The 51,404-nt window shown below is 69.9% G+C and carries 41 protein-coding genes; 17 read left to right on the top strand and 24 right to left on the bottom strand.

Annotated features, from left to right (window positions below; all coding sequences use genetic code 11):
* Positions 1 to 802: TIGR03560 family F420-dependent LLM class oxidoreductase (locus tag VKV26_05090; GenBank protein ID HLZ69269.1), on the bottom strand; the 802-nt coding region annotated here is incomplete at its 3' end.
* 164 nt (positions 803 to 966) lie between these two features.
* Here VKV26_05090 and recJ point away from each other — a divergent pair.
* The 10 genes from recJ to tcuA all read left to right on the top strand — a co-directional run bounded on the left by recJ (position 967) and on the right by tcuA (position 11,676).
* Positions 967 to 2,649 carry a single-stranded-DNA-specific exonuclease RecJ gene (gene recJ, locus VKV26_05085; protein ID HLZ69268.1) on the top strand — a complete coding sequence of 561 codons (1,683 nt, stop codon included), beginning with the start codon at positions 967 to 969 and terminating at the stop codon, positions 2,647 to 2,649.
* A 694-nt stretch (positions 2,650 to 3,343) separates the two neighbouring features.
* The gene (locus tag VKV26_05080; GenBank protein ID HLZ69267.1) at positions 3,344 to 4,978 is read left to right on the top strand and encodes an ABC transporter substrate-binding protein; all 1,635 of its coding nucleotides are present in this window, start codon (positions 3,344 to 3,346) and stop codon (positions 4,976 to 4,978) included.
* An 83-nt stretch (positions 4,979 to 5,061) separates the two neighbouring features.
* A complete protein-coding gene (locus tag VKV26_05075; protein HLZ69266.1) occupies positions 5,062 to 6,024 on the top strand; it encodes an ABC transporter permease in 963 nt (320 codons plus the stop codon).
* 47 nt (positions 6,025 to 6,071) lie between these two features.
* A complete protein-coding gene (locus VKV26_05070) occupies positions 6,072 to 7,085 on the top strand; it encodes an ABC transporter permease (protein ID HLZ69265.1) in 1,014 nt (337 codons plus the stop codon).
* A 98-nt stretch (positions 7,086 to 7,183) separates the two neighbouring features.
* Positions 7,184 to 7,402, top strand: a complete 219-nt coding sequence (locus VKV26_05065; protein HLZ69264.1) for a hypothetical protein — start codon at positions 7,184 to 7,186, stop codon at positions 7,400 to 7,402.
* 61 nt (positions 7,403 to 7,463) lie between these two features.
* Positions 7,464 to 7,937: a hypothetical protein gene (locus VKV26_05060; GenBank protein ID HLZ69263.1), complete on the top strand. Its 474-nt coding sequence runs from the start codon at positions 7,464 to 7,466 to the stop codon at positions 7,935 to 7,937.
* Between the two features lie 70 nt (positions 7,938 to 8,007).
* Entirely contained in the window at positions 8,008 to 8,493 is a 486-nt protein-coding gene (locus tag VKV26_05055) for a flavin reductase family protein (GenBank protein HLZ69262.1), read from the top strand.
* A 213-nt stretch (positions 8,494 to 8,706) separates the two neighbouring features.
* Positions 8,707 to 9,057 (top strand): response regulator, encoded by a 351-nt coding sequence (locus VKV26_05050; GenBank protein ID HLZ69261.1) that lies wholly within the window; start codon positions 8,707 to 8,709, stop codon positions 9,055 to 9,057.
* A 323-nt stretch (positions 9,058 to 9,380) separates the two neighbouring features.
* Positions 9,381 to 10,028 (top strand): class I SAM-dependent methyltransferase, encoded by a 648-nt coding sequence (locus VKV26_05045; protein HLZ69260.1) that lies wholly within the window; start codon positions 9,381 to 9,383, stop codon positions 10,026 to 10,028.
* A gap of 115 nt (positions 10,029 to 10,143) precedes the next feature.
* The gene (tcuA, locus tag VKV26_05040) at positions 10,144 to 11,676 is read left to right on the top strand and encodes an FAD-dependent tricarballylate dehydrogenase TcuA (GenBank protein ID HLZ69259.1); all 1,533 of its coding nucleotides are present in this window, start codon (positions 10,144 to 10,146) and stop codon (positions 11,674 to 11,676) included.
* Between the two features lie 151 nt (positions 11,677 to 11,827).
* Here tcuA and VKV26_05035 read toward each other — a convergent pair whose 3' ends face one another.
* Positions 11,828 to 12,190, bottom strand: coding sequence for a DUF192 domain-containing protein (locus VKV26_05035; protein ID HLZ69258.1), 363 nt, complete (start codon positions 12,188 to 12,190; stop codon positions 11,828 to 11,830).
* A 204-nt stretch (positions 12,191 to 12,394) separates the two neighbouring features.
* Entirely contained in the window at positions 12,395 to 12,610 is a 216-nt protein-coding gene (locus VKV26_05030; GenBank protein ID HLZ69257.1) for a hypothetical protein, read from the bottom strand.
* 341 nt (positions 12,611 to 12,951) lie between these two features.
* Between VKV26_05030 and VKV26_05025 the strand changes: the two genes are divergently transcribed.
* On the top strand, positions 12,952 to 13,785 hold the full coding sequence (locus tag VKV26_05025; protein HLZ69256.1) for an enoyl-CoA hydratase/isomerase family protein: 834 nt from the start codon (positions 12,952 to 12,954) through the stop codon (positions 13,783 to 13,785).
* A gap of 229 nt (positions 13,786 to 14,014) precedes the next feature.
* Here the strand turns inward: VKV26_05025 and VKV26_05020 are convergent, their stop codons facing one another.
* Entirely contained in the window at positions 14,015 to 15,343 is a 1,329-nt protein-coding gene (locus tag VKV26_05020) for a CoA transferase (protein HLZ69255.1), read from the bottom strand.
* Positions 15,340 to 16,545, bottom strand: coding sequence for a CoA transferase (locus tag VKV26_05015; protein HLZ69254.1), 1,206 nt, complete (start codon positions 16,543 to 16,545; stop codon positions 15,340 to 15,342). Before VKV26_05015 ends, VKV26_05020 begins: the two co-directional genes overlap by 4 nt.
* A 209-nt stretch (positions 16,546 to 16,754) precedes the next feature.
* Between VKV26_05015 and VKV26_05010 the strand changes: the two genes are divergently transcribed.
* Positions 16,755 to 17,981 (top strand): MFS transporter, encoded by a 1,227-nt coding sequence (locus VKV26_05010; protein ID HLZ69253.1) that lies wholly within the window; start codon positions 16,755 to 16,757, stop codon positions 17,979 to 17,981.
* Between the two features lie 204 nt (positions 17,982 to 18,185).
* Here the strand turns inward: VKV26_05010 and VKV26_05005 are convergent, their stop codons facing one another.
* From VKV26_05005 to VKV26_04965, 9 genes are all read right to left on the bottom strand, one after another.
* On the bottom strand, positions 18,186 to 18,743 hold the full coding sequence (locus tag VKV26_05005) for a hypothetical protein (protein HLZ69252.1): 558 nt from the start codon (positions 18,741 to 18,743) through the stop codon (positions 18,186 to 18,188).
* Positions 18,744 to 18,794: 51 nt separating this feature from the next.
* Positions 18,795 to 19,844 carry a hypothetical protein gene (locus VKV26_05000; GenBank protein ID HLZ69251.1) on the bottom strand — a complete coding sequence of 350 codons (1,050 nt, stop codon included), beginning with the start codon at positions 19,842 to 19,844 and terminating at the stop codon, positions 18,795 to 18,797.
* A 134-nt stretch (positions 19,845 to 19,978) separates the two neighbouring features.
* On the bottom strand, positions 19,979 to 22,240 hold the full coding sequence (locus tag VKV26_04995; protein ID HLZ69250.1) for a pyruvate, phosphate dikinase: 2,262 nt from the start codon (positions 22,238 to 22,240) through the stop codon (positions 19,979 to 19,981).
* A gap of 44 nt (positions 22,241 to 22,284) precedes the next feature.
* Positions 22,285 to 24,018, bottom strand: coding sequence for a PEP-utilizing enzyme (locus tag VKV26_04990; protein ID HLZ69249.1), 1,734 nt, complete (start codon positions 24,016 to 24,018; stop codon positions 22,285 to 22,287).
* Between the two features lie 194 nt (positions 24,019 to 24,212).
* A complete protein-coding gene (locus VKV26_04985) occupies positions 24,213 to 24,545 on the bottom strand; it encodes an antibiotic biosynthesis monooxygenase (GenBank protein HLZ69248.1) in 333 nt (110 codons plus the stop codon).
* 15 nt (positions 24,546 to 24,560) lie between these two features.
* A complete protein-coding gene (locus VKV26_04980; GenBank protein HLZ69247.1) occupies positions 24,561 to 25,388 on the bottom strand; it encodes a polysaccharide deacetylase family protein in 828 nt (275 codons plus the stop codon).
* Complete coding sequence (locus VKV26_04975; protein ID HLZ69246.1) at positions 25,385 to 26,227, bottom strand: polysaccharide deacetylase family protein; 843 nt, start codon at positions 26,225 to 26,227, stop codon at positions 25,385 to 25,387. Before VKV26_04975 ends, VKV26_04980 begins: the two co-directional genes overlap by 4 nt.
* A 35-nt stretch (positions 26,228 to 26,262) precedes the next feature.
* Complete coding sequence (locus VKV26_04970) at positions 26,263 to 27,420, bottom strand: M20/M25/M40 family metallo-hydrolase (GenBank protein ID HLZ69245.1); 1,158 nt, start codon at positions 27,418 to 27,420, stop codon at positions 26,263 to 26,265.
* Between the two features lie 30 nt (positions 27,421 to 27,450).
* Positions 27,451 to 28,689 (bottom strand): acyl-CoA dehydrogenase family protein, encoded by a 1,239-nt coding sequence (locus VKV26_04965; GenBank protein HLZ69244.1) that lies wholly within the window; start codon positions 28,687 to 28,689, stop codon positions 27,451 to 27,453.
* A gap of 352 nt (positions 28,690 to 29,041) precedes the next feature.
* On the opposite strand from VKV26_04965, the gene VKV26_04960 reads away from it, so the two are divergent.
* Positions 29,042 to 29,899, top strand: a complete 858-nt coding sequence (locus tag VKV26_04960) for a hypothetical protein (protein HLZ69243.1) — start codon at positions 29,042 to 29,044, stop codon at positions 29,897 to 29,899.
* 117 nt (positions 29,900 to 30,016) lie between these two features.
* Here the strand turns inward: VKV26_04960 and VKV26_04955 are convergent, their stop codons facing one another.
* The 7 genes from VKV26_04955 to VKV26_04925 form a co-directional block, all read right to left on the bottom strand.
* Positions 30,017 to 33,442 carry a carboxyl transferase domain-containing protein gene (locus VKV26_04955; protein HLZ69242.1) on the bottom strand — a complete coding sequence of 1,142 codons (3,426 nt, stop codon included), beginning with the start codon at positions 33,440 to 33,442 and terminating at the stop codon, positions 30,017 to 30,019.
* Positions 33,443 to 33,702: 260 nt separating this feature from the next.
* Positions 33,703 to 34,752 carry an Ldh family oxidoreductase gene (locus tag VKV26_04950; protein ID HLZ69241.1) on the bottom strand — a complete coding sequence of 350 codons (1,050 nt, stop codon included), beginning with the start codon at positions 34,750 to 34,752 and terminating at the stop codon, positions 33,703 to 33,705.
* A gap of 65 nt (positions 34,753 to 34,817) precedes the next feature.
* Positions 34,818 to 35,804 (bottom strand): hypothetical protein, encoded by a 987-nt coding sequence (locus VKV26_04945; protein ID HLZ69240.1) that lies wholly within the window; start codon positions 35,802 to 35,804, stop codon positions 34,818 to 34,820.
* Positions 35,801 to 36,853, bottom strand: coding sequence for a hypothetical protein (locus VKV26_04940; protein HLZ69239.1), 1,053 nt, complete (start codon positions 36,851 to 36,853; stop codon positions 35,801 to 35,803). Before VKV26_04940 ends, VKV26_04945 begins: the two co-directional genes overlap by 4 nt.
* A gap of 74 nt (positions 36,854 to 36,927) precedes the next feature.
* Entirely contained in the window at positions 36,928 to 38,052 is a 1,125-nt protein-coding gene (locus VKV26_04935) for a hypothetical protein (protein ID HLZ69238.1), read from the bottom strand.
* A 153-nt stretch (positions 38,053 to 38,205) separates the two neighbouring features.
* Positions 38,206 to 39,024, bottom strand: a complete 819-nt coding sequence (locus VKV26_04930) for an SDR family NAD(P)-dependent oxidoreductase (GenBank protein HLZ69237.1) — start codon at positions 39,022 to 39,024, stop codon at positions 38,206 to 38,208.
* A 95-nt stretch (positions 39,025 to 39,119) separates the two neighbouring features.
* Positions 39,120 to 41,558 (bottom strand): CoA transferase, encoded by a 2,439-nt coding sequence (locus VKV26_04925; GenBank protein ID HLZ69236.1) that lies wholly within the window; start codon positions 41,556 to 41,558, stop codon positions 39,120 to 39,122.
* 179 nt (positions 41,559 to 41,737) lie between these two features.
* Between VKV26_04925 and VKV26_04920 the strand changes: the two genes are divergently transcribed.
* The 3 genes from VKV26_04920 (at position 41,738) to VKV26_04910 (ending at position 46,464) form a co-directional block, all read left to right on the top strand.
* Complete coding sequence (locus VKV26_04920) at positions 41,738 to 43,339, top strand: carboxyl transferase domain-containing protein (GenBank protein ID HLZ69235.1); 1,602 nt, start codon at positions 41,738 to 41,740, stop codon at positions 43,337 to 43,339.
* Positions 43,340 to 43,479: 140 nt separating this feature from the next.
* On the top strand, positions 43,480 to 44,550 hold the full coding sequence (locus VKV26_04915; GenBank protein ID HLZ69234.1) for a ketopantoate reductase family protein: 1,071 nt from the start codon (positions 43,480 to 43,482) through the stop codon (positions 44,548 to 44,550).
* A gap of 174 nt (positions 44,551 to 44,724) precedes the next feature.
* Positions 44,725 to 46,464 (top strand): CocE/NonD family hydrolase, encoded by a 1,740-nt coding sequence (locus VKV26_04910; GenBank protein HLZ69233.1) that lies wholly within the window; start codon positions 44,725 to 44,727, stop codon positions 46,462 to 46,464.
* 140 nt (positions 46,465 to 46,604) lie between these two features.
* On the opposite strand, the gene VKV26_04905 is transcribed toward VKV26_04910, so the two are convergent.
* Positions 46,605 to 47,357 (bottom strand): acetoacetate decarboxylase family protein, encoded by a 753-nt coding sequence (locus tag VKV26_04905; GenBank protein ID HLZ69232.1) that lies wholly within the window; start codon positions 47,355 to 47,357, stop codon positions 46,605 to 46,607.
* 52 nt (positions 47,358 to 47,409) lie between these two features.
* Positions 47,410 to 48,261 (bottom strand): DegV family protein, encoded by an 852-nt coding sequence (locus tag VKV26_04900; GenBank protein HLZ69231.1) that lies wholly within the window; start codon positions 48,259 to 48,261, stop codon positions 47,410 to 47,412.
* A 127-nt stretch (positions 48,262 to 48,388) separates the two neighbouring features.
* Between VKV26_04900 and VKV26_04895 the strand changes: the two genes are divergently transcribed.
* Positions 48,389 to 49,522, top strand: a complete 1,134-nt coding sequence (locus VKV26_04895; protein ID HLZ69230.1) for an LLM class flavin-dependent oxidoreductase — start codon at positions 48,389 to 48,391, stop codon at positions 49,520 to 49,522.
* Positions 49,523 to 49,625: 103 nt separating this feature from the next.
* On the opposite strand, the gene VKV26_04890 is transcribed toward VKV26_04895, so the two are convergent.
* The gene (locus tag VKV26_04890) at positions 49,626 to 50,600 is read right to left on the bottom strand and encodes an enoyl-CoA hydratase-related protein (protein ID HLZ69229.1); all 975 of its coding nucleotides are present in this window, start codon (positions 50,598 to 50,600) and stop codon (positions 49,626 to 49,628) included.
* Between the last annotated feature and the right edge of the window lie 804 nt (positions 50,601 to 51,404).

The following is a 51,404-nucleotide window of genomic DNA, read 5'->3' as shown; positions in this document are numbered from 1 at the left end:
CCGATCTTGTGTTCGGCGTCTCTCCAGGCGCGATCGCCTGCAGCGGCGGCACGGCCGCGCGCATCGCCTCCGCGCGGCGCGCAAGCTCGGCCCCGTCGCGGCCGATAACAAAGGCGCACATCATCGAGCGCCGGATCGTCTGCGGATCGCGTCCTTCGGCGGCGCAGTGGCGCTCCAGCACGGCCAGCTTGGCCCGGTAGGCGTCGGGCGCGAGGTTGACCGCGTTCCACTCGTCGGCGTAGCGGGCGACGATGCGCAACGTGCGCCGCTCGCCTCCACCGCCCACGATCAGCGGCGGGCCGGGGCGCTGGGCCGGCGCCGGGTGCAGCTCGGCGTCGTGCAGCGACCAGCGCTCACCCTCGATCGAGGCCTTCTCGCCGCTCCACAGCGCCTTGATCACGCGGAGACCGTTCTCCAGGTCGTCCATGCGCTGCTTCAACGGCGGGAAAGGGATGCCGAACGCCTCGTGCTCGGGCACGTTCCAGCCCGCGCCCACGCCCAGCTCTAGCCGGCCGCCGGAGAGCAGATCGACGCCGGCCGCCATGCGCGCCAGCAGCGCCGGGTGGCGGAAGGTCATGGAGCAGACCAGCGGCCCGAAGCGCAGCCGCGTGCTGCGGGCGGCGAGGTCGGCGAGCGAGATCCACGTCTCCAGGGCGTCGCGCTGGGGCCGGCCCTGCAGCGAGCAGAAGTGGTCCGAGCGCCACAGCGACTCATAGCCCAGCCCCTCGGCCAGGTCGCTGAAGTGGCGCCACCGCTCCCAGTTGATGCCTTCCTGGCCCTCGATCATCACGCCAAAACGCACGGCCCTCTCCGTTCGGGCGGCATGCAAAGCGGCCCGCCGTCCGGCATTGTACCGCGGCGGGCGCAGCCATCACCTCCTCGCCGTCTGTTTGCGTTACGTCGCTCTCGCGCTTGCCCGCGCTGCCCGTGGCTCGCTACGCTGACCGAGGCGGCGGAGGATTCGCTGTGACGGCAACGGCAACGGGCAAACGCTGGCTGCAACGGGCGCCGGCGGCGGCTACTTGCGACCTGGGCGGCGTTCCGCCCGCGATCGCGCGGCTGCTGGCTGCGCGCGGCCTGAGCGCCGCGCCCGCCGCCGAAGCGTTCCTGCGCGGCGCGCTCGAACGCGAGCACGATCCGTTGCTGCTGCCCAACATCGAGCCAGCGCTGGCGCGCATCGAGCACGCCATGCGCGATGGCGAACAGATCGCCGTCTTCGGCGACTTCGACGTGGACGGCGTCACGGCCACCGCGATCCTGGTCGAAGGGATCGCCTCGCTCGGCGGCAACATTATCCCCTACCTGCCCGATCGCTTCAGCGAGGGGTACGGCGTCAACAGCGCCGCACTCTCGGAGCTGCGCCGGCGCGGCGTCTCGCTCGTGCTCACCGCCGACTGCGGCATCAATGCCGACCGCGAGGTCGATCACGCCAACGAGATCGGCCTCGACGTGATCGTCGTCGATCACCACAGCATCCCCGGACGCCTGCCAGACGCCGTGGCGCTGGTGGACCCGAAGTTCAGCGATTCGGTCTATCCCTGCGCCGAGCTCTCGGCCGGCGGCATCGCCTTCAAGCTGCTGGGCGCGCTGGCGGAACGGTTGGGCCGCCCCTTCGCGCCCGAGCGGTATCTCGACCTGGTGGCGCTCTCCACCGTGTGCGACATGGCGCCGCTGGTGGGCGAGAACCGCGCGCTGGTGCGGCAGGGGCTGAAGGCGCTGCAACGCACGTCGCGCCCGGGGATCGTGGCCCTGGCCGAGGCAGCCGGCGCCGACCTGGCGAAGGCGACGGCGTGGACGCTCGGCTTCCAACTCGGCCCGCGGCTGAACGCTGCCGGCCGCGTCGCGCACGCGAACCTGGCCTATGAGTTGCTGTCCACGCACGACGAGGCGCGGGCGCGCGAGCTGGCGGCGAAGCTCCATGCGCACAACGTCGAGCGGCAGAAGCAGACGCTGCAGGCGGTCGAGGTTTCGCGCACGCTGATCGAGCACGAAGACCCGGAGGCGCCGCTGCTGATGGTCGGCCACGCGAAGATTCAGCAGGGGATCGTCGGCCTGGTGGCCAGCCGGCTGGCGGATACCTATCACCGCCCGGCCGTGGTCTATCAGCAGCTGGGCGAGTGCTGCCGCGGCAGCGCCCGCAGCATCCCCGCCTTCAACATCGTGGAGGCGCTGTACGCCGCGGCGCCGCTGATGACGCGCTTCGGCGGCCATCGCCAGGCGGGCGGCTTCACCGCGCCCAGCGAAAACGTGCCGGCGCTGCGCGAGGCGCTGGTGGAGCAGGCGCACGCCCAGCTCGACGGGCAGGATCTGACGCCGACCCTCGAATACGACGACGAGATCGACCTGGGCGGCTTCGGCAAGCGCGAGCTGCAGTGGTTTCCCTTCCTGGAGCCGTTCGGTCTGGGCAACCCGGAGCCGCAGTTCCTTGCCCGCGGGCTGGAGGTGCTCGATCGCCGCGCGGTGGGCGCCGACCGCACGCACCTGCAACTGCGCCTGCGCAGCAACGGCGTGGTCTGGCGGGGCATCGCCTTCGGCCTGGCCGAGGCCGCGCCGCGCCCCGGCGACCGTCTCGACGCGCTGTTCAGCATCCGCCCCGGCCGCAGCGGCGCCCCCGAGCTGCACGTCAAGGACTTCGCCGCGGCGAGCTAGCGGCAGGCGGCGCGCTCGGCCCTCAACCCCCGTCCCCCTTCTCCCAATCCTGGGAGAAGGGGCGATCGGGCGGAGTACGGCTCGGACGACGTCGGGTTAGCCGATAAAAGGTTGGAACGCTGGACGCCCGATCGCCCCTCGCCCAGGATTGGGCGAGGGGCAAGTGAGAGAAAGTGAGGGCCGGCCCTGGGCGATCCCGGCCACCGCCTGTTCAATCAGGTCATGAGCAAGTCTGAAGCGTCCCTCCACGACAGCGCGCCATCAAGAGCGATGGATCCCTCAGCCACGCTGTCTCTATACGGATGGCGAAGAGAATGGTTTACTTCGGATCCTGACGCGCCTATACTGCGCCGCAAGGCCGGCTCTTGTGCGCCCGGCCTTGCGCGCCGCAGAGTTCTTGCTCTGCCGGATCGGTCGCAAAGGGAGGAGTGAGGGTATGTCGCAGGGCCTGTCCGGGTATTGGAGCCGGCCCCTTCGCCGCCGCCGGCTCATGGCTGCAGGCGCGTCCTCGGCGGCTGCAGCGGCACTCCTTGCAGCGTGTGGAGGCGGCAACAACAAAACGGCCGCCGTTGCGACGAAGGCGGCCACAACGGCGGCTGCCTCTGCACCGACCGCGGCGAGCAGCGGCGCGACGGCCGCCGCCTCAGCAACACAGTCCGCCAGCCCGACGGCCGGCGCGGTGCCGGCTACCCCCGTGGGTCAGAAGGGCGGCATCCTGCGGGCGCAGATTCCGAACGTCTTCGACTCGACCGATGTGCACCGGGCGCTCGGCGACCCAACGCTGTGGACCTCGAACTATCTCTACAACAAGCTGGTGATGTACTCGAACCCGGACCAGGGCACGCTCGAGCCGGACCTGTCGGAGAAGTTCGAGGCGCCGGACGCCGCCACCTACATCTTCAGCCTGCGTAAGAACGTGAAGTGGCAGGCGCCGATCAGCCGGCCGTTTACCAGCGCGGACGTGCGCTGGCACATCGAGCGCCAGGCGAACGGCAAGCTGCTCGACGGCAGTGACGGCGGTTTCACGCGCCAGGTCTTTTACAAGACGATCAGCAAACTCGAGACGCCAGACGACTTCACCGTGAAGCTCACGCTGGCCGCGCCCAACGGCACATTCCTCGACCGCCTCGCGGCATACTTCAGCACCCTCCCAAACAAGGAGACGACCGAGAAGTTCGAGGCGACGCACCGCACGCTGACCGAGGAAGCGATGGTTGGCACGGGGCCATTCATCTGTGTGCAGCTCCGCGCCGGCCAGGAGGTGAAGTTCAAGCGCAATCCCGACTACTTCAAGCCGAACGAGCCCTTGCTCGATGGCTGGGTCGCCCCGCTCATCTTCGAGGATCCCGTCGCCTACCGTGCGGCGTTCCTCCAGAAGCAGGTCGAGAGCTGGGGAAGCCCCGATCCGAGCCAGACCAAGGCCGTGATCGATCAGAACAAGGGCGCGATGACCGAGGTCTTGACCGGCGTGGGCAATACGGTTGCGCTGATTATCAATCGGAACACACAGTTCAAGGACGTTCGCCTGGTCAAAGCAATGAATCAGGCGGCCGACCGCCAGAAGCTGATCCAGACCTTCCACCAGGGCCTCGGCCAGAACAGCGGCATCGTAACCTGGATCCAGGAAGGCTTCGCCATCCCGCCGGAAGAGCTGGGCAAGCTGCCTGGCTACCGCAGCGACCGCAACCAGGAGCTCAAGGAGGCGCGCGACCTGTGGAATGCCGGCGGCGGACCGGGGCTCGGCGACGTGGACATCACCGTGCCGGTGACCTGGCTGGCCAACTGGCCCGACACGCCGCAGATCATCACCAAGATGCTCAACGACAATCTCGGCGTCTCGCAATTCAAATCGAGCCAGAGCGATTACAACAAGGACATTATCCCCAACCTGGGCAACGGCAAGTTCCCGCACTGGTTCGGCTGGATCGGCCAGGTCAACTCACCTGATCCGCGCAATGATCTGCGCAACTCCTACCACACCAAAGGCAGCACGAATTACAACAAGGTGGGGCTGTTGCCGGGCGATCCGAACCTCGACGACCAGATCGACAAGGCGGCCACGCTCGTCGATCTGAAGCAAGCGGTTGCGGCCGTACGCTCGATCCAGGACGTGATCATGGCCAACGCCATGTTCGGCAACATCACGCTGTACAACTACATCAGCCGCACCGCCTACTGGAGCTACTACCACCCGCTGCTAAAGGCGCAGGCCAGTGCCGGCAAGCCGGGCGCCGGCTACAACATCTTCGCGGGCCACCTGCTGGCCAGATACAACTGGATCGATACTAAGGATCCGTCGTATCAGGGGCGTCCGCCAGCATCGCTGTAGGGACATGCTCGTCTGGGAGGAGGAGACCCTCCTCCCGGCCTCGCCCGGCAGCAGGACATCTGTACGAGTGTGCGAGGCGGACCGTGGGTCGATACATCGCTCGTCGGCTGCTGCTGAACCTCCTGGTGCTCTGGATCGTTGCCACGCTCGTATTCTTCGCCGTGCGCCTGCTGAAAGGCGACTACGTGAACGAGCGGCTCGGAGCCAACCTGGAGCTGAGTGCCAACAACCCGGTAGCGATCAAGCAAGCGAGGCACGAGCTCGGTCTTGATCAGCCGAAATGGCAACAGTACTTTACCTACCTTGGCCAACTCGCTCGGGGCAATCTGGGCAAGTCCTTCGAGACGCGGCGCACGACCTGGACGGAACTGGGTGAGCGCGTCCCGTTCACGCTTGAGCTGGGCACGCTGATCGCGCTGCTGTCGTTTGGTGTGGCGATTCCGGTGGGTATCATCAGCGCCGTGAGACAGGATACCTGGGCAGACTATGTGCTGCGCAGTTTTTCGATTCTCTCGGTAGCCACGCCCGTGTTCTTCATCGCGATCGTGATGACGTTCGTTACGCTCAAGTACCACCTGTTCACGATCGAGATCGTCAAGAGCCCGCACTTCTGGACCGACCCGAAGGCCGCGTTCTTCAAGTATCTGATCCCGGCGATCGCGGGCGGCATCGCCGGCGGTGCCGGCGTCATGCGCCTGCTCCGCTCGCAGATGCTCGAAGTGCTGCGCATGGATTACGTGCGTACGGCCCGCGCTAAGGGGATCGCTCCGAACGGCGTAATCCTGCGTCACGCCCTGAAAAACGCCATGATCCCGGTGCTGACCGTCATGGGCCTGACCGTGTCGAGCATTATCGGCGGTCAGATCATCCTCGAAAACATGTTTGGCATTCGCGGCGTTGGCAACTATCTGCTCTATACCATCACGAATCGCGACTATCCACCGTTTCAGGGCACGGTGATCATTATCGCATTCGTTGTGGTGACAGTGAACCTGCTGGTTGACATTATGTACGCCTGGTTCGATCCGCGCATCCGCTATACGTAGCTCCAGCGAATGTTGGCGGCGCGGACGGAGGGATGGGAAGGGTGGCCATGGCGAGAGCAGAAGCGGCCGCGGCCTTACCAGAGTTCATCCCCGCTTCGGTGCGTGACCTACCGGCTGGTCGCCGTGCGGTGGTTCGAACCGCGCGCTTCATGCGTAAACGGAAGTTGGGCGCATTCGGCGTCGTGCTCGTGATCGTGGTGCTGGTTGCCGCGATCCTTTCCCCGCTCCTGCAACGGTACGATGACAATCGTCAGTTCGTCGTGCGCAATCCAAACTATCAGGCCGCGCCGAGCGGCAGCGGCAACGTGCTCGCCCAGTTGCAGGCGGGGAAGAACGCAAACGACGTGTCGGAGTTCGTGACGGAGCGCTTCCAGTCGCCCAATGGCAAGCACTGGCTCGGTACGGACGCGTTCGGACGCGATATCTACGCACGTATCATTGTTGGCGCCCGGCTTGCGGCGCTGATCGGGATCTTCGCCTCGCTAATCGCGGTCACGACGGGCACGGTCTGTGGTGTCATTTCCGGCTACTTCGGCGGACTGGTTGACCTGATCTTCCAGCGCGTCGTGGACGGCGTGCAGGCGTTTCCAGCGCTGGTGCTGCTCTTGCTCATCGTCCAGGTGTTCAAGACTCCGCCTCTGTGGGTGACGATCGCGGCGCTCGGCTTCCTCGGCTGGGCGACTTCGGTGCGTGTGGTGCGCTCGGCCGTGCTCAGCATCAGGCAACAGCCCTTCATCGAAGCCGCCCGCTCGTGCGGCGCCGCCGACATTCGCCTGATGCTGCAGCACGTGCTGCCGAACGTGGTTGCGGTGGTCCTGATCCTGTTCTCCATCGGTATCGGCGCCTACATCCTCGCCGAAGCCGCGCTCTCGTTCCTTGGACTTGGCCCGCAAGGCGTGACTACATGGGGCAAGATGGTCGAGGCCGGACGGAACGGGCTCGACCTGCATCCGTGGGAGTCGCTGTTCTCTGGCGCCGCGATCACGGTCGCAGTGCTTGGCTTTAACCTCGCGGGCGATGCCCTGCGCGACGAGCTGGACCCGCGGCTGCGCGGGCGCTGAGGCAAGAGGCCGCGATCAGGACGCCGGCGAATACGGCACCGACCCAGCGTGTGCGAAGATGGATGCGGACGCGACGCGGCGCCGCGCCGAGGGCAGCGATGACGACCAGGACGCGATCGAGTAAGGCACGGCCGGCGAAGCCGAAGCCGGAGTTCATTTCGCGTGAAGAGGGCTGGCAGATCCTTGAAGAGCAGGCGCAGAAGAACCCGGGCCTGAGCGCTGCCGAGTTCATTCGCAAGTGGGATGCGGGCGAGTTCGAGAATCCGGACACGCCGGCGATCATCAGCGTCTACATGCTCCTGCCCCTTGTTCGGTAGGACGCCGGCCGGGGCGATTGCTGCGTATGCTGCAACCTTGCAGCGTGCCTTTTCGTGCGTGATGCGCGAGGTCGTGCGACCTGGCGGCTATCATCCGTCGAGCGAGCCGGCGCTGTTGGTGCTCGCCCGCGGTGATCAGGTCTCTCTGCCCGGCACATCGCCGGCGCTGGCTCTGGAGGCGCGTGAGTGGTACACGTTCGTCGAGCAGCGTGAGGCACACGTATCGGCACGTTGGCGCGTGCAGCTTACCGGCTATGACTACGCCTTGCGCTCACCGGATGCGCGCAGCGAGTTCCTGGCCTTTCATCTGCATCCCGACGTGCCGAATTCCGCCTCTCCGCATCTGCACCTCGGCTCGGCGTTGCTGCGCCGTCCGTCATTCGCCACGGCACAGATTCCAACGGGCTGGGTGAGCAGCGCGGAAGTCCTCCGGCTGCTGATCCGCGATCTCGGCGTGCGACCCCTGCGGCCCGAGTGGGACGCTCTGTTGATTGAGGCGAGCAGTGCGCGCTCGACCGCGCGGGCGACGCCGTGATTGCCACCGCCGCGCTATACTCGCCTGCGGATGCAAAACCACATGCCGCACCGCGGCGAGGAGACGAGAGATGGACGAGCGCGCCGAGGCCGCGAAGAAGACCACGCTGCTGATGATCCCCTACGGGCTGTACGTGCTGGGTGTGAAGGACGGCGACGATCTCAACGCCGGCACCGTCAACTGGGTGACGCAGTGCTCCTTCAAGCCGCCCCTCGTCGCGATGGGCGTGAAGAAGGACAGCCACCTCTACAGCCAGCTCAAGAGCGCCAAGACCTTCGCCCTCTCGTTTTTGGAAAGCGGGCAGAAGGACGTGGCCTTCGCCTTCTTCCGCCCGGCCAAGGTCGAGGGCAACGCGATCAGCGGCCAGCCGTTCGAGACGGCCGAGACCGGCGCCCCGATCATCAGCAGCGCCCCCGCCTGGGTCGAGGGCCGCATCGTCGGCGAAGTGGACAGCGGCGACCATAGCTGCATGGTGGGCGAGGTCACCAACGCCGGCCTCAAGCACGAGGCGAAGCTGCTGACACTGGACGAGGTCGGCGTCAAGTACGGCGGCTGATCGCCGCGGGCAGCCGAGCAGCGGCGGATGTGCCGGGGCCGAGATCGGCGAGCGCCGGTTCTCGGCCCGGCACGTCCATCCCGCGCGGCAGCGGCCGGCTTCTGCGAACCGTCATCCGTTCCTAGCCGTCCTCTCCTAACCGTCCTCTAATGAAGCGCCGGTACGATGCGCCAAAGCGCCGGTGGCGGGCGGAGCCACCGCCGGAGAACGTGCATGGCGAACGTACTGATCGTCGACGACGAGCCAACCATCCGCCGGCTCGTGCAGCTGGTGCTCGAGCTCGAAGGGCACCGGGTAACCACCGCCGGCAACGGCCAGCAGGCGCTGGACCGCGTGGGCGAGCAGGCGCCGGACGTGTTGCTGCTCGACGTGCGCCTGCCCGGCATGGACGGCCGGGAGCTGCTGCGGCGCGTCGATGCCCTGCACCTCGATACGCGGGTGATGCTGCTCAGCGCGATGCCGGGCCTGGAGCGCGAGACAGCCGGCAGCGCCGACGCCGTGCTCAGCAAGCCGTTCGAGCTCGAACATCTGGTCGAGGCGGTGGATCGCCTCGCCGCACGCTGAGGCCGCGGCGCCCGGGCGAGTGTCCCCTCACACCCGGTCTGCTCACACGCTCAATGATCGTTTGCCGGCTGGCGCCAACTGCGCGGCAAGCCGTACGGTGGAGCACGTCGGGCCGCGGCGCCGGCCCACGCATGCCCGCCGCACGGCCATACGTGCGCGGCGTCTGAGGCAGCGGCCTGGATCCTCATTGCGCGTCTGAGCAGTACACCGCCAACGAAGCCTGGTACCTCGCGCTCACGCGGCGCTGGGCGCGGCGGCTACGCGCCGGCGGCCAGGCCGGCGTCTGCCACGAGCCGGCGCCGGATATCGACTTCGCCGAGCGCGTGCTCGGCCTGCGGACGGGCTTGCGCGTGCTCGACCTCGCCGCGGGCTGGGGCCGCACCAGCGTGGAGCTGGCGCGGCGCGGCTACGATGTCACCGCCTTCGATCTCTCGCCGGACCTCGTGGCGTTGGGACGCGAACGCGCCGCCGCGGCCGGCCTGGCCGTCGCCTTCGTGCAGGGCAGCGTGCGCCGGCTGCCCGACCTCGGCCGCTTCGATGCGGTCTGCGCCTTCTACGACGACTGCCTGCTCTCCGGCGAGACGGAGGCGGAAAATCTCGCGGCTCTGCAGCGCGTCGCCGCGGCGCTGCGGCCCGGCGGCGCGCTGCTCTTCGGCACCACGGACTGCCCGCCCGTGCTCCCGCCCTGCCAGGCGGCCACGCGCCGCGAGAACGATGAGACGATCGAAGAGACGATCACCTTCGATGCGGCGACGGGCACCGGCACCAGCGTGCGCATGCATCGGCACGCGGATGGCCGCGTGGAGCGGTTTGTACGTCGGCGGCGGCACTATTGCCTGGACGAGGCCGCGGCGCTGCTGGCGCGCGCCGATCTGCGCCTGGCCGGCGCCTGGTGCGCCTACGACGAAGCGCTGCCCTACGGCGCCCGCTCCGAAGGCATGGTGCTGGCCGCGCGGCGCGACGCGGGCTGAGCGGTCTCTTGCCGGATCTGCCTGAAGCGCCGAATCGCGGCACGCGGCGCTGCGACATGGCATGCATCGCGCTAAGCTGGGGGCGGCGGCAACATGCCGCGCGGAGGCGGAAGCGATGACTTCGGCGCAGGCGACCGTGTCTCAGGCGGAACAGGGCCAGGGCTACGACGTGATCGTTGTCGGCGCCGGCAACGCGGCGCTGTGCGCGGCGCTCTCCGCGCGCGAGCACGGCGCCAACGTCCTGGTGCTGGAGAAGGCGCCGCGCCACCTGCGCGGCGGCAACACCGCCTTCACCGCCGGCGGCTTCCGCTTCGCCTACGACGGCTTCGAGCAGCTTCGCCCGCTGCTGCCCGACCTTTCCGACGACGAGACCGCCGGCATCGAGGTCGGCAGCTATCCCCGCGCCCAGTACTACGACGACCTGATGCGCGTCACCGAGGGGCTGGCCGATCCGGGCCTGGTTGAAACGCTGGTGAACGAGAGCCAGGCCACCGTGCGCTGGCTGCAGCAGACGGGCGTGCGCTGGGTGCTGATGTACGGCCGCCAGGCGTACCGGGTCGAAGGCAAGCTGCGCTTCTGGGGCGGCCTGGTGATGGAGGCGGTCGGCGGCGGTCAGGGGCTTTCCGACCAGGAGTTCGGCCTCTGCGAGCAGACCGGCGTGGCGGTTCGCTACGGCACGAAGGCCACCGGCTTGCTGCAGGACCGGCAGGGCCGCATCACCGGCCTGCGCGTCTTCGGGCCGGATGGCAGCGAGGAGATCGCGGCGGGCGCCGTGGTGCTGGGCGCCGGCGGCTTCGAGGCGAACCCGGAGTGGCGCACGCGCTATCTGGGTCAGGGCTGGGAGCTGGCCAAGGTGCGCGGCACCCGCTACAACACCGGCGACGCGATCCGCATGGCGCTCGAGGCGGGGGCGCAGCCCTTCGGCCACTGGTCCGGCTGCCATTCCGTCGCCTGGGATCTGAACGCGCCGCCCTTCGGCGACCTGAAGGTCGGCGATCTCTTCCAGAAGCACAGCTACCCGCTGGGCATCATCGTCAATCTCGACGGCAGGCGCTTCGTGGACGAGGGCGCCGACTTCCGCAACTACACCTATGTGAAGTACGGCCGCGCCATCCTCGGCCAGCCGCAGCGGACCGCTTTCCAACTCTTCGACGGCAAGGTGATGGACATCCTGCGCGATGAGTACCGCATCGCCCGCGCGACCAAGGCGACGTCGGACACGATCGGCGGCCTGGCCGAGGCGCTGGGCATCGAGCGCGAGGGGCTGGAGCGCACCGTGGACGAGTACAACGCCGCCGTGCAGGATGGCGCCTTTAACCCCGCCGTGCTCGACGGCAAAGGCACGCGCGGCATTGCGCCGCCGAAGAGCAACTGGGCGCAGCGGCTCGATTCGCCGCCCTACACCGGCTTCGCCGTCACCTGCGGCATCACCTTCACCTTCGGCGGCCTGCGCATCGACTCGGCAACGGCGCAGGCGCTGGACACGGAGGACCGGCCCTTGCCCGGCCTCTACGCCTGCGGCGAGTTGGTGGGCGGCCTTTTTTATCACAACTATCCCGGCGGCGCGGGGCTGATGTCCGGCGCCGTCTTCGGGCGCCGTGCCGGCGCCTCCGCGGCAACGGCCGCGCTCGCGCTGCGTCGCGCCTGAGCCACGTGTGCCCTCACCCCCCGCCCCTCTCCCAATCCTGGGAGAGGGGGGCTCTACGCCGCGCCTTCAGCCCCAACCCTCCCGCGGTAGATCTCCCCTTCCCCTGGGATTGGGGGCCAAGGGATGAACCGGGGGATGGGGGCCAGCGGCGCTACTGCGCCAGCGAGCCGGAGCCAAGCTGGTCGCCGGGCTCGGTACGCGAGCGCCGGATCGTGCCCACTGGCAGCTCCAGCACCGACTTCGCGCCCTTCGCGCCGAAGGAGATCCGCCACGGCTTCAGGTTCGGCGCCGTCTTGACCACGCGCATGCCCGCATCCAGGTAGACCACATCCAGCGCGATGCGCATGAAGAACATGTGCACCGACGAGCACGGCGCGATGTGCAGGCCGCGGCCCTCCGCCAGGCTGCCCTTGCCCATCAGCCCCACAAAGCGCGTCCAGGGGTTGTTGGCCACGCCGATCTCGCGCCCCATGGTGGTGCCGCGGGTGAGATTGATGAACTGTACCGTGCGCACGCGATCATCCTTGAGCTAGGATCTAGCGCGCTCAGCCCAGCGCCAGGGGGCGCCGCGAACCAGGTCACGGTGCCAAGACGCCGGCTCGGTAGGGCGCCAAACACAGCGAAAGCCCGGCGTGCAGCCGGGCTTCCGTCAGTATGCAATGGTCGACACGGTCGCGGTGTGGCGCACACTGGTCCACCGCCACGGGCCCGGTGCCCGTTAGTCCGTGACCTCGGCCACGATCTCTTCCGGCTTGCCTTTGGCGCGGCGCACCACGCGCACGCGCACAACGTTGACGTCGCGCACGAGCTGCTTGGCGCGGCGGTAGGCATCCTGGTAGTCGTAGGCATAACCCAGCGGACCGACTTCCGCGTCTTGCAGACCGAGCTGCCCCGCGTCCTCGTCGTACTCCACAAAGAACTTGTTCAGCGCCATGACGTGCCTCTCTCGGGACTGATGACCGCCGCGACGGGTCGGCGCGGCTTGCGCCACCACTATTATCGCCCGCGCCTACCCCGTAGCACGATACCGCCGGCCGGCTATTTGCACGTTTAATGCAATGTTCACACAAGCAGCGGTGAAGCCGATGGACTCCGACATGACGCGACCTGCACGCAGCCGGCCCTGGATCGGCGAGCCTGGACAGCGCACGCCGCTCGGCTACGACAGCAGCCGGCCCGCCTCGGCCCTTCCCCCTCGTAGCGCTTTCCGTCACCCTGCAAGCAGACGGCCTACCACCCCGCCGCACGCTGGAGGCCAGTCGCAGGAGAGCGACCATGCGCATGACCCCAGACGGCATCCCGGTGCCGCCGCCTTCAGCCGACGATGTGCTCTTCCGCGAACAAGACGGCATCGGCTGGGTAACGCTCAACCGCCCCGTTGTGCTCAACGCGATCGACTGGTCGCTGCGCCGCCGGCTGATGGCCGCGCTGGAGTGGGCGGAGCGCGAGGATGCGGTCAAGGTCGTCATCCTGCACGGCGCCGGCCGCTCCTTCTGTGCCGGCGGCGATATCCAGTCCACGCCGTCGGAAGACGGCCTGCCTTCACCCGGCGCCATGGAGATCTGCATGGCGATCTGGCGCCTGCCCAAGCCGGTGATCGCCGCCGTGCAGGGACACGCCGTCGGCCAGGGCTGCGAGCTGGCCGGCATCTGCGACCTGACGATCGCGGCCGCCGACGCGAAGTTCGGCGAGATCCAGATCCGCCACGGCTTCGGCCCGCCGATCCTGATCTCGCCCTTCCTTACCGGTCCGAAGCAGGCGAAGGAACTGCTGCTGCTCGGTGAGATGTATGACGCGTACGAGGCGCGGCGGCTCGGCCTGGTCAACCGCGTGGTGCCGGCCGAGCGGCTGCTGGCCGAGGCCGAGCAGATGGCGAGGAAGATCATCGCGCTCAAGCAGAGCACCGTGCGGTTGAACAAGCTGCTGGTGAACCGCGTGCACGAGCTGGCCGGCCTGCCCGCCGCGCTCGACTACCGCGCCGACCCGCTGGTGCAGGCGTACGTGCAGGGCGCGGACTCGACGCAGAGCGAGCACCTGCGCGTGCTGCGTGATCAGGGCTGGGAGGCGTTCCGCGCCTCGCGCGACGCCCTCTACCGCGAGCAACGCTGAACGCGGCCATCGGCCCTCACTCCAGCTCACGTACCCCTCTCCCAATCCTGGGCGAGGGGCGATCCAGTGGTGCTGACGCGTATGGCGTCGAGTTGGCCGGCGCGCCCCTGCAGCAGATCGCTAACCCGACGCCCTCCGGAACGCTCCAACCCACGATCGCCCCTCCCCCTCTCCCAATCCTGGGCGAGGGGGAGGGGTAAGGGGGTGAGGGTGAGGGCCGCCCCGTCTGTCAGCGCACGCTGGCGTCGTACTCCATCGCGACGTGGCCGGCGTCCTGGAAGCGCTGGTACTCTTCCTCGCTGCAACCCAGCAGCTCGCGGTAGACGTAGTCGTTGTGCTCACCGAACATCACCGGCGGCTGGTAGAACTCGACCGGCGTCTCGCCGAACTGCCACATCGGCCCCAAATATTCGTACTCGCCCGCGTCGGCCTGCCGCTGCCGGCGGAAGAAGTTGCGGGCGCGCAGCTGTGGATCGTCGAAGGTGCGCGACGCTTCCAGCACCGGCGCCGCGGCCACGCCCTCGGCCTGGCAGCGGCGCATCACCTCGTAGTCCTCCAGCTCAGCCGTCCAGGCGCCGATCAGCGCGTCCAGCTCGCGGAAGTTGGCGGCGCGCGCCTCGTTCGTGGCGAAGCGCGGCTCCTCGGCCCAGGCGGGGCTGCCCATCGCCCGCTTCAGCCCCTCCCAGGCGGCATCGTCGGTGCAGTGGATGCTGACCCAGCGGTCGAGCGATGCTTCGGCCGTGCCGGGGGAGCGCGCCGGGTAGACGCCGCAGGGCGCGCGGCCGAAGACATCGCGGTTGCCGATCGTGCCCTGCACGCGACGGTTCAGGGTGTAATCCATGATCGCCTGTGTGAACATCGACGCGGCGTTTTCGGCCTGCGCGATCTCGATCAGCTGGCCCTCGCCCGTCTTCTCGCGCTGCCAGAGCGCGGCCATCACGGCGAAGGCACCCTGGGCGCCCGCCAGGTAGTCGCCGGAGTAGATCGCGGTGTTGGCAGACGGGTCCGTGTCTTCGTAGCCGCGCAGCAGCGTGTGGCCCATCACCCCTTCGAGGTGCACGCCGAGGGCGCGGGCGGTGCGATACGGCCCGCTGCTGCCGTAGGCTGGCACGCGCACGAAGATGATGCGCTCGTTCGCCTGCCGCAGCCAGTCGTAGGTGATGCCCAGCTTCTCCATGGTGCCGGTGGCGTTGTTCTCGTAGACCACGTCGGACCTGGCGACGAGGCGCTGCAGCAGCTCCAGCCCTTCCGGTCGGCGGAGATCGACGGTGAAGCTCTTCTTGTTGCGGAAGATGCTGACGAAGGTGGGGCCGTAGTTCCAGGGGCGTGGGCCAAGCTGGTTTCTGGGAAAGCCGCCCGACCATGCGGGCGAATTCTCGATCATGGCCGCAGGCGGGTGCGCCATCGCGCCGCGGGTCAACGGCTGAAAGACGAACGGATTTTCGACCTTGATGACTTCGGCGCCGAGGTCGCCCAGCAGCATCGTGGCGAACGGCCCCGCCCAGACGACGCAGAGATCGATCACGCGGTAGCCCTCGAGCGGCATGCGTCCCGTCATCGCAGCACCCCCTCGCCCGTCGCGGCCGCGATCGCGGCTTCGCTGACGCCGGCCTCGCGCAGCACCTCCTGCGTGTGCTCGCCCAGCAGCGGCGCCGGGCGGCGTAACTGCCAGCCGCCCTGCTGCATGATGAACGGCCGCCCGGCCATCTCGACCTCGCCCATCAGCCGGTGCTCGGCCTTCTGCCAGAAGCCGCGGCCGCGGAAGTGCTCGTCCTCGTACATGTCCTGCATGGTGAAGAGCGGACCGCACAGCACCCTGGCGCGCCGCGCCTCGGTCCAGATCTCGCGTTTCGTGCGCTCGATGCACCAGGCGATGAAGTTCGCGTTCCACTCCTCGATGATCGCCGGGTTCAGCCGCGCGAGCGGGTCGGCGTACTTCGGGTCCAGCGCCCATTCCGGCGAATTGAGCATGTCGAGCACGCGATCGGGATACAGCCCGGCGCCGTTGAAGTCCACGTAGCCGTCGGCGCAGGCGTAGATGCCGCCGGGCATGCCGGCCGCCGCGCCGGCGGTGCGCACCATCCTGCGCCCGCTGAACTGGTAGCCGATCGCCGCGGCGTGGCGCCGGTCCACGCCGCCGAGTTGCGTCTCCGCCAGGGAGATATCGACCCGCTGGCCGATACCGAAGCGCCTGCTCGCGAACAGCGCCCCGGCAGCGGCGACGGCCACGGCGGAACCCGACTCGAACAGCGCCGCCGTGCCGGCCATCTTCACCGGCTCGCGCTCGGTGAGGCCCATCGAGTACATCTCGCCGCCGAAGCCGTACAGCACCAGCTCGGAGGCGCGGTAGTCGCGGTACGGCCCCGTCTGGCCGAAGTTTGAGACGCTGATCAGCGAAAGCGAGGGCTTGCGCGCTTGCAGCGTCTCCCAGCCGATGCCCAGCCGCTCGATCACGCCGGGGCGGAAGCTCTCGACCACGAGGTCGGCGCGATCGGCCAGCCGCAGCAGCGCCGACCGGGCGGCCTCGCGCTTCAGATCCAGCACCACGGAGCGCTTGTTGCAGTTGAGGTAGAAGAAGAGGCCGCTCTTCTCCGGGTGGGGCGCGTCGCCCTGGAACGGTCCCAACGCCCGCGCCGGGTCGCCGCCCGGACGCTCGATCTTGATCACGTCGGCGCCGAAGTCCGCCAGCAGCCGCGTGGCGTACGGTCCGGCAACGTGGCAGGTCAGATCGAGAACGGTGACATCGTCAAACGCCTGCATGCGCTCAAGCCCTCGCTGGCTGATGCTGCGCCGGGCCCGCCGGAACCGGTTCGTCGCGCGGCGCGCTGGGCGCTTCCGGCTTCACAGTGGCGCGTTAAGACGCGCGACGCAAGGGGATCGCGGCGCCCGTACGGCGCGTACCGGCTGCTGCCGTAGCCGGCGCTTCCGTGCAACACTGTGCGACAAGCGCTCAGCGGCGGAGGCCTGGCATGGCGCGTTCGTCAAGGACTTTAGCGGCTCCGGGCATGGCCGTCGCGGCGGTCCCCGCGCCGGCGGCGCCGGCCGCCGAAGCGGCTCCCGCGCTCTGGCGCATCGCCGGCATGACGCTGGCGCACTTCGTCAACGACTCCTACGGCCAGTATTTGGCGATCCTGCTGCCGCTGCTGGCGCTGAGCATCGGCTTCGACGTGGGGCGCGCCAGCATCATCGTCACGGCGTACACGATCACTTCGTCGATCATTCAGCCGCTGCTCGGGCACCTTGCCGACCGCTACACGACGCGGCTGATCTCGGTGATCGGCCTGGCCGCCTCGGCCGTGGGCGGCTCGTTGCTGGGCGTGGCGCCCAGCTTTCTCGTGCTCGTGCTCTTTGCGGTGCTGGCCGGCCTTGGCACGGCGATGTACCATCCGCAGGCCGCGGCCATGGTCGTGGCCAGCGCGGGGCGGCGCAAATCGACCCTGATGTCGGTGTATCTCGTCGGCGGCAGCGCCGGCTTTGCGCTCAGCCCGAAGATCGTCCAGGCCGTCGCCGGCCACGATCTGCACGCCACGCCGTACCTGATGGCGCCCGGCCTGCTGATGGCGCTGGCGCTGCTGCTGTTCGCGCCGCGCAACTGGGCGCCGGCGCGCGGAAGCGAGGCGCTGCCCTCGCTCTGGGGTGTGCTGCGCGCCCACCGGCGCATCCTCGGGCTGCTGCTGGGCATCGTCGTGCTGCGCTCGTGGACGCAGCTCAGCGTCTCCACCTTCCTGCCCTTCTACTACAGCCACCGCTACGCCGACCATCACTACGCCGCGAGTCACGCGGCCAACGTGATCACGGTCTTCAGCCTGACCGGCGCCTTCGGCGGGCTGCTGGGCGGCTTCCTCGCCGATCGCTTCGCGGCGAAGCCGGTGATCGTGCTCTCCTTGATCGCCGCGGGGCCGCTGCTGCTCGTGCTGCCGCGGCTGGACGGCGCCTGGCTCTACCTCGTGGCGGCCGGCAGCGGCATCCTGCTGCTTTCGAGCTGGAACGTGCTGACCGTCCGCGGCCAGACGCTGCTCTCGCGGAACGTAGGCATGGCCTCCGGGCTGATGCTTGGCTTCTCGATCGGTCTGGGCGGCCTCGGCGCCATTCCGCTCGGCTTCGTGGGCGACCGGATTGGGCTGCTGCCGGTGCTGGTCTTCTGCGCCGTGCTGGCGCCGCTGGCGGGTCTGCTGGCCCTGCGCCTGCCGGACTAGCCGACGACCGTGCACGGCGTGGGTGCGGCGGATCGTGGGTCGTGGCTGGCGCCACGAAGGGCGCAGTTGATTGGAGTTGCCTACTCCATCGCCATAGGGCTGAGCTTCTCCACATGATTTTGCAGAACGTCGCTGGCATCGCTGGCGGAGCGGCCGCGGTAGACTTCGCCGCAACTGACGGCGGCGTGCCTAACGTAGCGCACGTCATGGACCGTAACTGAAGGTTAGTTTACTACCTGCTGCGGAATAGGCGAACGCTCCCTGGCCGGGGTAGAGCCGCGTCGATTGCTGGTACTGCCCTGTGCTTGCGCCGTACACGTAAACGGCGTCGGCACCGGTGAGCGTGACTGGCGCCGTGATAGGGTCGCCAGTCATCACCCACTGGCCGGCAGGGAGCGTGATGGGGGACAAGGGCGCGCCGCAGGACTGGCAGAGTGTCTGCGGAATGAGCAACACATGATTGTCGGTGGGGAAGTACGCCCAATAGCCGACCCCCGGCTTGGTATCGGTCGGAGAAACGGCCGCGTACGTCATCCCACCCGGCGCGAGCGTATAGAGTTGGACGTTTTCGGGTATCCCCGCCCCAGCCTGGGTAACGGAAATTAGATTCCAGCCAGCGGAGTAGGGAATCAGCAGCGGCGGTGGGCCACCGGTGGGCGTCGCTGTCTGCGCGACGCCAGTGTGTGGCGCTGCTCTGCCGCCGGCGAGGAACAAGAGCAGCGGCAGCCAGAGCAGTGACGTATACCAGATGGCGAATCTCATGGTCTCACCCCGGAACGCCGACCTCATCGGCTGCGGCTGCTCTCTCCATGCCTAGCAGTCCGGTAGCCCAGCGTCCCAGCGCATACCCCACGGATAGGCGGGTGTCTCGCGCTGGATGCTGGCGACGTTCGGCAGACCGCACTCAGGCGAGGTGGTGTTGCGGTTGCTGTCGAAGACATCGCTGTTAACAAAGTAGTCGGACACGATGGTGGAGAAGTTCTGGCCGTTGTACTGGAACCACGACTCAACCATGTCGCCTGTGGCCTTGGTTGGTGAGGTTTGGGCGAAGGTCGTTTGCGGGCTCTGAGCGCCACCGACTGCCTCTTGGACCGCCGCGGCTCGGTACATGTAGCCGAGGTTACTCTCGGTCGCGTCCAGGATATAGCTCCCGTTCACGCCGGTGTACACGACGTTGGTGTAGCTGTGCACGTCGTACGTCTGCTGCGTGTTGGGCGCGGTTCCGGACAGATTGCACCGTACGGTGATTCCGCCCGTAGCTGCCGGGTAGTAGTCGTAGCGCGATGTACCCGAAGCGCAGCCGACGCCGTTCCACTGGCGGGTAGTCGTGTTGTAACCCTGGCCCTGGTAGGTGGTGGCCGCGAACCACTCGAAGCCGGCCGCGTTCTGCGCGTACCCGACCTGATAGAAGACGTCGTTGTCTGTGTACGCGTCGATGTACGTAAACGCTTCGCCCAAGTTGGTGAGGTTGGTTCCCGGCTGCGGCGTTTGGAGGACGGCGAGGTACCGGTCGGCACCGCTCGGGGAGCTAGAGAGGTAGAAGCCACTGTAGCCGCCGCCGTTGTTCACGAACCCGGTGTTCTGGTAGAACCACTGCTGGCCGCTGACGTAGTTGAACGCGTTGGTAGTGCTGGGGCCATTGTCGGTGACGGTGACGTAGCCCGGAACGCTAGGGCAATAGGCATCGCAGGCGTAGACGGCGTAGTAGAAGTTCGTCCCGGCTGCGAAATTGCCATACGTCATGGCGAGTTGGTTGGCGGTCCCGCCATAGAAGTACTGGTAGCTCTGGCCGCCGTCAGTGGACTGGTAGAAGTAGAAGTAGGTCGGGCTGCATGCCCCCTGCTGCTCGACGATTAGGCTCATCTCCTCGTTCCAGTTGAACGGGTTGGTGGAGAAGTAGGCCTTCGGCGTCGAGGTGCTACAGGAGCTTGCTTGGTCCCAAATCAGGCCACCACTACGGGGCGTCTCCGGTGGTGGAGATGGTGCGGGGGTACGGCTCAGCCGCCGTGGGCGCGTTCCTCGGCGGCGCGGTCGCGGCCGCAGAGGGCGATCAGCTCCTCGTGGTACTCGAACCAGACCGTGTGATAGCTGTCTTTCAACGGCGAGGCGAGCATCGAGGCGTCGCCGGCGCGCAGCGCGGCCAGGGCACGCTCGAAGCGGTTCGTATAGCCACCGAGCCGGGAGAGATGCGCCGCGGTTTCCTCCAGCAGCGGCCGCAGCTCGGCGTGCAGGGCGCCCAGCGTGCGCACGAGGCCGGCGAAGGCAGCTTCCGTCTGCGCGCCGGCGGATGACTGCTGCCAGTCGCTCACGAGCTGCTTGAAACGGGCGTTGAGCAGCAGAAAGCGCCCGTAGCAGGACTCGATTGCATCCGCGGCGACGGCGGCGCGCTCGGCGGCGAGTTGCTCGCTGAGCCAGGCGCGGCCGTCCGGCGTGAGCATTACCCCGCGCGGCGTTGCGCGGAAGCTGGCGGCGTTCCCCGCGATGCAGGCTTCGATCGCCGGCTGCGTCGCGCCGAGTGCGGCGGCGGCGCGCGCCGGTGGGCAGAGGCCCTTCAACTGCACTGTGCGCGCCAGTTCAAGCAGCGTCACCTGCTCGCGGCCCGGCGCGGCGGCGCTTGCGGCCGGCGCCGGCTCCGCGCTCAGCTCTACCCGCCAGCGGCGCAGCGTGCGCAGCTCGGCGATCTCGGCCGCCCCGGCCGCGCGGCAGTCGCCCAGGAACAGCCGGCCCGTGCCGCCGTCCACCGTCACCAGCGCACCCTCGGCGATCAGCGCGTCGCCCAGGCGCAGGCCCGCGTCGTCGATCTGTGCGCCCGCAACGCTGGTGACGGCGGGGATGCCCCAGCTTCGGGCGACGACCGCGGCGTGGCTGGCGACGCCGCCGCTCGCGGTGACGATGCCGGCCGCCCGCACCATGCCGTGCACGTCGGCCGGCGAGGTCTGCTCACGGGCGAGCACCACGGCAACGCCCTTCGCGCTCAGCTCAGCGGCGCGGCCGGGGTCGCAACAGAGCACGCCCGCGCCGGCGCCGGGTGAGGCCGCGAGGCCACTCGCTATCGGCGCCGCCTCCGGGTCGACGCGCACCGCGGCCGCGAGCTGCTGCAGCACGCCGTCGTCGATGAGCGCCACCGCCTCGGCCTTGCTGAGGGGAAAGTCCGGCTCTTCCGCCATGGCCACGGCGATGCGCACGGCGGCGAGGGGGCTGCGCCGGCCGATGCGCGTCTGCAGGATGCAGAGGCGGCCGCCGCTGACCGTGAACTCCACGTCGCAGAGGTCGCGGTAATGCCGTTCGAGCGTGCGCAGCGTCTCGATCAGTTCGGCGTAGACCTCGGGGAGCTGCCGCTGCAGCGTGTCCAGGCCGGAGACCGTGTGCGTGCCGGCGACCACGTCCTCGCCCTGGGCGCGCGGCAGGTAGTCGCCGTAGGGCGCCGCCTCGCCCGTGGCCGGGTTGCGCGTGAAGGCGACGCCGGTGCCGGAGCGGTCGTCCAGGTTGCCGAACACCATCGCCTGCACGGTCACGGCCGTGCCGAGCTGATCGGAAATGTTCTCCCGCGCGCGGAAGACGCGGGCGCGTTCGGAGTTCCAGGAGCGGAAGACGGCCTCGATTGCGCCACGCAGCTGTGCATGCGGCCCGCCCGGAATACCGGGCGGCACGCGCTCGGCCGCCAGCCGGCGGACACGTTCGGCGGCGGCGAGCCCGCCGCTGACGCTGCCGTCTGCTGCCGCGGCGGCGCCGATCTCGGCTTCGGGAAGGCCGAGCACGATCTCGGCATACATGCGAGAGAAGCGCAGCCAGGTGTCGGCGGCGAAGGCGGGGCTGCCGCTCTGCGCCGCGAGCCGGTCGCGGATCGCCGGCGTGATGCCGACGTTCAGCAGCGTGTCCATCATCCCCGGCATGGAGACGGGCGCGCCCGAGCGCACGGAGACGAGCAGCGGCGCCGCCGGATCGCCGAAGCGGCGACCCGTGTGCGCGGCCAGCCGTTCGAGCTGCGCGGCGATCTGCTCGTCCAGGTCGTCGGGCCAGCCGGAGCCCAGATAGCGCCGGCAGACCGCCGTGGTGATCGTGAAGCCGGGCGGCACAGGCAGGCCAAGCCCGCGCGTCATCTCCGCCAGCCCGGCGCCCTTGCCGCCGAGCAGCGCCGCCGGGTCGTGCCCCTCGGGCAGCGGCTGATCAAAGGCGACGACCGCCGGCGCCGGTTGCGAATCGGCGTTCATCGCCGCTGGTCCTGCCTGATCGAGGTCGCTGCCGTGTCTCAGCGCCATCCATGCATCCGAAAGAACCACGCCACGCCCCGCGGCGGGCGAAGTCAGGTCAGAGAGAGAATGGTCACCGTGCCGGCATCGCCGTTCACCAGCACGGTGGCGCCGTCGGGGATGCGCCGTGTCGCGTCGGTGACCGAGGGCACGCAGGGAATGCCCAGCTCGCGGCTGACGATCATGGCATGGCTCTGCGCCGCGCCGACATCGACGATCACGCCGCCGGCGGCGACAAACAGCGGCGTCCACGACGGGTCGGTGATCGGCGCCACGAGGATCTCGCCGGGGTTGAGCGCGGTCGGGTCCAGCGGGTCGAGCACGACGCGCGCCACGCCGGTCACCTGGCCGGGGCAGCCGGGGAAGCCGGTGAGCACTTCGCCGGGGGCGACGGGCTTCACCGAGTTCTCCTCGCGCGGCGGCCAGGTGTCGGGGTCGGGCTGCGTGCCGGCGAAGACGAACGGCTCGCGCAGAGCGGCGTAATCGTGGAACAGCGCGCGGCGGCGGCGAATCTCGTCTCTGAGCGAGGCCGGATCGGCGATCCAGCCGTCCATCTCGGTCGCCAGCACGAGGCCGAAGTCGCTCACTTCGTCGGCCTTGCCCTCGGCCACCAGGCGCCGGCCGATCGTGTGCATCGCCATGCGCGCCTCGTGGATCGGCTTGATCGCGCTGGTCTTGGTGCGCTCGCGCCCGGCCTGGAAGAGCATGGCAGCCTTCGCGGCCGCCTGGAAGGCGCCCTGCGTCGCGGCGTCGCCGGCGAGCATGGCCGAGATCTCGGCGACGGTGCGCTCGCGCTCGGCCGCCATCTGGCGGTTGCGGGCAGCGGGCGCGGCCTCGGGACCGGCGAGGCGCATGCGGTCGATCGCCGCCAGCGCCAGCTCGGGCCGCGTCTCCCAGGTGTGGTTACGCATCTCCCACTCGTTCGGCCCGCGCGAGCCGAATGTGCGCAGGAAGCCGCTGAAGTCGGCGAGGAATTTCTCACCGGCCGGTCCGCCCTTGGCGAGGCGGTCGAGCAGGCCCGGCACGCCCGCGTCGAAGGCCGCCATCAGCGCCGGATCGGCCGCCACCTGACGGCTGAGCTGCCACATCGCCAGCGACGGCGCCGCCGATTCCACGTCGCCCACACCGGAGATCACGCGCATCGCGTCCTCCGGCCGGTTCACCGCCGCGCAGATCTGGGCGAGGACGCCGACCGGGATCGGGCTGAGGAAGGTGATGTAGATGTGCTCGGAGAAGAGCTGACGGAAGTATGCAAGCAGCAGGTCGCGGGCGTAGGCCCAGAGCTGGGGATTGCTCATCGCGTCGAGGTCCGGCCGCTTGTCGCGCAGCGTCGCGACGCGCGCCGCGCTGGCGGCGGGCGCGTCGAGCTGCGTGGCGCTCATCACCCAGGCGAAGGTCTCGCCAATGGCGGCGGTGCGTTCCTCGTTGTGGTCGCCTGGCGCCGGCTCGTAGGGCGGAACGCCCGGCTGCGAGCCGTAGAAGAGGTCGTCCATCGCCTGGGCGGAGAGGCCGGGCGCCCGCTCGCCGAGGATGCGGGTAACGGCGGCGTTGAGGTAGCAGTAGCCGCCGAAGACGCCGAGCGTCTCCATCTCGCCGGGGGCGAACTCGTCGTAGGTGAAGGCGCCCATCTGCACGAGCGCGTCACGCCAGGCGCCTTCGACGACATCTCTCATCAGCAGGCTGAACGTCAGCGGTGCGACCGGGTCGGGAAACACCTCGCCGACGTTGGCGCGCGTCCACAGCGGATAACGTGCGCTCGGCTTGCTGCCGACGATCCATGGGTCCATGCTCGTTGCCTCCCCGCAATTGCCTGCAGACTGGCGGCGCCGGCCAGGGCCGCTGAGGCGGCTGGAGCCGAGCGGGCCGGTGCAGCATTATTGCGGGACGGCGACAGTTGGGTAAAGGGTCACGGCCGTGCGACGCCGGCTTACGGCCTTGCGGCGCAGCGCCAACGAGCGTGACGGCCCGCGGCGCCGAGCAGCTACTTTTTGCTCCAGTAGGCGCTGTCTTCCGGGAACACCGTTTGGCAACGGGTCGCTTCGACGGGGCCGTCGAGGGTATCGGCTGCTCCGCGCCAGACCTCGTAGTGCGGCATGCGGCGGTGCGCCTCCAGCGCCGCCTCGTCCTTGTAGACCTCGTAGAAGTAATAGACGGCGTTGTCCTGCGCGTCCTGCAGGACGTTGAAGCGCATGCAGCCCGGCTCATCCCGCTCCGAGCCGAGGGCATCGACCTCGATCGCTTCGAGGAAGCGTCGCCGCAGCTCGGGCTTAATCCGCACCTTCACCCACATCGTGATCATGCCGTTTCCCTCCATGCGCTTGATCCGCCGTCAGCGCGCTGCACCGGGGATCTCTGCCGGGCCGCGCGTTCGCTGCATCCAGCCGGCGAGGTCGCCACACGTCGCCAGCCAGAGGCGGGGGCGTTCCTTCATCGCCTGGATCACGGACTCCACCACGCGGGCGCGCAGGCCGCGCCCGGAGCCCACATCGCCACGCGGGCTGATCATGAGCGTGAAGAGCGCGCCCTCGTCGTAGGCGGCGTCGAACAGGTCCGCGAGCGCCGAGCGCACCACTGCCGGCGTGCGGTGCGCCTCGTAGTAGCAGCGGTCCGAGTACGGCTCCTGCACGGGGATCTCGAGCAGCGAGCGCCCCTGCCCGGCATCGATGACGTAGGGAACGTCGTCGTCGCTGCAGCTGGAGTCGTAGGCGTAGCCGCGGGCGGCGAGCACGGCGTGGGTCTCGCTCGTCATCAGCCGGTCGGGGGCGCGGAATCCGGCGGGCCGGCTGCCGAACACGGAGTTGAGCGCCGCCTCGGACTGTTCCAGCACGGCGTGCTGCTGTTCGGCCGAAAGGGCGCTGAAGTCTTCATGCAGGCAGCCGGAGGCCGCGACCTCGTGCCCGGCGGCGGCGATCCGCTCCATCAGGGCGGGGTAGCGCCGGGCGTCCCAGCCGTTGATGAAGAAGGTGGCATGCACCGACTGCCGCTCGAACAGGTCCAGCAGGTTGAAGGCGCCGGCCTGGGCGGCGTAGCGGCCGTGCGAGCGCCGGCCCCACAGCGGCAGCTCCGACTCGCGCCGATCGACGCTCTCCGCCTCGAGATTGACGCTGATCGCGGCGGCGGCCTGGCTGCCCGGCGGCCAGAAGTCGGTGATGGTCATGGCCGGCCTCCCAGATGGGCCGTCGCCTGCATCACGCCGCTCTCCGCGTCGAGGCACCAGCGCGCCAGGTCACGCATGTTGGTGAAGTGGACGTCCGGATAGGTCTTGATGAACGAGACGAGGCGGTCGATCGCGCGCAGGCGCCCGGGCACACCGGAGCCGCCGCGGCCGCCGCGCGGGTGCAGGGTCATCACGAAGTAGCCGGCGCCGTGGTAGAGGGCATCGAACTCGCCCTTCCACAGCTCGAGGATCTCCTCGGGCGAGAGCCGCCCCGTGCCGTACATGTAGGCGTCGTCGAGCGTGGAGGTGATGTTCGGCAGCGAGACCATCTCGGTGGACGGCCCGGCGCCGACCACGGCCGGATAAGGACCATCGAAGTCCTTGTCGCTCGTGTCGTAGACGTAGCCAAGCTCCCGCAGGGTCGGCAGCGTCACGTTGCTTTTCTGCCCGCCGGGCGCCCGCCAGCCGACGGGAGCCGTGCCGGACAGTTCGCTGAGGATGCGGTGGGTCTTGCGCAGGAGCGCGATCTCCTCGTCCGGCGGCATGGCCCAGCCCTCGTGCACGTAGCCGTGCGCGGCCATCTCCTGCTTCGCCTGGCCGATGAGCGAGATGTACTCGGGGTGCAGCTCGGCGTCGTGGCCGCACATGAAGCAGGTGATGGGGATCTGCTGCCGGTCGGCCATCTCGAGCACGCGCGGCAGGCCGCGGCGCGGCGAGTAGCGGCCGATGGAGTGGGCGCCGGCGGGATCGAGCCCGCGGCCGATCTCGTTGCCCGGCCCGTCGCAGTCGAACGTGAGCATTACGACGCAGCGGGCGCCGTTGGGCCAGCGGTACTTCATGGCGGCGCTCTCCCTGCCGGTTCTCACCCGGCGCCTCAGCGAGTTTCCAGCAGCTCCGGCAGGCGGCTGATCACGCCTGCCAGCAGCGCCGCCTTCTGGGGAAGGGAGTCGGCGAGGATGTACTGGCGGTTGTTCTCCGCGCCGCCAGCCGGCCCCAGGCCGTCCAGCGAGGGCAGACCCATCGCCGCGCCGAAGTTGCCGTCGGAGCCGCCGACGCTCATCGGCGCCTCCGTGATCTCCAGCCCCAGCTCCCGCCCGGCCGCCTGCGCCAGCTCCAGCATGCGCACGTTCCCCGGATTGCGCTTGAACAGCGGGCGGGTGATGCCGCCGGTGATCACCGTCCGGGTGCCGGGAACAACGGTCTGCGCGGCGATCGCCGTCGCGCCGCGCACCAGAGCCTCGGCGTCCTCCTGCGTGCGGGCGCGCAGGTCGATGCTCAGCCAGGCCTTCACGGGCACGGCCTGGCGCGCCGTTCCGGCCTCGACGATGCCCACCCGCAGGCGCGTGCCCCGCTCCGGGTCGGAGAGCGCCTCGAGCGCCTGGATCTTGTGCGCGGCCTCGGCGATGGCGCTCGCCGCCTGTTCGCCGGGGCGGTCGTCCGCGTTGCCGTAAATGGTGAAGGCGATCGCGCCCACCACGCCGCGCGAGATGACGAGCGGGCCGGTGCGCGACGGCTCCATGATCACCTGCCAGTCGGCCGCCCGCGCCTCGGCCTCGATCAGCGGCCGGCCGCTGGGGCTGCCCAGCTCCTCATCGCCGCAGAGAAAGACCGTGGCCCGTTCGAGCCCATCCCAGCCGGCGTTGCGCAGCGCCCGGAACGCCCCGAGCAGGACCACCCAGCCGCCCTTCATGTCGATGATGCCCGGCCCGTAGACCCGCCCGTCCCGCTCTTCGATCGGGTGCTCGATGATCGTGCCACGCGGCTGCGTGGTATCCAGGTGCATGTGGCAGAGCAGGCGGCCGCGGCCGGCGCCTGGGCGTCGCGCGATCATGTGGTTGCCGCTCTCGGGCTGGGCGATCGTCTCGGTCGTGAAGCCCAGCTCCTGCCACGCGGCGGCGACCAGCGGCCCCACCCGGTCGATGCCCTCCTTGTCGCGCGAACCGCTCTCGATCGCGCAGTAGCGCTTGACCTCCTCCACCATCGCCGCCTGCCGCGACTTGAGGTAGGCGAAGTAGGCCGGGACGTCGGACATGAGCTCCCTCCACAGACGGGCCCGCCGGCCTCAGACGGTGACCGGCTGCATGATGCCGATCTGCTCCCAGGTCAGGCGCTCGACCAGCGGGCCGTACGTCTCCTTCGAGTGGCCGGCGCCCTTAACCGCCGCTTCGGCGATGCGGCGCGTGTTGCGCGAGTCGCGCGAGTGCAGCGTGAAGGTGCGCACGTCGCGCAGCGCACGTTCAAGCGGCAGGTGGCGGAAGGTGCCGCGCGCCCCCACGACCTCGATCGCCTTGTTGGTCACGGTCAGCGCCGCCTGCTTGGCCGTGTGCACGGCGCGCACGCCGGCGATCTCCGCATCGGTGAAGCGGCCCTGCTCCCACAGCCAGGCGGCGTAGTTCATCGAGGCGGAGGCCGCCTGCAAGGCCGCGTCCATCTCGCCGAGCATGTAGGCGGTGACATCGTCGTCCAGCATCGCCGGCCGCTCGCGCACGAGCGCCAGCACGAAATCGTAGGCGCCCTGGGCCGTGCCGAGGTAGTTGGCGGCATAGGCGAGGGTGAAGGTGCGCGGGTCGTTGAGCACCCAGTCACCCGGCTGGCCGAGCACGTTCTCCCAGGGGACAAAGACATCGTCGAGCTTCAGCTGCCAGCTAATGGTCGCTCGCATGCCCAGCGTATCCCAGTTGTCCACGACCGAGACGCCGGGGTGATCCCTGGGCACGACGATCAAGACGGTGCCCTGGCCGGGGGTTTCGATGCCCGGCGCACGCAGGTAGACGAGGTGGAAGTCCGCGACCGGCGCGAGCGAGGCGAAGTGCTTGGCGGCGGTGACGCGGAAGCCGCCCGGCACCGGCAACATTTCGCTGTTGGGGGCGCGGGGCGAGCTCGGGGTCGCGGGGTCGGCCTCGCTGCCGCAGGAGGAGATCAGGGCGCCATGCCGGGCCACCGGGTCGAGGAAGCGCTGGCGCTGCTCGGCGTTGGCGTGACGGGCGATGATGCCGGTGGCGTGGGTCTGGATCTGCACCAGTTGGCCGGTGGAGGCGTCGCCGGCCGCGAGTGCGGCGAGCACCTGGTAGTACGGCACGAAGCGGTCGGTGAGCGGCGGCACAAGCGACCAGAAGCCCTGGCCGCCCAGCTCCGGCGGCAGCGACAAGCGCAGAAAGCCGGCCTCGCGCAGCCGCTCGAACGCCAGCGCCGGGAACTCGGCGCCGAGGTCGTGCGCGAAGGCCTCCGCGCGGTACCCGGCCGCCAGTTCCCTCGCCTGCTCGACCAGCGCCTGCCTTTCGGCGGAGATCGTCAGATCCACGGCCTCGCTCCTTCTCCCGCCCGCGTCGCCCGTGCACGGCGACGCTGGACCGGCGGTTCGCAGACCCGGACGGGGAACGCTGCACGCGAGCGGGCGCCGGCGTCCGACGCCGCGTTCGCGATCGCCATCAAGGTACCGCAAATGCCGGCAGGCCGTGCCGCGGGGACGGCTTCGAGCGCGTAGATCATGCGATCGTCGTTCGTCGTCGGAGAGCGCCCCGTCGTTTGCGCTCGCCTTCAGCGATCTGTCCGGCTGCAACGGTCGCGGCCGGTCTATACTGACAGCTGGTAACGCCGGCAACGGGTCGCCCTGTTCTACCTGCACGCATTGAGCTGACACGAGGGGGAGTGGCATGGGAAGCGACGGCGCGGCCGCGGCCGAAGACATCGGCAACATCGTCTCGCTCGAACACGTCAACGTCACCGTTCCAGACCAGGCGCTGGCGACCCAGTTCTACATCGTCGGCCTGGGGCTGACGCGCGACCCGTACATGATGGTCGGCATCGAGAACATGTGGGCCAACGCCGGCGAGCAGCAGTTTCACCTGCCGACGAGGGGAGTTCAGGTGATTCCGGGGCATATCGGCCTCGTCGTGCCCGATCTTGGCGCGCTTCAGCAGCGGCTGCAGCGGCTCGAGTCGCCGCTGGCCGGCACGCGGTTCGCCTGGTCGGCCGAAGCGGAATATGTGTCAGCGACCTGCCCCTGGGGGAATCACTTCCGTTGCTACGCGCCGCAGGAGGCCTTCGGCGCGATGCAGCTGGGCATCCCCTACGTTGAGTTCCTGGTGAGGCCCGGTGCGGCGGCCGGCATCGCCCGCTTCTACCGGGAGGTCATGCGCGTGCCCGCAACCGTGCAGCAGGATGGCGATGCGGCGGCCACCATTCCGGCCGGCCGCGGGCAGGTGCTCCGCTTCCGCGAGACCGCCGAGCCGCTCCCGGCCTACGACGGGCACCACATCGCGGTCTACATCGCCAACTTCTCCGCTCCGTACGCCGCGCTGGAAGCGAAAGGGCTGGTGACGGAGCAGTTGCGCAACCACCAGTTTCGCTTCCAGAAGATCGTCGATCCCGCGACGGGCGAGCAGGTGGCCGAGCTGGAGCACGAGGTGCGCAGCCTGCAGCATCCGCTCCACGGCCGTGCCTTCGTCAACCGCAACACGGCGCAACTGATCGGCAGCTACCGGCGCGGCCAGGATGCATTGCCGGTGTGATCGCCGCTGGCGCCGACCTCCGCGCCCGCCGGCACGGTGGTGCGCCGGCGGAATCGGTTGAGTCGCGATCGGGCGCCAGCGGGCGACGATCCGCGCCGCGCGCTGGCTAGAGCGCGCCTACCACGGGTCGATGCATGGCCGCTTCTTGCCGTCGCGCGGGAGCACGGGCGGGCTGGCTTTGAGGCCGGCGAGCAGCCAGTGGCGCGACTCCGCCGGGTCGATCACGTCCTCCACCTCGAACACGTGCGCGGCGTTCAGCGCCCGGCCGCGCTCGTAGGCCGCGGCCACCATGCGCTCGAAGGCGGCGGCGCGTTCCCGCGGGTCCGCGATCGCCTCCAGCTCGCGGCGGCGCCCCAGCTTCACCTGGCCCTCCAGCCCCATGCCGCCGAACTCCGCCGTGGGCCAGGCGATCGTGAACAGCGGCAGCTTGTGGTTGCCGGCGCCCATCGTCTGGGCGCCCAGGCCGTAGGACTTGCGCAGGATGATCGTGAAGAAGGGGACCGTCACGCTCGCGCCCACCACGAACATGCGGGCGCTGTGCCGCACCGTCGCTTCTTTCTCCGCCTCGGGGCCAACCATGATCCCCGGCGTGTCGCAGAGGAAGAGCAGCGGGATGTCGAAGGCGTCGCAGATCGTCATGAAGCGCGCCGCCTTGTCCGCCGCCGCGCTGTCGATCGCGCCCGAGAGATGCGCCGGGTTGTTGGCCACGACGCCCACGGGCCGCCCTTCGACGCGGATGAAGGCGGTGATCATCGCCAGGCCGAAGCCGCGGCGTAACTCCAGCACCGAGCCCGAGTCGGCCAGCGTCTCGATCACGTTGCGCACGTCGTAGATGCGCAGCCGGTTCTCCGGGATCAGGCCACGCAGCAGGCGCTGGTCGGCGCACTCCCATTGCTGCAGCGGACCCTGGAAGTAGGAGAGATACTGCTTCGCGGCCTGCACCGCCTCGGCTTCATCGCGGACGGCGATGTCGACCACCCCGTTCGGCACCTGCACCGCCATCGGGCCGATCTCTTCCGGGCGAAACACGCCGAGGCCGCCACCCTCCACCATCGCCGGCCCGCCCATGCCGATGCTGCTGTTGGCCGTGGCGATGATCACGTCGCAGCAGCCGAGCAGCGCCGCGTTGCCGGCAAACGAGCGCCCCGCGTTGACGCCGATGATCGGCACCAACCCGCTCAGCCGGCCGAGCTTGTTCCAGGTCGGGGTGGCCAGGCCGCCGCCGCCGCCCGCCCGCTCCGAGCTGCTGCCCTGCCCCGTGGCGTTGCGGCTGCCGCCGCCGGCGCGCCCGCCGCCGCCCTCGGTGAAGTACACAACAGGAGCGCGCAGGCGCGCGGCCACGTCCAGCATCCGGTCCTGCATCTTGTGGTTCATGCCGCCCTGCGTGCCGGCGAGCACCGTGTAGTCGTAGGCGAGCACGACACAGCGCGACTTCGTCTCGTCGAAGCGATCGCCGTTCACGTGCCCCAGGCCCATGACCATGCCGTCGGCCGGGGCGTAGGCGAGCAGCTCGTCGGCGGCGCCGCGCAGCCCCATGCCCACGGCCAGCCGGCCGTAGGCCACGAAGCTGCCGGGATCGCAGAGGTCTTCCACGTTCTCCTGCGCCGTGCGCCCGCCGCGCGCGTGGCGCTTCTCGATCGCTTCGAGGCGGACCGGGTCCGCCACGGTGACCTGGCGTTGCCGCAGCACTTCGGCCAGGTCGGGGCGGATTGCATCGAGGTCTTGCTGGCCGGCTGCGTCCGCTTCGCCGGCCTCGGCCTCGCGCTCCTCCAGGTAGAGGAGGGGGTCGCCCTCGTACAGCGTGTCCCCCGGCGCGACGACGATCGCCTGCACGATCCCCGGTCCCGGCGCCTGGATCACGTGCTCCATCTTCATCGCGTTCAGCACCAGCAACTGCTGTCCGCGGCGAACCGGCTCCCCGGCCTGCACGTCGACGCTCACGACCGTCGCCTGCATCGGCGCGCGCACTGCGATCGTGCCGCTCGACCCATCTGCGGCGCCGGCGAAGGCGCCGTCTGGAAGAGCCGGCGACGGGATCGCCGCACGGCCGGACCTGCCGTAGCTCAGCACCGCCAGCGGATCGGCGGCATCGAGCCGTACGCCGGCGCGGCTCGGCGCCGGCGCTGCCTCGAAGAACCGCTTCGGGTGCGCGGCGCTCCGGGCGACGAACTCCGTCAGGTGATCGTCCAGAAAGCGGGTGCTGACCCTGCCGGCGGCCACGTCCGGGTGACGCAGCAGGTTTTGCAGGAAGGGAATGTTGGTCTGCGCCCCTTCGCTGCGGAACTCGCAGAGGGCGCGGTAGGCGGCGGCGACCGCGTCGGCGAAGCGGGGCGACGGCGACCAGCAGATCAGCTTGGCGAGCAGCGAGTCGAAGTTCGGGTTGGTACGATACCCGGCGTAGCCGCAGCTGTCCACGCGGATACCCGGCCCGCTCGGCGGCTCGAAGACCGTCAGCGTGCCGGTGCTCGGGCGCACCGCGCCGCCGGCGTCGATCGTCTCCAGGTTGATGCGCACCTCGACGGCGTGGCCCTGTGGCGCCGGCACGCGCGCTTGATCCAGTCCGAGCGCCGCCAGCGAACGGCCGGCGGCGATCTGCAGTTGCGCCTGCACGAGATCGAGGCGCAACACCTCTTCGGTGACCGTGTGCTCGACCTGCAGGCGGGCGTTCGCCTCGATGAAGGCGTAGGCCGGTTCGGCGCCGGGCGTCTCGTCCACGAGGAACTCACAGGTGCCGAGGCCGCGGTAGTTGACGGCCGCCGCAAGCCGTACGGCGTCGCCGGTGAGCGCCGCGCGCAGGGCGGGCGCGAGCGCGGGAGAGGGCGCGACTTCCACCAGCTTCTGGTGCCGGCGCTGCAGGCTGCACTCCCGCTCCCAGAGGTGGCTGACGGCGCTGCCGTCGCCGACGACCTGGACCTCCACGTGGCGGGCGTACGGCAGGAGCTGCTCGACGTAGAGGCGGCCGTCGCCGAAGGCGGCCTGCGCCTCCGAGCGGCAGCGCGCGTACGCCTCGTCGATCGCGGCCGCGGCCGTGACCACGCGCATGCCGCGCCCGCCGCCGCCCGCGGCCGCCTTGATCACCATGGCGCCGCCGCCCAGCGCGGTGAAGAAGGCGCGGCACTCCTCCAGCGAAACGGGCCGCGCGCTGCCGCGCAGCACCGGTACGCCGAGCCGCTCGGCCAGGGCGCGGGCACGGATCTTGTCGCCGAACGTCGCCAGCGCTTCGGCATCCGGACCGACGAAGGCGATGCCCGCTTCGGCGCAGGCGCGGGCGAAGTCCGCTTGCTCGCTGAGAAAGCCGTAGCCGGGATGAATCGCGTCGCAGCCCTGTACGTGGGCGGCGGCAAGGAGCTGTTCCACGTCGAGGTAGGCGGCCGCGCCGGCGCCGCGCAGCGGCACGGCCTCGTCGGCGCGGCGGACGTGCAGGGACTGGGCGTCGTCCTCGGAGTAAACGGCGACGGTGGCGATGCCCAGCGCACCGGCGGCACGCAGGATGCGCACGGCGATCTCACCACGGTTGGCCACGAGCAGCCTGGACAACGGCACGGCGTTCCTCACTCGCGCACGCCGCCGGGCAGCGCGCGGCGCAGGTTGCGGCAGGCAGAGCGCTCACGAATACGGGCGAACGTCTGCCCGCCCGGCCCGCGTTCACGCACGCTGAACTCGGCGCCCAGGCGTGGAGCGGCGGGCGGGCACGGCACGGGGCGAGGATACCACGAGCGGCGGCGCCGTCCGCCGGCCCTGCGTGGCTCGGTGTGCCGGCTCAACCGTCGTTCCGCCAGCGGACCAAGGTATGCTCTCGATTCCTATGCAGGAAGCTGCGAGGACAGGCCGAAGCGCTCGGCGACGGCGGTGATCCGTCCCCAGGTCTCGTCCTCGATCGGGATGCCGTCGCGGCGGCGTTGTTGCTCGGTGCGGTACTCCTGCTCGCCCGGGTACAGCACCTCGCTGAAGCCCTCGGCGGGCGGTGTCTCCTTCAGGTACCGGACGAACGCCTCGACCTGCGCCTTGAACTCCGCGGTCGGCAAGAAGGGCGCGGGATCCAGCACCAGCATGCAGGCGCCGTCGTTGTGGCGGCCCTGCGGGTCGATGCCGAAGCCGAGGCCGGGCAGCAGCGACGCCAGCGTCTCCACGGCGAAGGAGAGGCCGTAGCCCTTGTGCCCCTCGGCGCCGCCGAGCGGGAGCATAATGCCGCCGTCATAGTAGTCGTTGGGGTCCGTCGTCGGCCGGCCCTGCTTGTCGAGGATCCAGCCGAGCGGGATCGGCTGCTTGCGGGCGCGGGCCACCATCAGCTTGCCGGCCGCCACCCCGCTCGTGGCCATGTCGAGGAACACCGGCCCGGGCAGGTCGCTGGGGAAGGCGATGCAGATCGGGTTGGTGCCGAGCCGCGCCTCGCGCCCGCCGAACGGCGCCACCAGCTTTGTGGACTGACCGGAGTCGCACATCATCAGCGCGATGAAACCGGCACGCGCCGCCATCAGCGGATAGTCGGCCAGTCGCCCGACGTGGCTCTGCTCGCGGACCGTGGCCATCGCCACGTGCATGGCGCGGGCCTTGTCGATGCAGCGAGCCATCGTCCACTCGGAGACGACCGGGCCGAATCCCCAGTGCCCGTTGACGGCGAGCGTGGTCGGCGTCTCCTGCAGAATGGTGGGACGCGCCTCCGGCATGATGTGCCCACGGTCGATGCGCTGCACATAGTTGGGCAGCAGCGCGACGCCGTGCGAGTCGTGGCCGGCGAGGTTGGCGCCGACCTGGTGGGCGACGACGATCTGCGTGTGCTCGTCGGGCGTGCCGGCGGCGCGGTAGATCGCCGTGGCGAGCGTGGCCAGCTCGGGGGCCTGGATCGCGGGCATGGGACCGCTCCTTCCCTGGTTTCACCTGCCGCACTCCGGCTCGCCCGGCTCCGCCTGGCCCTCGGCTAACGGGCAACGGCGCCCGCGGCCATCCGCGCCGCCGCCTCGAAGGTCGCGACGATCGATCGGCGTTGCATCGCATCGATCTGGTCTTCCGTGGCGCCGTGCTCGCGCAGCCACGGCAGGGCGAACTCCGCGATCGGCAGCCAGCAGTCGAGGTTCGGCTGCACGCCGCCGAAGCGGTAGGCGGGCGAGGCGTCGTGGCCCAGGCAGATCTGCTCGGCGTAGCCCGCCTGCGCCAGGTCCAGCGCGAGCTGACAGCGGCGCACGCGCTCGGCCTCGGGCGCCGCCGTGAAGAAGCGATCGAGCCCCACGGTGGCGCCGCGCGCCAGCAGCCGTTTCAGGTAGGCGAGGTCGTTGCTGTCATTGGAATGCCCGATGGTCACCGCGCGCAGGTCCAGCCGCTCGCTCTCGAACAGGTCGAGCAGCGGCGTGCCCAGCTCGTCGGCGGCGCGGGTGTGGCAGGTGATCGGCACGCCCGCCGCGCGCGCCGCACGCGCCGCGCCGCGCGCCGTGCGTTCGAGGCCGTCGCGGATGGTCATGCCGGGCGGGCCTTCGGTCAGGCGGTATTCGAGATCCCAGGCGAGCTTGATGATGCCCGGGCGGATGTCGCTGCCGTCGATGCCCTCGCGCAGCTCGTGCAGGAAGTGGGCGGCGATCTCGTCCGCGTCGCGGCGCGTGAAGTACATCGGCACCCAGCGGTAGACGCCGGTGGCGCAGATGACGTTCACGCCCATGTCGGCGGCGGCCACCTTCTGAAAGAGGCCCGTCTGCCGGCCGAGATCGAGCGTGGTGCAGTCGATCAGGCTCTGGACGCCGGCGGCGTGCGCCCGGCGCAGCGCCTCGAGGGCGAGGTTCACCGCCTCGCCCTCGTCGTAGATCCAGGGCAGGCGCTCCATGCCGGCGCCGCCCGCCGTCAGGTGCTCGTGCGAGAGGGTGCGCCCCAGCGCGGCGGCCGCGATCGGACCGCGGATCGTCTGTACCATGCTCATCGTGCTCTTCCTTGGCTGAATTTGCAGGCGACGGCCTGCTCCGCAAGCCCCTCGCAGGTGAAGGCTATCGCGATCGGATGCGGCTCGGCCGGCGCCTCCGCGTCCCTGGTCAGGTCGCGGTCGAACACGCGGTGCAGGGTGTTTCCCGCCAGGTCCTCGAGCCGCGGGTCGACGATCAGGCTGTGGCGGCCGGCAGCCCACGGCGCCGCCGGCGTGAACTGCCAGCCGCACTCACCGGCCCTCAGCGTGGCGCGTCCTTCCAGCGGCGTGCCGGCCGCGTCGTGCAGCCAGAGGCAGCGGCCCAGCAGCGCGTGATCGAGCGGCCGGTCGAACGTCACCGTGAGGGGCTCCGTTGTTCCCGCACGGGGCGCGTCAAGGCGCCAGGCGCGCGGGTCGATGCGCCTGCGCAGCGGCGGCCCCACCTGGTAGCGCCGCGCCAACCCGGCCCGCAGCGGCCGGCCGGCGGCGTCGCGGAACGCCCGGTCAACGCTTACAACGACGGGCACGCCCTCGCTGAGGGGGTAGCCGGCCTCCGCGTTCGGCACGAGACCGCGCTTGATCCGGCCCGGGTCGAGCAGCAGCGTCAGCCGCCGGTGTTCCCGATCCCACAGCTCCGTCTCTGTAGGCAGGAAGACGCCGGCAAGCGGTGCGCCGTCGTCCGCGCGGCGGACCTGCACGCCGCGGGCCGCCCAGCCCTCGCTCATCGGGCCAGAGAAGTGGACGTACAGCTTCAACTGGTTGAGGGGGATCACGCCGGCGCTGGGATAAATCGCGACCGCGTCCGTGGTAGACGCCGCCGCGGGCAGGGGCCGCTCGATCGTGTGGACCTCACGGCTCGCGACGCCGACCAGCAGGGCATAGCTCATCCCGTCCACGAAGGGAAAACGCGGCAGAAAGCAGAGCGTCTCCCCGTCCACGGCGAAGCGGCCGGCGAGCGGTTGCAGGTCATGCACGTCCGCACCAGCCGCGAGCAGTGCGCCCGGCAGCACGGCCAGCCGCTCGCCCAGCTCCGCCGCCGAGCACGCCGCCAGCGCCCGGATCTCGTCCACGGTCCAACCGCGCACGTGCAGGCAGGCGCGCCCGTCGTGCGTCGACCACGCCAGGGCCAGGCGCCGGCGCCCGTTCAGAGCGACGCGCTGCCGTAGGAGCGCAGGTGACGGCCCTCCGCGTCCCGCTGCAGCATCAGCACCTCGCCGTCGCCGCGGGCCGCCATCAGGCCCACGCCTTCGTGCGGCAGCGTCTCGCGCGGCACGCCGACGGGCTCGCGCGGCTGCGTCAGCCCTTCCTGCCCGGCGATCGCCGCGCAGGGGATCTTCATCAGCGGATGGCGGGCGTTGGAGACGAGCAGGTACTCCTGGCCGGCATCCGTGTAGGCGATCATGTCGATCGGCGTATTGCCGGCGCCCAACTCGGCGACGGTCCGGCCCTTGAGCAAGGTGCCCGAGGCCAGGTCCTGCAGCGAGAACTGCACGATCGGCGTGCAGGTGTAGCTGGCCAGCAGGCTGGTGTTGCCGCCGAAGGGCACGAACGTGCGAATCGGCGAGGCGGTTTCGTAGCGCCCGTGCGAGACGTGGTAGATCTCGATCGAGTTCGTCCGCGTCTCGCCGGTGAAGGGGAAGGGGATGCGCCGCAGGGCGGAGGAGAACTCCTCGTTGCAGGCGCCGGCCACGAGCAGCAGGCCGTCGACGTAGGCCAGGTCGGTGACCGTCACCGTGCGCAGGCTGTCGCGGGCGATGCGCAGCCGGAAACCGGAGCGCGGCTCGATCAGCTCGCCGTCGGGACCGTCGATGGGGACGACGCGCACCTCCTGGCGCGGATCGTCCGCAGCCGGGGCATCGTCGAGTGACAGCCGGGCGAACGGCGCCTGCTCAAGCGACACGACGGAGAGGCTGCCGTCCCCAGCGACACGGATCAGCGCCGGCAGGGCCGCATCGCCGCTGCCGCGTTGCACGGCGAGGTAGACGGTCTGCACCAGCGGATGCACGGCCATGCCCCGGATCGACACGTCCTCGGGGGCGCAGCCCAGGTAGGCCGCGAGGCGGGTGTCGAGCTGCTCGACCGCGAGCGGGCGCGCAGCGGGCGCGGCGTCATCGTCGAGCGCGACGGCGAAGATGCTCGCCTGGGCGTTATCCGCGAAGAAGAGGATCCCCTCCGGCCCGAAGCCGACCGGGCCGATCGAGCGAATCTCCGGGGTTCCGACGGCCAGACCGTACCGGTTCGCCGCCTGCGCCACTGCTTGCGTGGTCATGATCGCCTCCATGCCGTTCAGCACCGCACCGCTGCCTGGACTATAGGCGATGCGCGAGCGCGCAGCGAGGTTCCGCCGCACGCCTCGCGCACAAGACGGCGGAAATCGTGCGGTTTACGAAGGATTCTCGGCGGCCGGCCGATCCGGCCGGCGCTAGATCAGCGGCACGGGCTCCAGCTTGAACTCGTGCATGAACTCGGGGATGTGATCGATGCGGCCGGTGATCTGTTTCGGCTCGCTGCGGCAGATGAAGCAGACCGCCTCCGCGATCATCTCCACGGGCGACTCCCGCTCCTTCGTATTCTCGTTGGCGATGCCGAAGAAGACAGCGCCCGGCGTCGGCACCAGGCCGGGCGAGATGGCGTTCACCGCGACGTTGTCCGCGTAGACCTCCGAGGCGAAGCCGGTGGAGAAGCGTTCCATCGCCGCCTTGCCCATGCCGTAGACCGTGCCGCCCAGGCCCGGCCGGTACGGCTGCTGCGGATGCAGCGCCCCGTGCGAGGAGAGGTAGACGATGTGCCCCAGCCCCTTCTGCTTCATGCCGGGATAGACCAGCTGCGCCAGCTCGAGCGCGGCGAACACCTGCACCTCGAACATCAGGCGCAGCCGCTTCTCCTGGAACTCGGCCAGGGGCGCATACCAGGTGACCGCGCCGTTGTTCACGAGAATGTCCACCGGCCCGTAGGTCGCGACGGCTTCCTCGATCAGGCGATGCCTGTCCTCCTGCTTGGAGAGATCACAGCGGACTGCATGCGCCTCCCCGCCCGCTGCCTTGACGTGGGCGACGGTCTCGCCCAGGCTGCCGGGGAGCATGTGACTCCCTTCCTCGACCGTCCGCGCCGAGGCGATGACCCTGGCGCCGTCCATGGCGAGCCGCCGAGCGATCGCCTCGCCGATGCCGCGGCTGGCGCCCGTCACGACGGCCACGCGGCCGGCCAGCGGCCCCTGGGGGTTGACCTTTGCCTCAGCCATCGTTGACCTGCTCCTTCAGTCGCCGTGCCGGCATGGTTCGGCCTTCAGTCTGGGGCCGCGGAAACGGCAGCGCAAAGATCGCCGGTTCGGTTCGCTCAGCGGGCGCCGATCGCCTGGCGCGCGGCGATGGGCACGGTGCCGATCACGTCGTCAAGCTCCAGCGCGGCCAGCGCCTCGGCCCTGATGCCCAGCCGTTCGCCGAGCACCTCGGCCGTATGTTCCCCGAGCAGCGGCGCGCGGCGCTCGGGAGGCGGCGCCGCGAAGCGGAAACGGTACGGCTGGCTCGGATAGTGCTTGATGCCGACGCCTGGGCGATCCTGTTTGATAAAGCCGCCCCGCGCCGCCAACTGCGGGTCGCTGAGCAGCTCCGGGCCCGAGAGCACCGCCCCGGCCGGAACGCCGGCCGCCTGCAAGGCATCCATCAGCTCGAGATGCTGCCGCGGCCGCGTCCACTCCGCGATCGCCGCATCGATCGCCGCGCGCTGCCGCAACCGCCCCGCCGCGGTCGAGAACGGCGACGGTTCGGCGCCCCATTCCGGCTGCCCGATCAGGCCGGCGAGCGTCTGCCACTGCGTGTCGGTCTGGCACTCGATCGCGATCCAGCCGTCGTCGCGGCAGGGGTAGATGCCGTACGGCGCGTGCCGCGGGTGCGCGTTCCCCGTCCGGCCGGGGTCGAAACCGGCCAGCGTCCAACCGGTGACCGCGTCGCCGACGAACAGGGTGCAGGCTTCGACCTGGCTCAGGTCGATGTGCTGTCCCTCGCCGGTGCGCCGGCGGTGGTGCAGCGCGGAGAGGAGCGCCGTGGCGGCGATCAGGCCGACGAATGGGTCGCCGCCGTTCATGCCGGTGAACAGCGGCGGCCCGCCGGCGTAGCCGGTCAGGTGGCTGATGCCGGACATCTGCTCGGTGGACATGCCGAACGCGACGTAGTCGCGCCATGAGACATCGCCGCCGAACCCGGGCAGCGAGAGCATGATCAGGCGCGGGTTGATCGCGCGCAGGGTTTCATACGTCAGCCCGAAGTTGCCCATCACCCTGGGCGAGTAGTTCTCGATCAGGACGTCGGCATCGGCCGCCAGGCGCTTCAGCAGCGCGGCGCCGCGCGGGTCGGCGAGGTTGAGCGTGATCCCGCGCTTGTTGCGGTTCACCCAGTTGAAGTTGGGCGACCACTCCCAGGGCCGCTCGACGCCCGTGGCGGCAGACGCGCGCCAGCCGTCGATGCGCTGCACCGACTCGACCTTGATCACGTCCGCGCCGGCATCGCCCGCGATCTGGGTGGCCAGCGGACCGGAGAAGAACATGGTGAGGTCGATGATCTTCAGCCCGTGCAGAGGCGCCGGCAGCACCGCGCCGGCCTTCGCCGCCACCGTCGCCGTGCCGCCGTCCGGCTGAGCCTCAAGCTGCTCCAGCACCTGGTCGGTATGCTCCCCGAGCAGCGGCGGCCGAAACGGCCGTGCATCGGTCGCCGTGGACTTGAAGGGCAGTCCGGGCACGGCGACCGTTCCAGCGAGCGGATGTTCGAGCTCGACGAAGAACCCACGCTCGCGGTGCGGCGGCAGCGCCGTGATCTCCGCCATGCTCGGCACCAGCCCCAGGGGAATCCGCCACGCCTGCCCCTCGTGAAAGACCTCCTCCGCGTCCCGATCGCGCACCGCCTGCGCGAAGAGCTCGCGAATCTCCGCGGCCTTGCGCACGCGCTCGCGGCCGGCGTAGCGGAGATTCGACAGGATCTCCGGCCGGCCGAGGAAGTCACACAGCAACTGCCACTGCGCCGCCGTCAGCACGTTGACGCCGAGATAGCCCGCGCGCGCGGGCAGCATGAACGAGGGGCCGGGGCCGTGACTGGAGTCTCGTCCGGCCAGATCCCCCAGGTATTCGTAGCGCAGCGTCGGGAATAAGGCGGCCGCCAGGGTGGCCTGCTGCGCGCTGACGTCGACATGCTCGCCGTACCCGTGCGCGCCGCGGCCCAACACGGCGAGCAGCGTGGCCACGGCCGCGTAGGCGCCCGTCAGGGTTTCGGTGATCGCGCCGCCCGCCTGCAGCGGCTCGCGGTCCGGCAGGCCGCAGGTCCGCGCCCAGCCGCCGGCCGCGCAGGCGATCAGGTGCGACCAGGCGTAGCCGGCGCGCGGCCCGTGCGAGCCGAAGCCGCTGACGGTCGTCAGGATCACGCGCTCGTTCCAGGCGCGCAGCTGATCGAAGCCGATGCCTCGCTGCGCGAGCTGGCCCTCGGTTTCGCCCGCGATCACGACGTCGTAGCGGCGAACCAGGCGCGCGAGCTGCGCGGCGCCGTGTTCATTGTTCAGGTCGAGCGTCACGCTGCGCTTGCTGGTGTTGAAGTAGAAGAACGCCGCGCTGCGTTCGGCGTCGGCGCGGCCGCCCGGGAAGGGACCGAGCGCCCGCGAGCGGTCGCCGGTGTGCGGCGGCTCGACCTTGACGACGTCGGCGCCCAGGTCCCCGAGCAGCTTGGCGCAGAACGGGGCGGCGATGTCCTGCGCGATCTCGAGCACGTTCAGTCCGGCGAGCGGTGCAGCCATGCCTGGCCCTCCTCGCGGCCATCATACGCAATGCGCACCCCGGCTGAGACAACGGCTCCGGCCGCGTTTCATCTCCATGAGGGCCGGGCTGGTTGCCGCCCGGCCAGCGCGGTTCACGCCTTCGCGGTCGGGTACACTGGCTCCGACCATGCTTCCCGATCCCGTCCAGGAGCGCCAGCATGCCAATCGACCCGACGCGTGAAAGCTGGAAACCCGGCATGCCCTTCGAGCTTGCCGTGGACGAGATCGCCTACATCAAGCAGCTCGCGGCCGAGATGGGCGGGCGCGAGCGCGTCAAGCGCCAGCACGACGGCGGGCGCTACACGATCCGCGAGCGCATCGCGAAGTTCGTCGATCGGGGCAGCTTCATCGAGGCCGGCCCGCTGGTCGGCGCGGCCGAGTACGACGCGCAGGGCAACCTCACGGGCTTCACGCCGGGCGCGTACGTGATGGGACTCGGGCGGGTGAACGGCCGCCCGGTGGCGATCGGGGGCGACGACTTCACCATCTCCGGCGGCAGCCCCCACAACGTGCACAAGGGCGCCTCGCAGTTCACCCAGCCGCTGGCGCTCCAGTACGGCATCCCGTACGTGCAGTTGATCGAGGGCGTGGGACACAGCTCAAAGTCGGATGAGACGCAGGGGCACATGGGGCTGCCGGGCGGCGCGCAGTGGTATCGCTCCGCCCGCCTGCTGGCGCGCGTGCCCGTGGCGGCCGGGATCATGGGCTCGGTCGCGGGCGCGCCGGCGGCCTACGCGCTGCTCTCGCACTTCACGGTGATGATCAAGGGACAGTCGCAGATCTTTCCCTCCGGCCCACCGGTGGTGAAGCGGGCGATCGGCGAGGAGATCAGCAAAGACGACCTCGGCGGCGCGCGGATGCACGTTCACGAGAGCGGCCAGGTCGACAACGAGGCGGAGAACGAAGAGGACGCCTTCGCGCAGATCCGCGCCTTCCTTTCCTATCTGCCCAACACGACCAACGAGGTTGCTCCTCGCGTTGAGACCGGGGACGACCCGGACCGGCGCGTCGAGGAGCTGTTGACGATCATGCCGACCAACCGCAAGCGCCCATACGACCCGCGCAGGCTGATCCGGCTCGTGGTGGACCGCGGCGAGTTCTTCGAGATGCGGCGGCACTGGGGCGGCTCGCTGATCACCGGCTTCGCCCGACTCGACGGCTACAGCGTGGGCGTGATGGGCAACGATCCGCTGGTGCTGGCCGGGGCGATGGACGGCGACGCCGCCGACAAGTACGCCCACTTCGTTGACCTCTGCGACGCGTTCAACCTGCCGGTCGTGATCTTCCTGGACATGCCGGGCTTCATGCTCGGGTCGTGGGCGGAGCGCAAGGCGACGATGCGGCGCGGCGTGCGGGCGCTGATCGCGAGCGCCGAGGCTCAAGTTCCCAAGGTCGAGTTCAACGTGCGCAAGTCGTACGGCGTGGCGGCCGACGCGCCCAACAGCCTCGGCCACCCGGACGGCCTCAACCTGCGCTTCGGCTGGCCGGCGGGAGAGTGGGGCGGCATCCCGATCGAAGGCGGGGTGGCGGCCGCGTACAAACGTGAGATCGAGTCAGCCTCGGACCCCGAGGCGCACCGCGAGCTGATCGAGGAGCGGCTGCTGCGGCTGCGCTCGCCCATGAAGGCGGCGCACCACTTCGACGTGATCGACCTGATCGACCCGCGCGACACGCGCCGGCTGGCCTGCACCTTCGTCAAGCTGGCCCAGCCAATGCTGCACGAGCTGGCCAAACGCCCGAAACGCGCCGTGCGGCCGTAGCGCACTGGTCGCTCGACGCTTGACAGGGCTTCAGGCCGCCCGTACGAATCTAGCGAAGGGCGCAGGGCTCGCGGCCTGGTCGCGCTGCAGACGTTCTGCCGTTCGGGCTCCGGCCACGAGGCGGCGCTGTGAGTGAGGCAATGGAACCACGCATCGCGTTCATGGGCGGGGGCGCCATCGGCAGTTACCTCGGCGCCTATCTGACGCGCGCCGGCTACGCGCCCGTGCTCATCGACCCCTGGCCGGAGAACGTCGAAGCCATGCGCGAGCGGGGCATCGACGTCACCGACTCCTCGGGACAGTTCACCGTCAAAGCCGACGCGCTGCATCTCTGCGAGGTCCAGGCCCTGCGCCGGCCCTTCGATATCGTCTTCATCGCGATGAAGTCGTACGACACGGCCTGGGCGACGGCCTTGATGAAAGACCACCTGGCGCCGGCCGGCTGCATGGTCTCGGCCCAGAACAGCCTGAACGACGAGACCATCGCCCGCATCGTCGGCTACGAGCGGACGCTGGGCTGCACGATCTCCAGCATCACCGTCGCGCTCGAAGGCCCGGGACGGGTGGTGCGCGGCGGGCGCTCCGGGCGCGACCGCGGCTACGACATCTTCCGGGTGGGCGAGCTGAACGGCGTGCTCAGTCCCCGTGCCCGGCAGATCGCCGAGATCCTCGATCACGTCGATGCGGCGCGCGCGACGGCGAACATCTGGGGCGAGCGCTGGGCCAAGCTGGCGACCAACAGCATGGGCAACACGCTGACCGCGATGAGCGGCCTCGGGGCTGAAGGGCTGGCAGATGCGGCGCCGCGCTTCCCCCTGCTGCGCGATCGCGTGGCACGCGAGACGGTCAGAGTCGCCCAGGCGCACGGCGTGAGCGTCGAATCGATCGCCGGACGCCCGGCGGCGGCGTGGCTGGAGGAGGACGCGGCAGCGCCCGCGACGCCTCCGCCCGCGGCGGCCTCGACGCGGACTGAACGCACCGAGGGCGGCGGTTGGCGAGCGTCGACCTCCCAGGACATCGCCAAGGGGCGGCGCACGGAGATCGACTACCTCAACGGCTACGTGAGCGCACGCGGGCGTGAGGTAGGGATACGGACACCGGTGAACGACGCCATCGTCGTCGTCTTGAAAGAGGTCGAGGCGGGGGACCGCGCTCCCGATCCGGCGAACGTCGACCGTGTCTGGGACCTGGTCCAGGCCGCCGGCGGCTGAGCCGGCCTCGATCGAGCGATGGCGCGGCGCGGTCAAGGATCGCTCCCCCGGCCGGGAGCGGGGCAAAGGTGAAGAGCAGCGGCTCGATCGGCGCGGCGATCCGCCCGGCGACCAGGGCTGTGCCGCTTGCGGCTGTGTGAGCACTCGTTGCACCGCGCTGAGCAGGAGGCAGAGATGACGAGTTCCGTCCGCATCGATCACGACGTGCCCATGCGCACCCGCGACGGCGTGACGCTGCGGGCCGACGTCTTCCGCCCAGATGACAATGCCCGCCACCCGGCGATCCTCAGCCGCACGCCGTACGACAAGCGCCTCTCCTGGAACAGCGATTTCCTGGGCGCCGTGCAGGCCGCCCGCGCCGGCTATGCCTTCGTCATCCAGGACACGCGGGGGCGCTTCGCCTCGGAGGGCGAGTTCCGCCCCGGCATGCCCGAAGGCAAGGACGGCTACGATGCCGTCGAGTGGGTGGCGGCGGAGCCCTGGTGCGACGGCTCGGTCGGCATGGCGGGCGGCTCCTACCTCGGCCGCATCCAGTGGCAAACCGCGCTTGAGCAGCCGCCCTCGCTCAAGGCGATCGCCCCGGCAATCATCACCTCCGGGCCGCTGAGCGAGTTCCGGCAGGCAGGCGTCGTCGACTTCGAGGCGAACGTGAGCTGGTTCTCGTTGATGGCCGTCGAGATGGCGAACCGGCTGGAGCGGCAGGGCCGGGACGTCGCCGAGATCCGGCGCCGGCTCGAGCGCGCCCGGCAGAACATCGACGAGGTGCTGAACTACCTGCCCTTCCGCGACGTGCCCCACTTCAACTTCGAGGGGATCCGCGAGGGCTTCCAGGCGAGGGCATCCGATGCGCTGCCGCCCGAAATCACGAAGCCCGAAGACCTCTTCTGGGACTTCTCCCGGATCACGGTCCCCTGCTTCCACGCGGGCGGCTGGTTTGACATCTACTCGGGCTCGATCTTCACCAGCTTCAGCATGATGCAGAAGCATGGCGGCAGCGAGGCAGCCCGGCGCGGTCAGCACGTGTTCTGCGGTCCCTGGGTGCACGGCGGGCAGTTGCCCGCGTTCGCCGGCGGTCTGCACTTCGGCCCGACGGCGAACGCGGCCGGCTCGTTCAGCCAGGCGCGGCAGCTCGCCTTCTTCGACAAGTACCTGCGCGGCAAGGACGTCGAGATCCCCGCCGTGCGCTACTTCGTGATGGGCGCCAACCGCTGGCGGAACGGCACGCGGTGGCCGCTGCCGGAGACCGAGTGGCGCTGCCTCTATCTGAGCAGCAACGGGCGCGCCCAGTCGGCCGCCGGCGACGGCGTCTTGAGCTTCGACGCGCCCGGCGACCAATCGCCGGATCGCTTCCTGTATGACCCGATGTTCCCCGTGCCGACCGTGGGCGGCCGCTCCCTGCCGACGGGCAAGCTCGTGCCCGGCCCGCTCGACCAGACGCACGTCGAGCGCCGCGGCGACGTGCTCTGCTACACCACCAGCGAGCTGCGGGACGATCTCGAAGTCACCGGGCCGCTCACGCTGCACCTCTTCGCCGCCACCTCCGCTGTGGACACGGACTTCGTCGCCAAGCTGGTCGACGTTTATCCGGACGGCGCGGCGTACAACGTGGCCGAGGGCGTGATCCGGGCACGCTTCCGCAAGGGGCTGCTCTCGCCGAAGCCGGTGGTTCCCGGCGAGGTGAGCGAGTACGTGATCGACATGGCGAACGTGAGCATCGTCTTCCGCAAAGGCCACCGTGTTCGCCTGGACGTGACCAGCAGCAACTTCCCGCGCATCGACCGCAACATGAACACGGGCCACGCGCTGGGCGAGGACGCGGAGGGCATCCCCGCGGTGCAAACGGTGTTTCACGACGCGAAGTTCCCGTCGCACCTGTATCTGCCGGTCATTCCCAGCCGCGGCGGCAACGGCTGAGGGCGGCCCGCCCGGCGGCGGGTTCGCGTGCAGAAACGTTGACTCGATCGAGGTCGAGCAATGCGCCGAGCCCGTGATCGTGCGCCTGACGACACAAGCCGGAGTTCGCCTTCGGCGCCGCGGAGCCTTGCCCTGTCCGGCTAGGGCGCGGCGCCGGCCGATCCGCCGCCGCCCGCGGCCGGCTGCACCACCGGCGCCGTCCGCTCGAGGTCGGCAACCGCGAAGGTCGCGCTGATCATGTTCAGCGAGCGCAAGCGGAACCAGGGATCGGCCCAGGCGTCGGTCTGGCAGGCGACGACCGCACCCTTCGCCAACCGCGCCTCGCGCACAACCGGCGCGCCGGTGAACTGGAAGACCTCGATCTTGTCGTCCTCATCGCGCCGCACCGAGACGAAGGGGTCATAGCGGATCATCGCCGGTTCGATCGCGTACGCGGCCCGCAGCGTCACCGAGGCCAGCGGCTCCCCGGCGGCGACGCTTGCCGTGATCTCCTCCGTGCCCGTCGCCGTGCGCTGGCGCTGCAGTTCCACGCTGCCGGTTCGGGCGTCGATCCCCCAGAGCGCCGCCGCGGCCCGGCGCGCCGCCTCGCTGGTCACCACGCAGGCGACCACGAACTGCTTCGGCTCCATGCGGTAGCGGCAGGCGAGCAGAAGCAGCGCCTCGGCGCACGGCCCGATGGGCGAGCTCGGGTACCGGGTGATCACCAGGCGCGCGTAGGGCGGCACCGGGCGCGAGAGCGCTTCTGGCAGGAGGTCCAGCGCCGCCTCCAGGTCGACTTCGTAGGTGATCTGCACCACCTCGGCGCCGGGCAGCGTCCACGGCAACTCTGGCAGATCGGCAGGCGTGGCCACGGGCGCCGTGCGCTCGACGGGTTTGAGACCAAACTGCGGCATGATCGGTCCTCTCTTCGCGCTGGGCGTTGCTGGATGCCTGGACGTTGACGGATCAGCTCCCGGCGGCCGCCCTGGATGGGCAGAAGCCGATGCCCACCGTGCCGGGGCCGAGCAAGGCGCCGACCGTGGGGCCGAGCTCGGTAATCAGCGGCGGGCGGCAACGAAGCCGCTCGGCCAGTTGCTCGGCGACTGCGGCCGCCGCCTCCGGCGCCACGGCGTGGGTCACGATCGCGATCTGCTCTTCTCCCGGCGAGACGGCCTTGACCGCCAGCTCCAGCATCTGCCGGCGCGCCGTCTCGGCATCGGGCGCCTTCGCAACCGCGGTGAGGCGACCGCGCACACGCAGCACCGGGATCGCGCCGTCCAGCCGTCCCGCCGGACCCTGGCCGAGGGTGGTGAGCCGGTCGGCGCGGCGCAGATACTCCGTCGTCGCGGGCGCCAGATAGGTGTCCGCGGCGCTGCTGATCTCCTCGATCAGCGAGACGACCGCCGCCCTCTCCGCGCCGGCTTGCGCCGCTTCCGCGGCGGCGATGGCGATCGCCGCCTGCGCGGCAAGGCTGCGCCCGGTGTTGATGATGCTGATCGCGAGCCCAGGCACCTCCCGCACGGCCACCTCGGCCGCCACGTAGGTGAAGCTCGATTCAACCGACATCACCATGCAGACGATCTCGCCGCGGGGCTGCGCCTGGCGGAAGGCGGCGGCGAACGCCTCGGCCGCGGCGCCGGAGACGAGCGGCGGCCGCGGCGCGGCTTCCAGCCGCCGGTAGAACTCCGCGCGGCTCAGGCCGCGGTCGTGCAGGTTCTCATCGCTGAAGGCCACGCTGAGCGGCGCGACGACGATGCCGAGCCGCTCCGCCTCCGCCGGTGGGAGGTCGACCGAGCTGTCGGTGACGATGACGACCATCGGCGGACTCCCGGTTGGTAGCATCCCCGGCCCGGAGTACAATCTTGCCATTACCTTCACGCGAACGGAAGGCGCGCGGCTGCGAGTCGCATGCGTCTCTGACCGGAGTCGAGGACGGGAGCCGGGGATGAAGTTCGGCATTTTCTACGAGCATTCCGTGAACCGCCCCTGGGAGAGCGCGAGCGAATACCGCATCTACCAGCAGGCGCTGGAGCAGGTCGAGCTCGCCGACCAGCTCGGCTTCGACCAGGTCTGGCAGGTCGAGCACCACTTTCTCGAAGAGTACTCGCACGGATCGGCGCCCGAAGTCTTTCTCGCCGCCTGCGCCGCGCGCACGAAGCAGATCCATCTCGGCCACGGCGTCTGCATGATCCTGCCTCCCTTCAACCATCCGGTGCGCTGTGCCGAGCGCGCCGCCACGCTGGACATCGTGTCGGGCGGGCGGCTGGAGTTCGGCACGGGGCGCAGCGCCACCTGGACCGAGCTGGGCGGCTTCCGCTGCGAGCCGGACGACACCAAAGAGATGTGGGACGAGGCGCTGCGTGCGATTCCGCGCATGTGGAAGGACGAATACTTCTCGTTTGAGGGGAAGTACTTCAGCTTCCCACCGCGCAACGTGCTGCCCAAGCCGATCCAGAAGCCGCACCCGCCGCTCTGGGTCGCGGTGAGCAGCCCCGAGACGGCGATCCAGGCGGCGGAGCGCGGCATCGGCCTGCTCGGCGTCTCGATCGGCACGCCGGCCGAGTACGAGCAGCGCGTGCGCGACTACCGGCGCATCATCCGCTCCTGCGAGCCGGTGGGTGACTACGTGAACGAGCAGGTGAACGGCGTCGGCTGGATGTACTGCGACGAGACGGACGAGGAGGCACGCAAGTACGGAGGCGCCGCCGCCTATCACTTCATGCGAGCCGCCTCGCACCTCGCCGGCGTGGGCAGCCTCTACCCCTCGCCTGCCTACGGCTCACAGGCTTCGGCGATTCAACTGCGGCAGCGGCCGGGCGACGTGGCCGGTCCGGTGCAGCAGGGCACGCCGATCGGCAGCCCCGATACGGTGATCGCCGCGCTCAAGCAATGGGAGGCGATCGGCGTCGACCGCATGGTCTTCCTGATCAATTTCGACCAGGTGATCCCGCAGGAGAAGATCCTCAACTCGCTGCGGCTCTTCGCCGAACAGGTGATGCCCGCCTTCGCCGAGGCGCCGAAGCCGCCGCTCACGACGGTCCCTGCGCTCGAGAGCGTTCAGCAGGGCGCGGCCGTGTGAGCACCACGGCGATCATCGGCGGCCCGACGCCGGGCGCGATGCGCCGCGGGTTCCTGGTACCGGCAAGCGGGCGAGGCGCGGAGGCAGGCGCTCTGTGCCGCCACTACCGCTGCGGTCTCGCTTCGCTTGCCACGCCTTTCCAGGTGTCGCCCTCTCGCCTGCCGCGGTCGAGAATGGCGTTCTCCGCCGTGCGGTAGTCCTGGTACGGCTCGTCGCGCACGGTCAGGTACTCGCGCAGCGACGCCTTCTGCATCAACTCGCGCATCTCCTTCACGCGGTCGGTGTAGCTGAACCGCTCCTGCATTAGGGCGCAGATCTCGAGCGACTCGCGGAACCCCATCCGCTCGTAGGCCTTCTGGAAGGCGCGTTTGCGAATCGTGTGCATCTGCCAGGGGATCAGCGCCACGCGCCTGGCGAAGGTCTCGGTGAACTCGTCGATGCTGTCCTGCGGCACGCAGTAGTTGACCATGCCGAACTGCAGCGCGTCCTGCCCGGTGATGCTGTCGCCGGTATAGACCATCTCCGCGGCCTTGCGCCTGGGCAGCAGCCAGGGGAACCACATCAGGTCCGGGGCGCCCATCGCGCGCATCGGCGGATAGCCGAACTGGCAGTCGGGCGTGGAGACGACCAGGTCGCAGACCGCGCACAGCTCCGACGCGCCGGCCAGCACGTAGCCGTGCGTCTGGGCGATGACGATCTTGGACAGCTCCCAGATCTGCCAGTACTGGTTGATCAGGTAGCGGGCCCAGTGGCCGCTGCCCACGTACTGCGAGCCGAAGTCCGGCTCCTCCACGCCGACGTTGCCGCCGGCGAGGTCGTAGCCCGCGCTGAAGCAGCGCCCCGCGCCCTTGATCACGATCACGTTGATCGCGGGGTCCTGCTCCGCCACCTTCAGCGCGTGGAACAGCTCGGCGCGGAGCTGGTGGCTAAGCGCATTCATGCGTTCCGGGCGGTTCATCGTGATCTTGGCGACATGCGCCTCGGGATCGGCTTCGTAGAGGACGACCTCGTAGGCGAGGGCCTGCTTGTACCAGCCCGCACCGTGCATCTCAAACGGCGGCCGTTCCGCTGAACTCATCGGAGCCTCCTTTCGGCAGTGCACGCCCCCGCCGGCCGGGGGTCCCGGCTGCCGCTCCTTCCGCAGCATAGAGAGGCGTCCTACCGCTGTCGATGGCGCCAGCGGCGGCCGATCAGCCCGGGAAGACCGTCTTCCACGTCTTCTCCGCCTGCTCGCGCGGCATGCCGTCGTAGAAGAGCCTGCGCCTGTTCGCCAGGAAGGTGCTGCCGGTCCTGCAGGCGATGCCCCACCCCCATCGATCCCGAGCCGCTGGGCGCAGCGGCCAGGTAGCGGCACGCCTCCGGCAGGGCCGCTGGTCCTGGTCGCCGTGCCGTGACGAGCGCCGCGGTCTACGCGCGGTTCGCGCCGCCGTTCGGCGGCGCCGGGTACCGTCCGCTCGCCGGACACGCACCACCGAGAAGCGGGGAGCGTCAGCGGCTCAGTCGTGGTGCGCGGGCATACTCGTCGCGTTAGCGGGTTGCTCCTCGTCCCACCACCTGCCGGTGCGGTAAGAACTCTCGTTCTTCCTCCCATAGACGGTAGGCACGCCGCGTCTCGCAGCGGTGCTTACTGACAATCTCCGGCCACCAGGCGACCGCGGCTCTTCATCGTCTAGCCAGAGTTCGGCGTTGGCGACTATTGCCTGGGAGTGCCGCCTCGAGGTCTGCGCGTGCTAGTCGATGTTGAACAAGCGTGCGGCGTTGCCGCCGAGCCACTTCTCCTTGACGGCGTCCTTCAGCGGCAAGGCGAGGTAGGCGTCGATCATGGCGCGGTAGGGTTCGCCCAGCGTGGCCGGCGAGAAGCCCACGAGGATCTTGTCCTGGA

It is taken from the genome of Dehalococcoidia bacterium (assembly GCA_035310145.1).
In the GTDB taxonomy this organism is placed as follows: domain Bacteria; phylum Chloroflexota; class Dehalococcoidia; order CAUJGQ01; family CAUJGQ01; genus CALFMN01.
The sequence above is the reverse complement of the archived record's forward strand: the minus strand, read 5'-3'. Positions and strand labels throughout refer to the sequence as shown.

Coding starts and splice junctions, on each gene's coding strand:
- VKV26_05070 (HLZ69265.1), top strand. CDS start 6,072: ATGGCGAGAGCAGAAGCGGCCGCGGCCTTACCAGAGTTCATCCCCGCT.
- VKV26_05065 (HLZ69264.1), top strand. CDS start 7,184: ATGACGACCAGGACGCGATCGAGTAAGGCACGGCCGGCGAAGCCGAAG.
- VKV26_05060 (HLZ69263.1), top strand. CDS start 7,464: ATGCGCGAGGTCGTGCGACCTGGCGGCTATCATCCGTCGAGCGAGCCG.
- VKV26_05055 (HLZ69262.1), top strand. CDS start 8,008: ATGGACGAGCGCGCCGAGGCCGCGAAGAAGACCACGCTGCTGATGATC.
- VKV26_05050 (HLZ69261.1), top strand. CDS start 8,707: ATGGCGAACGTACTGATCGTCGACGACGAGCCAACCATCCGCCGGCTC.
- tcuA (HLZ69259.1), top strand. CDS start 10,144: ATGACTTCGGCGCAGGCGACCGTGTCTCAGGCGGAACAGGGCCAGGGC.
- VKV26_05030 (HLZ69257.1), bottom strand. CDS start 12,610: ATGGCGCTGAACAAGTTCTTTGTGGAGTACGACGAGGACGCGGGGCAG.
- VKV26_05025 (HLZ69256.1), top strand. CDS start 12,952: ATGCGCATGACCCCAGACGGCATCCCGGTGCCGCCGCCTTCAGCCGAC.
- VKV26_05020 (HLZ69255.1), bottom strand. CDS start 15,343: ATGACGGGACGCATGCCGCTCGAGGGCTACCGCGTGATCGATCTCTGC.
- VKV26_05015 (HLZ69254.1), bottom strand. CDS start 16,545: ATGCAGGCGTTTGACGATGTCACCGTTCTCGATCTGACCTGCCACGTT.
- VKV26_05010 (HLZ69253.1), top strand. CDS start 16,755: ATGGCGCGTTCGTCAAGGACTTTAGCGGCTCCGGGCATGGCCGTCGCG.
- VKV26_05005 (HLZ69252.1), bottom strand. CDS start 18,743: ATGAGATTCGCCATCTGGTATACGTCACTGCTCTGGCTGCCGCTGCTC.
- VKV26_05000 (HLZ69251.1), bottom strand. CDS start 19,844: ATGAGCCTAATCGTCGAGCAGCAGGGGGCATGCAGCCCGACCTACTTC.
- VKV26_04995 (HLZ69250.1), bottom strand. CDS start 22,240: ATGGCGCTGAGACACGGCAGCGACCTCGATCAGGCAGGACCAGCGGCG.
- VKV26_04990 (HLZ69249.1), bottom strand. CDS start 24,018: ATGGACCCATGGATCGTCGGCAGCAAGCCGAGCGCACGTTATCCGCTG.
- VKV26_04985 (HLZ69248.1), bottom strand. CDS start 24,545: ATGGAGGGAAACGGCATGATCACGATGTGGGTGAAGGTGCGGATTAAG.
- VKV26_04980 (HLZ69247.1), bottom strand. CDS start 25,388: ATGACCATCACCGACTTCTGGCCGCCGGGCAGCCAGGCCGCCGCCGCG.
- VKV26_04975 (HLZ69246.1), bottom strand. CDS start 26,227: ATGAAGTACCGCTGGCCCAACGGCGCCCGCTGCGTCGTAATGCTCACG.
- VKV26_04970 (HLZ69245.1), bottom strand. CDS start 27,420: ATGTCCGACGTCCCGGCCTACTTCGCCTACCTCAAGTCGCGGCAGGCG.
- VKV26_04960 (HLZ69243.1), top strand. CDS start 29,042: ATGGGAAGCGACGGCGCGGCCGCGGCCGAAGACATCGGCAACATCGTC.
- VKV26_04950 (HLZ69241.1), bottom strand. CDS start 34,752: ATGCCCGCGATCCAGGCCCCCGAGCTGGCCACGCTCGCCACGGCGATC.
- VKV26_04945 (HLZ69240.1), bottom strand. CDS start 35,804: ATGAGCATGGTACAGACGATCCGCGGTCCGATCGCGGCCGCCGCGCTG.
- VKV26_04935 (HLZ69238.1), bottom strand. CDS start 38,052: ATGACCACGCAAGCAGTGGCGCAGGCGGCGAACCGGTACGGTCTGGCC.
- VKV26_04930 (HLZ69237.1), bottom strand. CDS start 39,024: ATGGCTGAGGCAAAGGTCAACCCCCAGGGGCCGCTGGCCGGCCGCGTG.
- VKV26_04925 (HLZ69236.1), bottom strand. CDS start 41,558: ATGGCTGCACCGCTCGCCGGACTGAACGTGCTCGAGATCGCGCAGGAC.
- VKV26_04920 (HLZ69235.1), top strand. CDS start 41,738: ATGCCAATCGACCCGACGCGTGAAAGCTGGAAACCCGGCATGCCCTTC.
- VKV26_04915 (HLZ69234.1), top strand. CDS start 43,480: ATGGAACCACGCATCGCGTTCATGGGCGGGGGCGCCATCGGCAGTTAC.
- VKV26_04910 (HLZ69233.1), top strand. CDS start 44,725: ATGACGAGTTCCGTCCGCATCGATCACGACGTGCCCATGCGCACCCGC.
- VKV26_04905 (HLZ69232.1), bottom strand. CDS start 47,357: ATGCCGCAGTTTGGTCTCAAACCCGTCGAGCGCACGGCGCCCGTGGCC.
- VKV26_04900 (HLZ69231.1), bottom strand. CDS start 48,261: ATGGTCGTCATCGTCACCGACAGCTCGGTCGACCTCCCACCGGCGGAG.
- VKV26_04895 (HLZ69230.1), top strand. CDS start 48,389: ATGAAGTTCGGCATTTTCTACGAGCATTCCGTGAACCGCCCCTGGGAG.
- VKV26_04890 (HLZ69229.1), bottom strand. CDS start 50,600: ATGAGTTCAGCGGAACGGCCGCCGTTTGAGATGCACGGTGCGGGCTGG.